The 57,671-nt window shown below is 33.3% G+C and carries 49 protein-coding genes and 1 tRNA gene (2 of these 50 cut by a window edge); 26 read left to right on the top strand and 24 right to left on the bottom strand.

All coding sequences use genetic code 11. From position 1 onward, the window contains the following. Positions 1–1,447 carry the final stretch of a metallophosphoesterase gene (locus FUA22_RS08605; protein WP_147767562.1) on the top strand. It extends 2,228 nt beyond the left edge of the window, so 1,447 of the gene's 3,675 nt are visible here — the last part of the coding sequence; its start codon lies off the left edge, out of view; the stop codon is at positions 1,445–1,447. A 49-nt stretch (positions 1,448–1,496) separates the two neighbouring features. Next, a complete protein-coding gene (trxA, locus tag FUA22_RS08600) occupies positions 1,497–1,808 on the top strand; it encodes a thioredoxin (RefSeq protein WP_147767561.1) in 312 nt (103 codons plus the stop codon). On the opposite strand, the gene FUA22_RS08595 is transcribed toward trxA, so the two are convergent. Further along, a complete protein-coding gene (locus FUA22_RS08595; RefSeq protein ID WP_241664793.1) occupies positions 1,798–2,649 on the bottom strand; it encodes a hypothetical protein in 852 nt (283 codons plus the stop codon). The two genes, trxA and FUA22_RS08595, sit on opposite strands and share 11 nt — an antisense overlap. 42 nt (positions 2,650–2,691) lie before the next feature. Here FUA22_RS08595 and FUA22_RS08590 point away from each other — a divergent pair, with 42 nt between their 5' ends. From FUA22_RS08590 to FUA22_RS08555, 8 genes are all read left to right on the top strand, one after another. Continuing rightward, on the top strand, positions 2,692–3,903 hold the full coding sequence (locus FUA22_RS08590; protein WP_147767560.1) for a BaiN/RdsA family NAD(P)/FAD-dependent oxidoreductase: 1,212 nt from the start codon (positions 2,692–2,694) through the stop codon (positions 3,901–3,903). Further along, positions 3,904–4,434 carry a DUF1697 domain-containing protein gene (locus tag FUA22_RS08585; protein ID WP_147767559.1) on the top strand — a complete coding sequence of 177 codons (531 nt, stop codon included), beginning with the start codon at positions 3,904–3,906 and terminating at the stop codon, positions 4,432–4,434. 94 nt (positions 4,435–4,528) lie between these two features. Next, on the top strand, positions 4,529–5,611 hold the full coding sequence (gene mvaD / locus FUA22_RS08580; RefSeq protein WP_147767558.1) for a diphosphomevalonate decarboxylase: 1,083 nt from the start codon (positions 4,529–4,531) through the stop codon (positions 5,609–5,611). Between the two features lie 79 nt (positions 5,612–5,690). After that, entirely contained in the window at positions 5,691–6,620 is a 930-nt protein-coding gene (locus tag FUA22_RS08575; protein ID WP_147767557.1) for a mevalonate kinase family protein, read from the top strand. Positions 6,621–6,673: 53 nt separating this feature from the next. Beyond that, a complete protein-coding gene (locus tag FUA22_RS08570; RefSeq protein ID WP_147767556.1) occupies positions 6,674–7,576 on the top strand; it encodes a geranylgeranylglycerol-phosphate geranylgeranyltransferase in 903 nt (300 codons plus the stop codon). Between the two features lie 198 nt (positions 7,577–7,774). Beyond that, on the top strand, positions 7,775–8,593 hold the full coding sequence (locus FUA22_RS08565) for a pseudouridine synthase (protein ID WP_147767555.1): 819 nt from the start codon (positions 7,775–7,777) through the stop codon (positions 8,591–8,593). A 187-nt stretch (positions 8,594–8,780) separates the two neighbouring features. Then, positions 8,781–9,062: a hypothetical protein gene (locus FUA22_RS08560; protein ID WP_147767554.1), complete on the top strand. Its 282-nt coding sequence runs from the start codon at positions 8,781–8,783 to the stop codon at positions 9,060–9,062. 12 nt (positions 9,063–9,074) lie between these two features. Next, positions 9,075–9,305 (top strand): hypothetical protein, encoded by a 231-nt coding sequence (locus FUA22_RS08555; RefSeq protein ID WP_147767553.1) that lies wholly within the window; start codon positions 9,075–9,077, stop codon positions 9,303–9,305. Here FUA22_RS08555 and FUA22_RS08550 read toward each other — a convergent pair. After that, the gene (locus FUA22_RS08550) at positions 9,271–10,722 is read right to left on the bottom strand and encodes a mannosyltransferase (RefSeq protein ID WP_170309879.1); all 1,452 of its coding nucleotides are present in this window, start codon (positions 10,720–10,722) and stop codon (positions 9,271–9,273) included. The two genes, FUA22_RS08555 and FUA22_RS08550, sit on opposite strands and share 35 nt — an antisense overlap. A 970-nt stretch (positions 10,723–11,692) precedes the next feature. On the opposite strand from FUA22_RS08550, the gene ggt reads away from it, so the two are divergent. After that, positions 11,693–13,381, top strand: coding sequence for a gamma-glutamyltransferase (ggt, locus tag FUA22_RS08545; protein ID WP_147767552.1), 1,689 nt, complete (start codon positions 11,693–11,695; stop codon positions 13,379–13,381). Between the two features lies 1 nt (position 13,382). Here the strand turns inward: ggt and FUA22_RS08540 are convergent, their stop codons facing one another. The 7 genes from FUA22_RS08540 to FUA22_RS08510 form a co-directional block, all read right to left on the bottom strand. Further along, positions 13,383–14,870, bottom strand: a complete 1,488-nt coding sequence (locus FUA22_RS08540; protein ID WP_147767551.1) for a cellulose synthase family protein — start codon at positions 14,868–14,870, stop codon at positions 13,383–13,385. Continuing rightward, positions 14,870–15,559 carry a glycosyltransferase family 2 protein gene (locus tag FUA22_RS08535; protein ID WP_147767550.1) on the bottom strand — a complete coding sequence of 230 codons (690 nt, stop codon included), beginning with the start codon at positions 15,557–15,559 and terminating at the stop codon, positions 14,870–14,872. The genes FUA22_RS08540 and FUA22_RS08535 overlap by 1 nt, the downstream gene beginning before the upstream one ends. Positions 15,560–15,691: 132 nt before the next feature. Then, entirely contained in the window at positions 15,692–16,624 is a 933-nt protein-coding gene (locus FUA22_RS08530) for a homocysteine S-methyltransferase family protein (RefSeq protein WP_147767549.1), read from the bottom strand. A gap of 4 nt (positions 16,625–16,628) precedes the next feature. Then, a complete protein-coding gene (locus tag FUA22_RS08525) occupies positions 16,629–17,384 on the bottom strand; it encodes a sterol desaturase family protein (protein ID WP_147767548.1) in 756 nt (251 codons plus the stop codon). Between the two features lie 100 nt (positions 17,385–17,484). After that, on the bottom strand, positions 17,485–19,263 hold the full coding sequence (locus tag FUA22_RS08520; RefSeq protein ID WP_147767547.1) for a tetratricopeptide repeat protein: 1,779 nt from the start codon (positions 19,261–19,263) through the stop codon (positions 17,485–17,487). Positions 19,264–19,326: 63 nt separating this feature from the next. Continuing rightward, positions 19,327–20,736, bottom strand: coding sequence for a 4Fe-4S binding protein (locus FUA22_RS08515; RefSeq protein ID WP_147767546.1), 1,410 nt, complete (start codon positions 20,734–20,736; stop codon positions 19,327–19,329). Between the two features lie 9 nt (positions 20,737–20,745). Beyond that, positions 20,746–22,092 carry an NAD(P)/FAD-dependent oxidoreductase gene (locus FUA22_RS08510; RefSeq protein WP_147767545.1) on the bottom strand — a complete coding sequence of 449 codons (1,347 nt, stop codon included), beginning with the start codon at positions 22,090–22,092 and terminating at the stop codon, positions 20,746–20,748. A gap of 204 nt (positions 22,093–22,296) precedes the next feature. Here FUA22_RS08510 and FUA22_RS08505 point away from each other — a divergent pair, with 204 nt between their 5' ends. From FUA22_RS08505 to FUA22_RS08480, 6 genes are all read left to right on the top strand, one after another. After that, entirely contained in the window at positions 22,297–23,007 is a 711-nt protein-coding gene (locus tag FUA22_RS08505; protein WP_147767544.1) for a DUF547 domain-containing protein, read from the top strand. A gap of 15 nt (positions 23,008–23,022) precedes the next feature. Further along, positions 23,023–23,889: a hypothetical protein gene (locus FUA22_RS08500; RefSeq protein WP_147767543.1), complete on the top strand. Its 867-nt coding sequence runs from the start codon at positions 23,023–23,025 to the stop codon at positions 23,887–23,889. A 36-nt stretch (positions 23,890–23,925) separates the two neighbouring features. Then, positions 23,926–24,930 carry a glycoside hydrolase family 113 gene (locus FUA22_RS08495; protein ID WP_147767542.1) on the top strand — a complete coding sequence of 335 codons (1,005 nt, stop codon included), beginning with the start codon at positions 23,926–23,928 and terminating at the stop codon, positions 24,928–24,930. After that, complete coding sequence (locus FUA22_RS08490; protein ID WP_147767541.1) at positions 24,914–25,648, top strand: hypothetical protein; 735 nt, start codon at positions 24,914–24,916, stop codon at positions 25,646–25,648. Before FUA22_RS08495 ends, FUA22_RS08490 begins: the two co-directional genes overlap by 17 nt. After that, positions 25,645–26,910: a POTRA domain-containing protein gene (locus FUA22_RS08485; protein WP_147767540.1), complete on the top strand. Its 1,266-nt coding sequence runs from the start codon at positions 25,645–25,647 to the stop codon at positions 26,908–26,910. The genes FUA22_RS08490 and FUA22_RS08485 overlap by 4 nt, the downstream gene beginning before the upstream one ends. 187 nt (positions 26,911–27,097) lie before the next feature. Continuing rightward, positions 27,098–27,826 (top strand): metallophosphoesterase family protein, encoded by a 729-nt coding sequence (locus tag FUA22_RS08480; protein WP_147767539.1) that lies wholly within the window; start codon positions 27,098–27,100, stop codon positions 27,824–27,826. Here the strand turns inward: FUA22_RS08480 and FUA22_RS08475 are convergent, their stop codons facing one another. The 14 genes from FUA22_RS08475 to FUA22_RS08410 all read right to left on the bottom strand — a co-directional run bounded on the left by FUA22_RS08475 (position 27,827) and on the right by FUA22_RS08410 (position 41,728). Continuing rightward, positions 27,827–29,356 (bottom strand): carboxypeptidase-like regulatory domain-containing protein, encoded by a 1,530-nt coding sequence (locus FUA22_RS08475; RefSeq protein WP_147767538.1) that lies wholly within the window; start codon positions 29,354–29,356, stop codon positions 27,827–27,829. A gap of 73 nt (positions 29,357–29,429) precedes the next feature. Then, positions 29,430–30,191, bottom strand: a complete 762-nt coding sequence (locus FUA22_RS08470) for a TIGR04283 family arsenosugar biosynthesis glycosyltransferase (RefSeq protein ID WP_147767537.1) — start codon at positions 30,189–30,191, stop codon at positions 29,430–29,432. After that, a complete protein-coding gene (locus FUA22_RS08465) occupies positions 30,184–31,059 on the bottom strand; it encodes a DUF547 domain-containing protein (protein ID WP_147767536.1) in 876 nt (291 codons plus the stop codon). Before FUA22_RS08465 ends, FUA22_RS08470 begins: the two co-directional genes overlap by 8 nt. A gap of 13 nt (positions 31,060–31,072) precedes the next feature. Continuing rightward, complete coding sequence (gene arsM, locus FUA22_RS08460) at positions 31,073–32,041, bottom strand: arsenosugar biosynthesis arsenite methyltransferase ArsM (protein WP_147767535.1); 969 nt, start codon at positions 32,039–32,041, stop codon at positions 31,073–31,075. A gap of 82 nt (positions 32,042–32,123) precedes the next feature. Beyond that, positions 32,124–32,936 carry a purine-nucleoside phosphorylase gene (locus FUA22_RS08455; RefSeq protein WP_147767534.1) on the bottom strand — a complete coding sequence of 271 codons (813 nt, stop codon included), beginning with the start codon at positions 32,934–32,936 and terminating at the stop codon, positions 32,124–32,126. Then, positions 32,929–33,558 carry a TIGR04282 family arsenosugar biosynthesis glycosyltransferase gene (locus FUA22_RS08450; RefSeq protein WP_147767533.1) on the bottom strand — a complete coding sequence of 210 codons (630 nt, stop codon included), beginning with the start codon at positions 33,556–33,558 and terminating at the stop codon, positions 32,929–32,931. The genes FUA22_RS08455 and FUA22_RS08450 overlap by 8 nt, the downstream gene beginning before the upstream one ends. Further along, complete coding sequence (locus tag FUA22_RS08445) at positions 33,551–34,045, bottom strand: rhodanese-like domain-containing protein (RefSeq protein ID WP_147767532.1); 495 nt, start codon at positions 34,043–34,045, stop codon at positions 33,551–33,553. The genes FUA22_RS08450 and FUA22_RS08445 overlap by 8 nt, the downstream gene beginning before the upstream one ends. Positions 34,046–34,055: 10 nt before the next feature. Further along, entirely contained in the window at positions 34,056–35,111 is a 1,056-nt protein-coding gene (arsS, locus tag FUA22_RS08440; RefSeq protein ID WP_147767531.1) for an arsenosugar biosynthesis radical SAM (seleno)protein ArsS, read from the bottom strand. 3 nt (positions 35,112–35,114) lie between these two features. Beyond that, positions 35,115–35,450 carry an arsenosugar biosynthesis-associated peroxidase-like protein gene (locus FUA22_RS08435; RefSeq protein WP_147767530.1) on the bottom strand — a complete coding sequence of 112 codons (336 nt, stop codon included), beginning with the start codon at positions 35,448–35,450 and terminating at the stop codon, positions 35,115–35,117. A gap of 175 nt (positions 35,451–35,625) precedes the next feature. Further along, complete coding sequence (gene acs / locus FUA22_RS08430; RefSeq protein ID WP_317132106.1) at positions 35,626–37,545, bottom strand: acetate--CoA ligase; 1,920 nt, start codon at positions 37,543–37,545, stop codon at positions 35,626–35,628. A gap of 30 nt (positions 37,546–37,575) precedes the next feature. After that, a complete protein-coding gene (locus FUA22_RS08425) occupies positions 37,576–38,661 on the bottom strand; it encodes an acyltransferase family protein (protein ID WP_147767528.1) in 1,086 nt (361 codons plus the stop codon). A gap of 19 nt (positions 38,662–38,680) precedes the next feature. Continuing rightward, positions 38,681–39,994 (bottom strand): sugar MFS transporter, encoded by a 1,314-nt coding sequence (locus tag FUA22_RS08420; RefSeq protein ID WP_147767527.1) that lies wholly within the window; start codon positions 39,992–39,994, stop codon positions 38,681–38,683. A 19-nt stretch (positions 39,995–40,013) separates the two neighbouring features. After that, positions 40,014–40,733: a LytR/AlgR family response regulator transcription factor gene (locus tag FUA22_RS08415; protein ID WP_147767526.1), complete on the bottom strand. Its 720-nt coding sequence runs from the start codon at positions 40,731–40,733 to the stop codon at positions 40,014–40,016. Further along, a complete protein-coding gene (locus tag FUA22_RS08410; protein WP_241664792.1) occupies positions 40,730–41,728 on the bottom strand; it encodes a sensor histidine kinase in 999 nt (332 codons plus the stop codon). The genes FUA22_RS08415 and FUA22_RS08410 overlap by 4 nt, the downstream gene beginning before the upstream one ends. A 281-nt stretch (positions 41,729–42,009) precedes the next feature. On the opposite strand from FUA22_RS08410, the gene FUA22_RS08405 reads away from it, so the two are divergent. From FUA22_RS08405 to FUA22_RS08375, 7 genes are all read left to right on the top strand, one after another. Continuing rightward, entirely contained in the window at positions 42,010–45,024 is a 3,015-nt protein-coding gene (locus FUA22_RS08405) for a TonB-dependent receptor domain-containing protein (RefSeq protein WP_147767525.1), read from the top strand. Positions 45,025–45,035: 11 nt separating this feature from the next. Then, entirely contained in the window at positions 45,036–46,625 is a 1,590-nt protein-coding gene (locus FUA22_RS08400; protein WP_241664791.1) for a RagB/SusD family nutrient uptake outer membrane protein, read from the top strand. 109 nt (positions 46,626–46,734) lie between these two features. Then, the gene (nagB, locus tag FUA22_RS08395) at positions 46,735–48,657 is read left to right on the top strand and encodes a glucosamine-6-phosphate deaminase (RefSeq protein WP_147767524.1); all 1,923 of its coding nucleotides are present in this window, start codon (positions 46,735–46,737) and stop codon (positions 48,655–48,657) included. Positions 48,658–48,662: 5 nt separating this feature from the next. Then, positions 48,663–49,091 (top strand): hypothetical protein, encoded by a 429-nt coding sequence (locus tag FUA22_RS08390; RefSeq protein ID WP_147767523.1) that lies wholly within the window; start codon positions 48,663–48,665, stop codon positions 49,089–49,091. A 100-nt stretch (positions 49,092–49,191) separates the two neighbouring features. Beyond that, entirely contained in the window at positions 49,192–51,159 is a 1,968-nt protein-coding gene (locus tag FUA22_RS08385) for a beta-N-acetylhexosaminidase (RefSeq protein ID WP_241664790.1), read from the top strand. 2 nt (positions 51,160–51,161) lie between these two features. Then, positions 51,162–52,013: a BadF/BadG/BcrA/BcrD ATPase family protein gene (locus tag FUA22_RS08380; RefSeq protein ID WP_147767521.1), complete on the top strand. Its 852-nt coding sequence runs from the start codon at positions 51,162–51,164 to the stop codon at positions 52,011–52,013. Next, complete coding sequence (locus tag FUA22_RS08375; protein ID WP_147767520.1) at positions 52,000–55,311, top strand: CRTAC1 family protein; 3,312 nt, start codon at positions 52,000–52,002, stop codon at positions 55,309–55,311. Before FUA22_RS08380 ends, FUA22_RS08375 begins: the two co-directional genes overlap by 14 nt. Before the next feature lie 389 nt (positions 55,312–55,700). Here FUA22_RS08375 and FUA22_RS08370 read toward each other — a convergent pair. Next, positions 55,701–55,773: transfer RNA gene (locus tag FUA22_RS08370), tRNA-Phe, on the bottom strand. A 174-nt stretch (positions 55,774–55,947) separates the two neighbouring features. Here FUA22_RS08370 and FUA22_RS08365 point away from each other — a divergent pair. Together FUA22_RS08365 and FUA22_RS08360 are read left to right on the top strand one after the other, a co-directional pair. Beyond that, the gene (locus FUA22_RS08365) at positions 55,948–56,679 is read left to right on the top strand and encodes a type III pantothenate kinase (RefSeq protein ID WP_147767519.1); all 732 of its coding nucleotides are present in this window, start codon (positions 55,948–55,950) and stop codon (positions 56,677–56,679) included. Further along, on the top strand, positions 56,676–57,671 hold the 5' portion of the coding sequence (locus FUA22_RS08360) for a hypothetical protein (protein ID WP_147767518.1). The gene runs 309 nt beyond the window's last position; 996 of the gene's 1,305 nt are visible here — the first part of the coding sequence; its start codon is at positions 56,676–56,678; the stop codon falls past the right edge of the window. Before FUA22_RS08365 ends, FUA22_RS08360 begins: the two co-directional genes overlap by 4 nt.

Genomic DNA, 57,671 nt, shown 5'->3' with positions numbered 1-57,671 from the left:
TAAGTTTGCGGTTGTAACTGGAACTGATAAAGATGATTTATTCGAATTTGAACGAATGCCTAACGGAAACACAAAACTAACTGGTTCAAGAATTAAAAATGGAAAGAAAGGAGAGGTGTTTTTTGAAAAAATCTATTCTAAAAATGAAACCAAAGAGATTTGGGTTTATGGGTTAGATGATGAGGATCAATTTAAAGTGTTTGGAGATGGAGATGATTTAATAAAACTCCGTTTAATTGGAGGGCAGAATAATGATATTTATATTATCGAAAACGGTAAAAGAGTAAAGATGTACGATTATAAATCGAAGAAAAATGAGTTTGTAACTAAGAAAGGAAATCAAAAACTAACTGATGATTACGAAACCAATATCTACGATTTCACAAAGCTTAAAAATAGTGCTAATCAGTTTTTACCTGTTTTGGGAGCAAATCCTGATGATGGTTTTAGATTTGGTTTTATAAATACATTAACAAATTATGGGTTTGACAGAAACCCATTTAGTTCAAAGCACACATTTTCTGGTGCTTATTATTTTGCAACTAGCGGATTTGATTTAGGGTATACGGCAGAATTCGCCAATGTTGTTGGTAAAATGAATCTAGGAATAGATGTAGATTTTACAAGCCCTAATTATACGATTAATTTCTTCGGATTTGGTAATGAAACATCCAACCCAAACGTCGACGATGAAGATAATTTTGATTTAGACTACAACCGAGTGAAATTAAAAACCTTAAGAATTGCACCTTCATTAATTTGGAGAGGAGAACAAGGAGCAAGTTTTAAAATTGGAATGAGTTATCAGTCTATTGGAGTAGAAGAAACTAATGATCGATTTATAAACACATTTTATTTAGCTAACGGAGAGGAAAATAATAAGGACTTCATTAATTCAGAAGTTGCTTATGCTTATGAAAATAAAGACAATGAGGCCTTCCCTACTATGGGTATGCAAACAAGCTTAACTTTTGGGTATACCTCTAATATTGATGATTCTGATGCCTTTGGGTATTTTATACCAACACTTGGTATTGATTATAAGTTAGACGCAAGGGGTCAATTAGTCTTTGCTACTATGTCGAGAGCACATATTATTTTTGGTGATAATTTTGAATTTTACCAAGGAGCAAATTTAGGAGCTAATAACGGATTAAGAGGTTATAGAAATGAGCGTTTTACTGGTAAAAGTGCTTTTGTTCAAAGCACCGATTTAAGATTGAATCTTAAAAAAATTAAAACCACTTTATTGCCGTTAAGTATTGGTGTTTACGGAGGTTTAGATTACGGGCGTGTTTGGGTTGATGATGAGGATTCTGATAAATGGCATAATTCTATAGGAGGTGGGATTTTTGCAAATGCAGCCGATATTATGACTTTAAACTTGTCGGCTTTTAATAGTGATGATGGCTTACGTTTTGCCTTCAAAATGGGCTTTGGGTTTTAGTGTAATTTTTGGTTAGTTTTCACGTCTATTTAAGTGTAAATATTTTAAGATGAAAAGTAATTTTAAAGATATAATAAATTCAAACAAAATAGTTCTAGTAGATTTTTTTGCCACATGGTGTGGGCCTTGTCAAGCTCTAATGCCAATTTTAAAGGAGGTGAAAGGTGAATTAGGAGATGCAGTTAAAATTGTTAAAATCGATATTGATAAAAATCATGATTTAGCCGTAAAATATCAGGTGAGAAGTGTCCCTACAATGACTTTGTTTGTTGATGGTGTTCCAAAATGGAGACAATCTGGAGTTTTGCAAAAGAAGGATATTCTAAATGTCATTGAAACACATGGAGAAATTACGGTTTAGTAATTTTAAACTTATATAAATTTCCACCTTGTCCATGTGTTTTTTCATCGGTAATTAATAGGGTGTTGTTGTCTTTAAAACATACACCTTCTTTTTGAGAGATATAATCAAATGAAAATTCAGTTATATCACCCTTAAAGAAATTATCGCTTTCAAAATTTGTAAATACCCAAGCAGATTTAGGGGTTAATAAAACCATTTTTTTACCATCATTACTAATATCGGCAGATGTTATCCAACATTTTGATTCATTACAGGTACTGAATGAATCCACAAGTTGTGCTACATGATTACCTGGTTTTGCAGGAAGTTTATACATGTTAGTTTTACCAAAATCACCTTTAACTCTGCTTTTAGTAAATAAATACAAGCTATCATTAAAGTGAAAAAAAGCTTCGCAGTCAAAGTGCATTTTTTTCTTTTTAGGTGGATATTTATACTGATTTTCAAACCTAAATGAAATCCGTTCTATTTGAACCTTTTCATTTGACTTTAACGAATTTTTGTTAATCTTCAAAATGAATAAATTCTCTCTTTTGTTAGCGTTATTTCCAAAATCACCTATATAAACATTGCCCTTAGCATCCGCAGTTAAATCTTCCCAATCATGGTTTTTGGCTTGTATTTTTACTTCCTTAATTATCTTTCCTTTTTCATTCAAACCATACAGATGTGATTTATTGCCGCCATCGTTTAACATCCAAATTAGGTTGGAGCCTTTTATAACTTCGGTACCAGAAACTTCTTTTAATGTATTAGGTAAATCTGCAGCAACTTTTAAGTTTCCTGTTTGGCATGATACAGAGAGCACAAAAAGAAATAAGAAGGACAGTTTAAACATAAAGCAGATTTTAATGCTAAATTTACATCGATTTTTTTATTTATGAAGCAATACAATGTTATTATAATCGGTGGTGGGGCCGCAGGTTTTTTTGCGGCAATCAATATAGCCGAATTGAATCCCGATTTAAAAATAGCCATTTTAGAGAAAGGAAAAGAGGGCTTACAAAAGGTTAAAGTTTCTGGTGGCGGGCGTTGTAATGTAACTCATGCGCAATTTATTCCAAAGGAATTAACGCTTAATTACCCAAGGGGTGAACGAGAATTGCTAGGACCATTTCATCAGTTTATGACTGGAGATACTATTGAATGGTTTGAAAAGCGTGGAGTTGAACTTAAAATTGAAGAAGACGGACGCATGTTTCCGGTAACAAATTCTTCACAAACTATTATTGATTGCTTTTTAAGTGAAACGATTCGATTAGGTGTTGAAATATTATATGATCAAACTTTAAAATCCATTCAGGTAGCCGATTCTAATTGGGAGTTGGAAACACAAGAAGATGCTTTTTTAGCTGAAAAAGTATTGGTTGCAACGGGAAGCAATGTTAAGGTTTGGAAAATGCTCGAGGATGTAAATCATTCTATAGCTGAACCAGTGCCATCATTGTTTACGTTTAATGTATCAGATAGGCGAATAAAAGGAATTCCGGGAGTGGTAGCTCAAAATGTAGAAATAAAAGTTTTAAGAACTAATTTAGTTTCAGAAGGTCCATTATTGGTAACTCATGTTGGATTTAGTGCGCCAGCTATTTTAAAACTATCGGCTTTTGGAGCATTGGAATTGGCTGAAATGAATTATAAATTTCAAATAGAAATTAATTTTATCCGTCATTCATTTAATACTTGTCTTGAGCAACTCAAGGAACTGAAAAATGACTTAGCTAAAAAAACAGTTATCAAATTTACCCAATTCGATTTACCAAAACGATTATGGCAAAAATTGGTGCTGGCGTCTAATATTAACGAAGATATTAAATGGGCAGAGATTAATAGGTCGCAGTTGGATGCTTTAGCTGCACAATTAACAAAGGCTGTGTTTGAGGTAAATGGGAAAAGTACTTTTAAAGAAGAATTTGTAACCGCAGGAGGCGTAAATTTAAGGGAGGTTAACTTTAAAACATTTGAGAGTAAGTTGCACAAAAACCTATACTTTGCAGGAGAAGTATTAAATATTGATGCCATAACAGGAGGTTTTAATTTTCAAAATGCATGGACAGGCGCTTTTATTGCAGCTCAAAATATGTCGAAATAAATGAAAACATTCATAGCCCTTTTAAAAGGAATTAATGTTGGCGGTCATAAAAAGGTACCAATGGCAGAGCTTAGAGAATTGCTCACAAAATCTGGGTTCACTAATGTTAGAACCTATATTCAAAGCGGCAATATTTTCTTTGAAACATTAGAGGAGTCATATAACCACATAGAAAAAATAATAAGTGATGCCATTCAGAATCACTTTGGATTCGAAGTATTAGTTTTGGTTAGAGATCATCAAGATTTAAGGCGAATTTTTGATGATTGCCCATTTGATGAAGCAAAAAAAGAAGCCAGTTATTTTATGATGCTACACGATGCACCAAGTACGGATTTAGTGAACACAGCATCAGAGAAAATCTATGAAGGCGAAGAATACAACATTATAAATGATTGTATTTATTATTTCAATGTGAAAGGATTTGGTAGGTCTAAATTTAACGGCAATTTTTTTGAAAGAAAGTTGCAAACTTTTGCTACTGCTAGAAATTATAAAACCATGATAAAGTTAATGGAGCTGTCATCATAAGTTAAAAAAGACCATTTGTATTTCTTATTTTTGCTCAAATAAACTAAGATTTTATAAGTCCGTTTTAAACGGTCTTTGTCTGAGAATTAAACCTATGACAGAACAAGATTTTATTCCCAAGCCATATTCTAAAACCATTGAGAAAGGAAGCGTGACCTGGGAATCTCCAAGTAACATTGCCTTAGTAAAATATTGGGGAAAAAAGGAAAGCCAAATACCGGCTAACCCATCGGTGAGTTTTACCCTTAATGATTGTAAAACAACAACAACTTTAAGTTTTTCAAAAAAGAAAAGTGAAGATGCTTTTTCATTTGATGTGTATTTAGATGGAGAGAAAAAAGACGGCTTCAAACCTAAAATTGAAACCTTTTTTAAACGCATTGAGCAATATGTTCCTTTTGTTAAAGGCTATCATTTTAAAATTGAAACATCAAATACGTTTCCTCATAGTTCTGGAATTGCATCATCCGCATCAGGCATGAGTGCTTTAGCCTTATGCTTAACGAGTATTGAAAGAGGATTGACTGGTGATGTTGATGATAAGTATTTTACTCAAAAGGCTTCATTTTTAGCACGTTTAGGTTCAGGAAGTGCATGCAGAAGTTTAGAAGGCGATTTGGTAGTTTGGGGGCAACATCATGAAATTAAAGAAAGTTCAGATTTATTTGGAGTTAAATACCCTTTTGAAGTTCATGAAAAATTCAAAAATTATCAAGATACCATACTGCTAGTTGATAAAGGAGAAAAGCAAGTAAGCAGTACCGTTGGCCATAACTTAATGCATAATCACCCATTTGCGCAGGAACGTTTTAAACAAGCACATATAAACCTTTCGGCGTTAATAAAGGTGTTTAAAGAAGGCGATTTAGATGAATTCATAAACATTGTAGAAAGTGAAGCTTTAACGCTACATGCTATGATGATGACAAGTATGCCTTATTTTATTTTAATGAAACCAAATACTTTAGAAATCATCAATAAAATATGGGTATTTAGACAAGAAACGGGCTCTAAAATATGCTTCACATTAGATGCAGGAGCGAATGTGCACGTACTATATCCACAAAGGGAATGTGAACAAGTTGGTGAATTCATTAAAAATGAATTAGTTGCACATTGTCAAAATGGACAGTATATTTGTGACCAAATTGGCTTTGGTGCTAAAGAAATAGTTTAAAAAGCTTGCATTTTGTTTAATTTAACATTAATATTGTTAAACAGAATTAATTTTTAATGCCCCTTAATCGAAATGTTTTATGAAAGGACCACTTTTTTATTCTAAAATATTACTCTTCGGAGAGTACGGGATTATCAAAGATTCTAAGGGGTTGTCCATTCCTTATAGTTTTTATAATGGCGCTTTAAAAACGGATAAAAATCCATCTGAAGAAGCTATTAAATCGAATGAAAGTTTAATCCGATTCGCTACTTATCTAGAAAGCATTGATGATAATATTGTAACCTTTGATATTGATTCTTTAAAAAGTCACGTTGAAGCAGGAATGTATTTTGATTCCTCTATACCACAGGGTTATGGAGTTGGAAGTAGTGGTGCTTTAGTAGCTGCTATTTATGATAAGTATGCACAAGACAAGATTACGGTATTAGAAAATTTAACCCGAGATAAGCTGTTAAAACTTAAAACTATATTTTCGACTATGGAATCTTTTTTCCATGGTAAATCTTCAGGTTTAGACCCCTTAAATAGTTATTTAAGTATTCCAATTCTTATCAATTCTAAAGATAATATTGAAGCAACTGGCATCCCATCTCAGAAAACAGAGGGTAAAGGTGGCGTATTTTTATTAGATAGTGGAATTATTGGAGAAACAGCACCAATGATTGGCATCTTTATGGAAAACATGAAGCAAGAAGGGTTCCGTAGTATGCTTAAAGATCAGTTTATTAAACATACAGATGCCTGTGTTGATGATTTCCTTAAAGGAGATATTAAGTCATTATTTAGTAACACCAAGCAACTATCTAAAGTAGTTTTAAACAACTTTAAGCCAATGATTCCAAAGGAGTTTCATGCACTTTGGAAAAAGGGAATTGAAACCAATGATTACTACTTAAAATTATGTGGCTCAGGTGGTGGTGGTTATATTCTTGGTTTTACAGAGGACATTCAAAAAGCTAAACAGGCGCTTTCAGATTATAAATTAGAGGTGGTTTATAACTTCTAATTTCTTATTTTTATTGTCATCTTGAGTTTATTCAGGATTTCATCATATTTTTTATGCTATCAAGAAGACAGAAATATATTCTACTAAAGTTTTTTAGTATGTTTTCTGTAGTTAGAGGCTACAATATTTTAGTTATTGTAGTGGCTCAATATTTAACTTCAATTTATATTTTAGCACCCGAAAGACCATTAGGTAGTGTTGTTTTTGATCTAAACTTATTCATGTTAGTTTTGGCCACAGGGGCAACCATAGCAGGAGGATATATCATTAATAATTTTTACGATTCAGAGAAAGATTTAATCAATCGTCCCATAAAGTCTAAGCTAGACAGATTGGTAAGTCAAAACACCAAATTGTCGTTTTATTTTGTGCTCAATTTTTTAGCGGCAATAATGGCGAGTTACGTGTCATTTAGGGCGGTAGTTTTCTTTTCTGTTTATATTTTCGGCATATGGTTTTACTCGCATAAACTAAAAAAAATGCCCTTTATTGGTAACTTAACTTCCGCTGTACTTACTATTACGCCATTTTTTGCCATTTTTATGTATTATAAAAATTTCGAAAGCGTCATATTTGTACACGCCACGTTTCTCTTCTTGATCATTTCAATGCGAGAACTCACTAAAGATTTAGAGAATATAAAAGGAGATTTAGCCCAGAATTACCAAACCATTCCCATTGCATACGGAGAAAAAGTATCAAAACAAATGCTTACAGTTTTGGCCTTGTTAACTCTAGTGCCAGCCTACTTATTACTCTTTCATTATGCCATTGGGTACATGTATCTTTTCTTTTATTTGGCCATTGTTTTACTGGTTGCCTTTTTAATAATGCTTTGGCGTTCACAAACCAAAATTCAATATCTCATATTGCACAACATATTAAAATTTATCATACTAGCTGGGGTATTTAGTATTTTACTTATAGATGTTAGCGTGATTTTAAATAGAATTTAATCTTTTTGGGCGTTACCCTATCGGGTCGGGCTTTCCATTGCAAGTCCTCGCTCGTACCTCGCTGTGGGCTTTTCATTCCAATCCCTAACGCGGGGGCAGTCATTAGTTACAATTTCAATAAACAGGTAAGTAATTATATCATCAATCAAAAATCGTCAATCATAAATTAAAACATATCTTTGCCAAAAATTAGAACCCATGAACAGGCAACGCGGAGGCAAACCACAAGGAAAATCTACAGGAAAACGTTTTAATAAAAACACACCAAAAGATGCTCCAAAGCAAAAGGCACCAGCCAAAAAGTCTAACTCAGGCGAGATTAGATTGAATAAATATATTGCCAACTCTGGAATTTGTTCACGTCGTGAAGCAGATGTTCATATAGCCACAGGTTTGGTTGCAGTTAATGGTAAAGTAATTGTAGAAATGGGTTATAAAGTAAAGCCTGGTGATGAGGTACGTTATGATGGAGCAAGAATAAACCCAGAAAAAAAGGCTTACGTATTACTTAATAAACCAAAAGGATTTGCCACTACCACCAGCGAGGGTAAAGGACGTACCGTTATGGATTTGGTAGCAAATGCTACTTCTTCTCGTATAAAGCCTATTGGGCGCTTAGGTAGAAATTCTAAAGGCTTATTGCTTTTTACTAATGATAAAGACATTGAAGATAAATTCAAAAGTTCTAAAACAGGAGTACCACGTTTATTCCAGATAGAACTTGATAAAAATTTAAGACTAGAAGATTTAAAAAAGATTCAAAACGGTTTTAAAATTGAAGGAAAACTTATCACTGTAGAAGAAATCAGTTATATAGATGGTGCTTCAAAAAAAGAAATTGGTCTAAAAATTAAAAATACCGGTAATACCATTATTCGTACTATTTTTGAGCAGTTTAATTATGATATTATTAGTATAGATTGTGTTGCTATTGGGCATCTTACCAAAAAGGATATTCCGCGCGGACACTGGAAACATTTATCTAATGAAGAGCTCACTATGCTAAAAATGATTTAAGCTTTTCTTCAAAATCAGTTAACACTAATATAATATAATCTTCACCGTATTTGAGTTCATTTGTAGCGCTATTAGTATAGTGCAACAACATTTTTGCATTTTTTTTTCACAGAAAAGAATTATTTAATAAATTTAATATATGTAATTGTTGTTATTCATATTTGTTTACTAACCTAAACTTAAAGTTATGAAAAGAATAATAGTTGATTATAATAAGTTAAATACAGATATCTTAAATCTCTTAATTGAGCGGTTTCCTGATGGTTATGGTGACAAGGATATTATTTCTTTCCGAAATGCCCATAACGATTTAATTGAAGCTGTTGAAGTGAAAACCGACGATACTATTTATTTAGTAAAAGTAGGTACGCATTTAGCAAAGGCTATGATAGAATTTGCAGATGATGACAATGAGGCTGATGAAGGAGCTCCCGTTGAAAATTTGGATGATGGAGATATTACAAATTAGAGTTAATTTTTAATGGAAATTGCAGTTTTTAAGTACTTCAAAGACGGCTTTTATTCATTTCTATTTGAGGACGGTTTGCAAATGGAATTTGAAGAAATACACCCCAAAGCCCTATATAAATACAATTTAAATAAAGACGATTCTTTCGTTGATAAAACCTTTAAACTTTCCTATTCTGAAGTGCCCAGTAGTAGAGATTTTGATGATGTTATTTATAGGATTGACCGGTTAGAGTTGGTTTAGGTTTAAGCCATAATTCCCATACCAGAACACCATAAACAACAAGGTATTCTAAACTTATTATCCAAAGGTTTTCAGATTTGGACGCATTCCCTATTTGCATATAGGCTAGGTAGCTAAGCACAATAACAAAGCTCCAGACTAGGGGGAATTTATATTTGGTAAATACAGATAAAAACAAGAGTGTTGCTACATACCATGGATGTACTGTTGTGCTTAATAATAAGTAACAAGCAAAAACAAATAACATTGATTTAATTAAACCTTCTATGGAATCGTTTTTTCTGAAAAAGGATCTGTAAAGTGTAAAAAGAAACACTGTGACAGAAAGGACAATGCCAATAATAGCAATTTCATTATAGCCTCTTAAGGTATAACCAATAGCCCTTAGAATATAGTATATGCTTGCGTTAAACTCAAAATTTTGAAACCAAAGCGCCACCGTTTCTGAGTAATTTGAAACGAATTGTTTTGAAAAGAAGGGCGCAAAAAGCAATAAGGTAACCCCGCCGACAATAGCATAAAACTTCATCAATTTTGTTATTCTGAACCAAACCGTAGCACCTTGTTCTTTAAGTTTAGCTGGTTTGAGCCTGTCATCATTGTAGTCCTTATTGTCTAGGCGGTTTTTAACAAACCATCCAAAAAGCAATGGCAAAAACATTAACGGAATTAACTTTGTTGAAATAGACAAAGCTAAAACCACAGCGGCCCATTGCCATTTATTAATAACTAATAAATATAAACTCCAAACTAAAAAGAAAATCATTACACCCTCAAAATGAAGGTTTCCTGTAAGCTCAATAATGATAAACGGATTTAGAACATACCAGAAGATATTTTGTACAGGTAGCTTTAGTTTTTTAAGTAGCTTTTTACCAAAATAAAGTGTTCCAAAATCTGCGGCTATAATAAGCATGCGTAAGCCAATAACCGAACCTATAATGTTGTTAGTAGAGAATAAGTTTGCCAGCACAAAACACAGTTGATTTATGGGCGGATAGTTTGTAAAATGGCTGGCATTTAGAGTGCCCATGCCCTTATATAATTCTTGGGCTTGTACTACTGGATAATCACCTTTTTGAATAAACGAATCAACTGTATATAAATAAGGGTTAAACCATTCTAAAATCATGCGTCCGTCCCAAATAAAACGATAAAAATCTTGTGATAAATTCGGGATTGCCAAAATAAATACCGCTCTAAATATAAAAGCAATAGCCGTTAATAATTTGATATTGTTCTTATTGTTTTTTACTAACCAATAAAACAAACCAAAAAGTAGCGTGTATAGGCTAACTAGTTTAAGGTATTGCGTGCGTTCTAAATCATAGGCAAATGCAACAAACAATATGCAACAAACAAGGCTTTGTAGTAAAGGTGTTTTATAAAGTTTTAATAAAGCTAGGTTCAGTTGCATAGACCAAATATAACATTAATGTATTTGTTATTATGCTTAAGGCGTGAATCTATAATTAAATATTAATTCTTGGTTTTTCTGTTAAAACCTAGTTTGTTTTTAACAGAAAAATTAACGAACTTAGTTTACCTTAGCTGAACTTGTTTCAGTATTGAATAAGAACTTTATCTTTGTAATGCACACATTTATATAATGCATACTTCAATTAATAATGATTGAGTCTAGAAACACCCAATACCCATCATATGAAATTTCTGATTAAATGTTTTAGATTGATATATTAATATTCATTGACGTTACCATTATTATTTTTAAGGGACTCACTACTTCTCAAGAAGAAAAGTATGATAGATATCTAAATTCAATATAGGAAAAGATTACAAAGGAATTGTGTTAAAAAAGTATGAAGACAAAAGAAATCATAATAGATCGACGCTAGTTTTTACTAATAGCAGAGAAATTACAATAAATTCAAAAGTTTTGGATGAGTTAGAATTGACTGACTCTATTATTAAAACAACAGGGGAATTACTTCTAACGGTTTATAGGGGGGACAATAGATTTACGATTAAACTAGATTGAAAAGTAAAAAACGAACAGCGGGTAATACAGAATATAAAAATTGTTAGTTTTACCTAAACCAATGTGAGTTACTTTGTTAGCTAACTTTTAATTTTTATAGGAAATATCACAGTATTCGAGTACTCATATTTTTAAATGCAAACCGTTAAACCAACCTTTCCAGAACCCATGTTTATTCCATAAAACCACCAAATTGGCAAACACCTGTGTTAGCGATTGTAGAGGAAAGCCCACAGTGAGGTACGAGCGAGGACTTGCAGCGTAAAGCGCGACCCCTTGTGGGTAATGCCCAAAAAATCAATCAGGTGCATTTAGGGGTTATTTTGAACGAATTACCTATTTTTAAGAAAACTTAATTGTGGCTACTAGCCTCTAATTTATCTCTAGGATGAAAACACACGCATTTACTTTACTAGCACTTTTTTCAGTTTTATTGGGTTTAGCTCAAGACAGGGTTACTGGAGAATTATTTGCCACTCGGTCTGAAATTATTGCTCAAAACGGGATGGTGGCAACAAGTCACCCGCTTGCTACTCAAGTTGGTTTGGATATTTTAAAAAAAGGAGGGAATGCCATTGATGCTGCCATTGCTGCAAATGCTACATTAGGACTTATGGAGCCAACTGGATGCGGTATTGGAGGTGATTTGTTTGTAATTCTGTGGGATGCAAAAACCAAGAAATTGCACGGGCTTAATGCTAGTGGTCGTTCTCCTAAGAGTTTGTCTTTGGAGTATTTTGAAGAGAAAGATTTTACTAAAATACCTGCATATGGTCCTTTATCAGTTAGTGTTCCGGGAGCTGTAGATGGTTGGTTTGAGTTACATGGTAAGTTTGGGTCTTTACCAATGCAAGATATTTTGAATCCAGCTATTAATTATGCCGAAAATGGTTTTCCGCTTACAGAACTTATTGGTCATTATTTCAACTTAAGTGTAAACCGATTTATGGCTTCTGAATTACCAAACATTAGGGATACTTATGTAATAGATGGTAAAATTCCCAAAGAAGGAGAAATTTTTAAGAATCCTTACTTAGCGAATACCTACCGAAACATAGCAAAAGGTGGTAGAGATGCTTTTTATAAAGGAGAAATAGCCAAAACAATTGCTGGGTTTATAAAGGAACATGGCGGGTTTTTATCTAAGGAGGATTTAGCTAGTCATAAAAGTGAATGGGTAGATCCTGTATCAGTTAATTATAGAGGTTATGATGTTTGGGAGCTCCCGCCAAATGGACAAGGAATAGCCGCTTTACAAATGTTGCAGATTTTAGAGGGTTATGATTTTTCAAACATTGAATTTGGAAGTACAGAACATTTGCATTTGTTCACGGAAGCCAAAAAGTTAGCTTTTGAAGATAGAGCTAAATATTATGCCGATATGCATTTTGCAAACGTACCAGTTGATGAATTGATTTCTGATGAATATGCCAATAAGCGCCGTGAGTTAATTACAGAAAGGGCTTCTAAGTATGATGCAGGAGAAATAAGTGCTGGAGAAACAATCTATTTAACCACTGCAGATAAGGAAGGTAATATGGTGTCTTTTATACAAAGTAATTATAGAGGAATGGGTTCTGGTATGGTGCCGCCTAAGTTAGGTTTTATGCTTCAGAATAGGGGTGAGCTTTTCAATTTAAAACGAGGGTTCTTTAATACGTATGAACCTGGTAAAAGGCCATTTCATACAATTATACCAGCATTTATAACAAAGGATAACAAACCATTTTTGAGTTTTGGTGTTATGGGTGGTGATTTTCAGCCTCAAGGGCACACTCAAATTGTTATGAATGTTATTGACTTTGGAATGAATATTCAAGAAGCGGGAGATGCCCCTAGATGGGATCATGCTGGAACTTCAAAACCCACAGGAGAACCGGCAGAAGGAACAGGGACTGTACATGTAGAATCTGGGATTCCTTATGAAACAGTACGAGGACTTATGAGTAAGCGTCATAAGGTAGGATTCGGATTAGGAGGCTATGGTGGTTATCAGGCTATTTTATGGGACGATGAAAATAAAGTATATCGAGGTGCTTCAGAAAGCCGTAAAGATGGTCAAGCAGCTGGGTTTTAATTTAAAATTTAGGAGCCAAAGACTTAAAAAACACATAGCCAAAACCTGCGCATAACATGGCGTGAAATGGGAAGAGACCAAAATCGCCTCCTTGGTCCCCAACAACAAAGGCACTGTACATACCAAAACCAAAGTATAGCATGAGTGCACCTTCAATTATTACATGTGCTGAAATCTTCTTTTTAATGTATTTGTTGTTTTTCCAAGAGTCTTTTAGGTTATTGATGTTGAATTTAGGAGTCCTGATAAAGGCACTTTTTTTACCTAAATGCCCTTCTAGAACTGCAATGGAATTGTGTAATGAAAAGCCCATGGCAATGGAGAAAAACACGAAAAACATTCCTATATAACCCATAAAGTTTTTAATGCCTTTGCCGTAGATGTTTCTATACATGACCCAATAACAGATAAAGAAAATAACCGTACTTAGCACAAAGAAGCTCATTACCAAAAAGTAAGGTTTTAAATGCTCATACTCATTTTTTATATACAGCATTGGAATACTTAAAACCCCCACAATTAGAATGTTTAAAAACATTGTGCTGTTAAGTAAATGCAGAAGTCCGTGAACCTTTGTCTTAGCCGAAATATTTTTATTTTTTAGAACCCGCCACATCATTTTTCTGAAGTTTTCAGCGCCTCCTTTGTTCCACCTAAATTGTTGTGAACGCGCTGCACTAATTACTACAGGTAATTCGGCAGGAGTTTCAACGTCTTCCAAGTATTTGAATTTCCAATTTTTTAATTGTGCACGGTAGCTGAGGTCTAGGTCTTCGGTTAAGGTGTCACCCTCCCAATTTCCAGCATCTAATATGCATTCTTTTCGCCAAATACCCGCTGTACCGTTAAAGTTGATAAAATGACCTTTGCTGTTACGGCCTACTTGCTCTAGTGTAAAATGCGCATCTAAAGCAAACGCTTGTATTCTTGTAAGTAGGGAATAGTTCCGGTTTATATGTCCCCAGCGTGTTTGTACAACACCTATTTCTTCATTTTTAAAATAGGGTACAGTACGTTTTAACCAATCAGGTTTTGGTAAAAAATCAGAGTCGAAAATAGCAATGAATTCACCTTTGGCAACTTCCAACCCCTCTTTTAACGCACCGGCTTTAAACCCAACTCGATTAACTCTCGTGATGTGTTTAATATCTAAACCTGTTTGCTGAAGTTTTTCAATATGAGTCAAGGTACTTTGCACCGTTTCATCTGTAGAGTCATCCAACACCTGTATTTCTAGTTTGTCTTGCGGATAATCAATTTTAGCTATGTTATCCAAAAGACGTTCCATAACATACATTTCGTTATACACGGGTAGTTGTATGGTTACATATGGTACTTCATTAGGGTTTGAAAAATCAAATTTTAACGAATTATCTTTTTTCTTAGCAGAAACATAATTGAATAATAAGTTCAGTTGGGCCAAAGCATACATGAAAATAAGCAAGATAGCAATGGTGTATATGACAATGATGATGCCTTCTATAATCATTATTTAAAACTGTATTTAAATATCCAACCTAATATTTTTACGCCTGCAAATATAGCTCCTTTCACGGTTCCTGATACTTTAGAAACTCCTATTCTGTTGCGATAATTCACCGGAATTTCAACATAACTTAATTTTTGCTTCAGAGCCTTAAGTTGCATTTCTACTGTCCATCCGTATGTTTTATCTTCCATTTCTAGCGCTAACAACTTGTCATATTTTATAGCTCTAAACGGACCTAAATCTGTAAACTTTGAACCAAACATAAGTTTCATTAAAAAGGTTGCCAGCCAATTCCCGAAAATTTGAGGACCTGTCATAGAACCTGCTTCTCTCAGTCGTTTTTCACGTGCACCAATTACAAAATCTTTGTCATCATTTATTATCGGCTCTACTATTTTTGTAAGTTCTTCGGGGTAATCAGAATAATCACCATCAAGAAAAACAATTATGTCTGGTTTAGCTGCTTTATTGGCAATGTAATCCATTCCTTTTAAACAGGCGTAACCATAACCTTTACGACTTTCTGTTAAAACGGTGGCGCCGGCATTTTGGGCATTTACCTCAGTGTCATCGGTAGAATTATTGCTTATTACAATTACTTCTTCAACTGTGTTTGGGATATCTTTAATAACGTTTCCAATAGAATCAGCTTCGTTATAAGCAGGAATGATGACGTTTATTTTGGGCATGAAAAGTTATTGTGATGCAAAAATACAATAAGCTATGTCGTTGGTCAAATTATGAACTAACAACATTTTTAAATTATTATAAAGAAAAAGAGCATGTATACATGCTCTTAGAAAAATTCTGTTTTGAGAAATTTAGGCTAAAACATGATTACAAATTGAAGCTACATGAGAGGCATCTGTACCGCAACAACCTCCAAAAATTGCTAATTCTGGTAAATGTGTTGTTAGGGTTTTATGCAATTGCCCCAATTCTTTTGGGTTTCCTCTGTCAACCTCTGTAGATTCATCTAATTCGGCATGACTTTTACAAGACGCGTTAGCGCGAATACCCTTGATTCTACATTTCCAGTTTGAGGATGTTTCAACTTTATCAATAAAGTGTGTTGGGTGGGCACAGTTTATCATGTAGTATAGAGGGTAGGTTTTGGTGGCTTTGTCAATTTTTTCTATGGCTTCTTTCAAACTTTCTCCACTTGGTAAATGTCCGTCGGTTTCAACAGTGAAAGATAGTACAACTGGCAAGTTGTTTGCTTTTGCCGCTTTTGCAATGCCTAAAGCCTCATTGCTATAAGTCATGGTTATGGCAGATACCAAATCTACTTTTTCATTTTTGAAAACTGACATTTGAAGTTTGTGATAGTCCTCTGCTTCCTTTGCTGACATAGTGTTTCGTATTAGATAACCATCGCGTCTTGGTCCTAACTGTCCGCTAATAAATATAGTTTCAATATCTCTTTTATATGTTGCTCTAAGACTATTCATTTGTTGAATAGCTAGTTTATTTACTCTTATTAAATCGTCTTTTGAATATCCTAGTTTGAAACCCCAATCTGGGTTCGCTCTCCAAGTTGGGCTCTCTAAGATATAGCCGGTTTGATGTTTTTTAGCCATGTCCATATATTCCCTATAATAAGATTCAAAGGTTTCCTGATATTTGGGATTTTCAATTAATGGAAATGCAGCAAAATGCGGTAAATCAATTCCTTTATTAAAAATTAAATCGGTTTCTAAACCTCCGTCTGTTAAAAAGATGGAGGCTTGAAGTTTTTCTAGGATGTGTAACATGATTTTAGACTTTAGATTTATTGATGTCTTGGAAAGTAAGCATCTCAACCACCTTAGCAGAGGCACCTTCATAAAACCCTGTTTCATGTTCGTAACCCTTGGGGTTTTTAAATGAACCAAAGATGATGTCGAATATTGGTAAATCAGAATAATTGTGTTTGTGAATTCCTTTGGCATGATGTACGGTATGGCTTTCCGGACGCTGAATAATATACCCTAACCAATGCGGTGTTTTAATATTCGTGTGTTGGAATATCCCCAAGAACATTGTACCCAATAACATGATAGTAACCGCTTGAGGGGTTACACCTACTAGAAGCGCTAAACAGATACTTCCTAAGAATGTGAATCCAATCATATCAAATAAACTAAAGTAAAAGGCGCCGTAAGTATCCATACGTTCTGCACTGTGATGCATTTGATGAAATAATCTCCAAAGAAAATCCGATTTGTGCATGGCTCTATGCCAGACAAAAACGCCTAATTCATAAAGTACAATGGCGAAAACACCACCACCAACATTTCCAAGACTTGTTAAGTCAAAGAATTGATATTGCGCTAAAATTGGGTCTGTTAACAAAGGTAAATACGATGATAAAAAGAAAAATACTGCAAAGGAAGTCATTCCTCTCAGTTTCCAGTTCTTAACTTTTGGTAATGGTCTAGCAGGGAATAAAGCTTCCCAGATAATTAAAAGAGCATACATTCCTAAAGCTATTAATGATATGGGGTCTAATAAAATTTCAAAAGGCGTTGGCATAATAATTCGTTTTTTGATTAATAATTCGCTTTTAACCTATAGGCGTAAGTTTTTGCCTTACGATGTAAGTTTTAAAAAAGAAAGATGTAAGTTGAGTTAATTAGAGTGCCCAATCCACTTCAATTTCAGGCTTGTATGAGCAGTAAGTACCTGTTTTAATTGACTTTGAAAGATGAGTGGCCAATTCGGGATGTGATTTCTCTATTTTTTTGACGCTGCTTCTTATACGCCAAGTTACGGCAGACCTTGCCTTTTCAATAGTAGAACCAACTTTTCGTGTTTTACCTGATAAACCTAATGACTGTGATAAATGGTCCAAAATGGTGTCGTATTCTTCTCTTAAAGATGAAACGCTTTCAATTTGATTTAGACTTTCGGCTTCAGCTATGTCTTCCTGTAATTCCTTAATGCGTTTATGATATTCAGCCTTTGCTTTATGATCAAAAGATACGGCATTACTACTTTCGTCAACCCCAGCATCCATTAAATCTAAACAATGAAACTCTTGATTGGTATGTGAGAGCAATTTGTAAATATCATGAAAGCCTTTAGCATCTTTTAGTATAATGTTTTTACCTAAATAATTCATCTCCCAAACATCACCTTTTAAAATAAATGAGGTTTCATGCACTGTGTTTTTATCATCACTTTTGTTAGTGTTAATAATCCGCTTTTCAGTTTTAATGAATTCAATCAAAGGTGTTAAGTAGGTGAAGTTTTTAAACGGATTAACCACTATTAGCCACTCCAATGCTTCTTCCAATAAAGTTTTTTTTCCAGAATACACAGCCTTTTCAAATAGTACCATATACTCATCCCAACAACGCCACATATTATCATAATCTTTGAGTTGTAAATAAGCTGCTGCCACAAATGCTGGATAATCAGTCCAGCTATTCATAGCTGTTTTTTTTGATAATTCTATACTGGTTTTAAAATCGCCTATACCTAAATAATAATTTGAACCATGTGCATAGTAATGATTAGAATGAAACGGATTTAACTCAATGGCCTTATGATAAAGTTTAACTGCTTCGTCATTATAACCTAAAAACATTAAAGAAAATGCCACTCTTAACAGATGTGAGCAATCATTAGAATTCATTCGTAACGATTTCCTCAAATAATGCTCTGCTTTTTCATATTCTCCAAAGTAAACGTAGGTTCTTCCTAAAACACCTAAGGCTGTATAATCGTTTCCATCAAGTTCAATGGCCTTTAATGCAAAATAGTGTGCTCCTTGCATGCTTTCATCCCAACGCTCCCAAAGTAAGCACGACCAAAAATTAAAATAGCTAAGTGATAACCCTGTATAAGCTAGTGAATAGTTAGGGTCTATTTCTAAGGCAGCGTTAAAATATTCACGTGCTTTTATGTCATTATCTTTTGAACCTTTTTGTAAAGTGTTCATACCTATGAGGTAATTCTCATAAGCTGCTAAATCGACCGAATTTTTCTTATAAGAATGAGATAGTAGATTATAGTTTATTTTTTCCTCCAGAACCGTAACTATTTGCTGTACCACATCATCCTGTGCTTCCAGAAGCGAATCAATAGATTCATCGTACTGATTTCCAAAAACTAGGCTTTGGTCTTCGGTTTTTATAAGCTGAATTGACATCCTAAGATTCTCATTTCTATGGCGTACGGTACCATAAACCAAATAATCTGCACCAAGTTGTTCAACTTCGTCTTTATTTGAAATATCTTTTGTTCTTAATGTTGAGTAGGATGATATAACGGATAATCCTATGAATTTGGAGAAGTGTGTGATGAGGTCTTCAGTAAAACCGAGAAAAAGCTGTTTTATGCGGTCCTCTTCACTCGTTATTTGAAACGGTAAAACAGCAATAGTGATATTCTTGTTTTTTGTCAGCACTTCGGAGTTTGGCTATTGATTTTAAAAAATCGAACTACTAAATTAAGAATTTAATCGATAGGGTTACTTTTGATTCACCAAATCCATCAAATCTACATCATTGCCTAACAGTACATCCGTTGGATTGATACGTCCTTTTTCAGGGCCATTTTCCAGTTTTAAAACACCTCTTGGGCAAACAGCAGAACAAATACCACAGCCTACACAACTAGCTCGCACAATGTTTTCACCTTTTTGAGCATAGGCTCTTACATCGATACCCTGTTCGCAATAGGTTGAACAATTACCACAAGATATGCACTGCCCTCCATTAGTAGTAATTCTAAACCTAGATTTAAAACGTTGAATAATTCCCATGTAGCCGGCTAGAGGACAACCAAATCTGCACCAAACTCTACTGCCTAACATAGGATAAAAACCAACTCCAATAACTCCAGAAAACATCGCTCCAATTAAAAAGCCATATGGTTTACTAAAATAAGTGTAAATGCTTAGTCCGAAGAACTCCCCGCTTCCTGTAAAGTAACCGTAAAGAACAGCTATTGTAACAATGAAAATAAAGACCATGATACTATGAATAAGCCAGCGTTCCAATTTCCAAGCAGATAGTTTTTTAGAGGATAAATGACGAAATGGATCACCAGCAGTTTCGGCTAAACCACCGCAGCCACAAACCCAAGAACAATACCATCGTTTTCCAACAAAATAGGTGATAATTGGTGTGAAAACTAAAAACATAAATATACCAACAACCAAATAAAACATGCCTAAAGTACCACCATTAACCATATTGTCAAGATGCCAAGACTCAAAGAAATAGTAGTTTAGTGGCCACATGTTTTTGATATCCTTAGCGAAATATGGAGTTTCTGTATTCAGTCCTTCTAAAATCTCAGGAATTAAATAGGCTAAAAAGAGTTGAGAAATAATGACAACAACGGTTCTAATTAGTTGATACCTGTTATGCCTGTATTTATACATGAATTTGATTCCCAAAGACAGAATAGCTAAAGTGTATAATGTTCCGTAAACAAACCATTGGCTGGCCGGTTGACCTTTAAAAAACATGCTAATGCTATCAAACATAACAACAAGTCCCGTGTTTTCTTCTCCGTTCATGCCTAATCCCAAATATTGAGGAAACCAATAAATCAATATGTAGAACAAGGTTAATATGATTCCTAAAAGCCATCCCCAAACACCTCTGTTTGATAAAGTTTTAAACCAAACATGGTTGTTTTTAATTCCTGGAACTTGTTTAATATAAGATTGTCTACCGTAAACAATGGAGCCCACTAATATTAGTGCAATGGAAACCAAAACAAAGACACTTTTGGGTTCTGAATGAAAATTAAAAGTAGCAAAGGCCAAAATGCCTACTCCAATAATTCCCATCCATAAACCAAGTTTTTGGAGGCTATCTAATGGTACTTTATGCGGATTTGAAACTGCAAAACTTGAATGCTTATCCATAACTATTTTTTAGGCGGTTAGGTTAAAAATGCGTTTCCAACTTTTCTTTTTTAACTGAATGTTGCTGCCATTCTCTTTGTTAAATTTGGCAACAATTTCAGGTTCGTGTAGTTTGTAAAACTCTGGGTCAAAATTAGCATCAGCTAAATGTTCTAAAACATAATCTACAGTTTTGTTTTCTGTTAACGCTTTATCAAAAAACTCATGACGCATTCTAATTCCTAGGTTGTTTATGCCAGTAAATACTCCGGTTTTCCTGTTAAAACTCATATGGATGCATTTTTTGCCACTTTCATGTTCCCAATAAAAATGGGTTTCATTGTCTTTAGGTTGCGCCAAAACCCATCCGTAGGTTTGATATTCAATATCAAAAAATTTGGCTGAGTTAAACCAGTGCCCGGGTTTATATTCAATGCGGTTACCACAAATAGTTTGCGCCACCGTTTCTCCCATCATACGCCCCGTATACCAAACGGCTTCAATGGGTCTCCGACTACCAATTGGGTCGTGTTGTTCGGCACAATCGCCAATAGCATATACATCTGTAATATTGGTTTCTAAAAACCTATTTACTTTTACACCGCGTTCAGTTTCAATGTCGCTTTCCTTTATAAAATCAATGTTAGGAGATACTCCGGCAGTTAAACCAACTAAATCACAATTAATTTCTTCTCCGGTTTCTTCTATAATTACCGATTTTACTTTTCCGTTTTCTTCAGGTTTTATTTCTTTTAGATTAACCCCTAATCGTAAATCAATACCATTGCTTATAATCTCTTTATTAATCATTTCAGATTCTTGTTCTGGAAAGACCTTGTTCCAAAAGCTGGTTTCTCTTACTAAAAAAGTAACGGGAATATGTCTTGAATGTAGCATTTCGGCCAATTCAATTCCAATCAATCCACCACCGACTATCACGGCTCGTTTACAAACTTTATTATTAGGAGCAAACTTCTCAAGGTTTTCTAAATCTTGTTTGTGATACATGCCCATAACACCATCTAAATCTTGTCCGGGCCAACCAAATTTATTAGGCTTACTACCTGTTGCAATAATCAATTTATCATATTGTAAAGATTCTCCGTTTGAGAAATGAAGCGTTTTGCTTTTTGTTTCAACGGTTTTAACAAAACCTTTTTTCAAGTCGATTTTGTTCTTCTTCCAAAACCAATTTTCATAAGGTTGCGTATGCTCAAACTTCATATGTCCCATGTATACATACATCAGTGCTGTACGGGAAAAGAAATAATCGGTTTCAACAGAAACTATAGTGATTTTTTTATCGGATAGTTTTCTAATATGTCTGGCAGCCGTTACTCCAGAAACACCATTTCCTATAATAACAATGTGGTCCATTTTTTGAGATTTATGATCTATTAGGTCGAAACTAAAGATAAGAACTTAATGTGACCTGTGTAAATTTAGAACCAATTCAAATTAAGTATCTTGTGTAAGGAATCAACTGAAAGGTAGACGTCAAAATCTTTTTTATGTATTTGTAAGTTAGCTAACATTCTATTCGACAGAGGAGTTGTTACTTTGTGAAAACTAAATATAATTATGAAGAAAATAGTTGTTTTATTAACCCTTTTTATTGCTTTTTCTGGTTGGTCTCAAAGTGAGGCAGATTTTTTTAAAAAAGCCAATGCGTTTTTTGAAACCTATGTAAATAATGGAAAAGTAGCCTATGCAAAACTTCATAAAGATTCAAAAGATTTAGACGATGTATTAAGTCTTGCAAAATCAATTTCGACTTCAAAAGATAAAGCTGATTCGTATCAAGCGTTTTGGATTAATTCGTATAACTTATCAGTTATAAAAGGTATTATTGATAATTACCCTACTAATTCGCCATTAGATAATGCTGGTTTTTTTGAGAAGACTAAGTACGATTTGGGTGGAAACAAAATCACTTTAAATGAAATCGAACATAAATTATTAAGAGCTCAGTTTGAAGATCCTCGCTTTCATTTTGTACTGGTGTGTGGCGCAATTGGTTGTCCGCCATTAATCAATAAGGCATATTTACCTGAGACTTTAGATGAACAATTAGAAACTCAAACAAAAATTGCTTTAAACAGTACGTTTTTAAAAGTGGATAATAAGAAAAAACGTGTGGCTGTATCTCAAATAATGGAGTGGTATAAGGAAGATTTTAGAATGAATGGAACCACCGAAATTGATTTTATAAATAAATACCGAACAGATAAAATTCCAAATAATTTTAAAGTAAGATACTTTCCTTACAATTGGAAAGTCAATGAACAATAATTTAAAAACAAATTCATGACAAGATTTTTTACATTTCTATTTATAGTATCAATTGCTTTTACCGGATTTTCACAAGAAGAGCAAGAAGAAACAAAAAGTAATATCCAAACCTATACGCCTTCTAAGCTTTTGAAAAAAGGGCAATGGGATATTAAATGGTTTAACAATTTATATACGGAAACCAAATCAAGAAATAATGGAGTAAAGACGGATAAGAACAGAGAAACTTATTTCACCTCAAGCTTTGATATCTTTACTGGAGTATCTGAAAATAGCACCTTTAATATAGGCTTGTTATTTGATATTAGATCTAATGTCGTAGGTGGTAGGAGCGCTTTAGATGTGTTTTCATTTGATGGAGAAAGTGGTACTGCCCGTTCTGGTTTTACTTCTGTTGCTCCGGTTATTAAATTTAATCCTATTAAAAATGTTGGAAATTTTACCGTACAATCTGCGTTTCATATTCCATTACTTGGAGAAGAATCAGATGCCCAAGGTGTATTTTTAGATCAAACTGCCTATACATTCCAAAATCGGTTTTTTTATGATTATACATTGCCAAGTGGAGATTGGCAGTTGTTTACCGAGTTAAATACAGAATATAATTTTGGCGATGATTCTAGTTTCGCTAATAATACATTTGTTTTGTCTCCTGGGGTTTTTATGAGCTACTTTCCTAGTGGAAAATCAACGGTTTTAGGTTTCGTACAACACTTCCAGAGAGTAGGAGATTTTGAACAAGATTTTACTGCTCTAGGATTTGGTGGTAAGTACCAGATAACAGATGTTTTAAACCTTGAATTGTTGTATAGCAAATTTGTTAGAGGTAATGATACAGGGCTTGGAAACTCATTTAATATTGGCTTAAGAGCATTATTTTAATGTATAAATAGTAAATTAGGGTCGGAAAACACTAATATGAAACTATACAGACTCTTTATTTTATTTGTATTGTCTTGTCAATCTTGTAATGCTCAGATTGAAAAAATTAACGGAGTAAGTTTTGTTGCTTCACGAGAGGCTATCAACCAAAATCATGTAAAACCTGTGGTTAGTGTAAATGCTAATTACGCTTCAGTAATGCCGTTTGGGTTTTTAAGAACTGTTGATAATCCTAATGTTGTTTATGGTGGTGAACGTCAATGGTATGGAGAAACCAAAGAAGGTACCAAACAATACATTGAAGAGCTTAGAAAACAGCATATAAATATTATGCTCAAACCACAAATTTGGGTATGGCGGGGTGAGTTTACGGGTTATATAAAAATGAATTCTGAAGAAGATTGGAAAACTTTAGAAGCATCCTACTCAAAATTTATTTTAGATTATGCCCAATTAGCTGAAGAGCTCAAGGTTAAATTGTTTTGTATTGGTACAGAACTAGAAACTTTTATTGATAATAGACCAAACTACTGGTTAAACCTGATAAAGGAAATAAGAAAAATTTATAAAGGAAAACTAACCTATGCCGCCAATTGGGATGAATTTAAGAGAACACCGTTTTGGCGAGAGTTAGATTTTATAGGTGTTGATGCCTACTTTCCAGTGAGTGATGATAAAACGCCATCTTATGATGACGCTTTAAAAGGATGGAAAGCACATTTACCTGAGATTAGGAAAAGGCATGAGGCATTTGATAAGCCTATTTTGTTTACGGAGTTCGGATATAGAAGTGTAGATTTCACAGGTAGAGAACCCTGGAAAAGTGATAGAAGTATGAATCAGGTTAATTTAGATGGTCAAACCAATACCACAAAAGCCTTATTTGAAACTTTTTGGAAGGAAGATTGGTTTGCTGGTGGTTTTATTTGGAAATGGTATCATAATCATGAAAAAGCTGGTGGAACCGAGAATACCAGATTTACACCTCAAAATAAACCGGTTGAAGCAATAATTAAAGCACACTATGCAGTATATAAGTAGATTAAAATACTTATTTGTTTTTGTTATGATTTGGTCCTGTACCAATTCAGATGATGAGGTCTTAACCTCATTGGTTTCTTATTTGCAAGGGAAAAGTATTGAGCAAGGAGGAGTTATTGCTTGTGCAGCTAGTGATAAAACTACTGGAGAAATTCTAACCTTTTATTATCCTAAAGCTGGAGCTTCCAATATTAAATATTTCGAAACTGAAAACACGGTTGTAGATGGTGATGATTATTCAAACTACACCTTAGTTTCACTTCCAAACGCACCAGTTTTTAATGGCTATTTAGGTAAGTTTACACATGCTTCATCTCATGAAAAATGGATGATAGTTACATTTGAATTGGAAGGGGAAATAAAAGTTTCTAACCCTATTCGCTCTAAGCAAATTACAAAAGAATCGGTTTGGAATGACCAAGTAACAATTGATCAATCACAATCAATGATGCCAAATTTTATGTGGGCTGATGACCCAGTTGGTGATAATGCTATTTATTTTCAAGTGGTTATAGATGAGCAGAATAATTTGTTGTCTGGTACTTACACATATGATAATTACTTTCAATATTACAATACTTCTAATGTTGTGCTTAATGTAACAACTCAAAATCCACCAGATTTAATGGTTGGTAGTACATATAATTTCGTTTTAATGGATGTAAGTGAAGATAATTGGGTAAATTGGATGGTAGAAAAATCGTTTCAAGCCCAATGATTCAAAAATATTTTTACTGTGTCCTTTTTCTATTAGTTTGTTCTTTAAGTTTTTCCCAAAATAATGTTGTTGCAGATATTAAGGTGCAGGGGAACAAAAGACTTAAAACCTCTTTTGTAAAGAAAATAGCTTCCGTAAAACCAAATATGCCATTAGATTCTTTAAGGCTTGATGAAGATATGGAAACGCTTAAACGGTTACCATCTGTATCTCACGCCTATTATCACGTATATAAAACAGATGAAGGTTCCTATGACATTGTTTATAATATTGAAGAAAGCTTTACACTAATACCATCACCAAGTATATATACCACAAATAATGATGAGTTTGCTTTTAGAATTGGCCTTACTGAGTTTAATTTATTAGGAAGAAATATTGGTTTGGGAGCTTTTTATCAGCATGATGTTTATGATTCTTATGCCGTTAATTTTAGAGCACCATTTTTGTTTTCAAGGCGATTTGGGCTTGCCTTTAATTATCAAGATTTAACCACCTTAGAACCTGTGTTTTTTAATAATGACTCTGCTGATTATAAATATAATAATGAATCTGTAGAGTTGCTTGGGCTTTACAAGATAGATTTTAAAAATAGAGTGGAAGTTGGAGCAAACTATTTTACTGAAAATTACAGTTATGTGTCTGGAGCAACTGATCCAAACGTTCCGCAAGGGTTAAATGTACACAAATGGTTGGCTAAATTTATTTATGAACATAACAATCTCAAATATCATTATCAGTATGTTTCTGGGTTTAGGAATGTGTTTAATTTTCAATATGTTACTTCTACTAATGATATGTTACCTGATTTCCACATTGCTTGGGATGACTTGTTTTATTTTAAGCGCATAGGTACTAAAGGGAATTGGGCTAACCGTATGCGCATAGGTATCTCAACAAACGATAAAACACCGTTTGCACCCTTTTCTGTAGATAATAATATCAATATTAGAGGTGTAGGAAATACTATAGATAGAGGAACAGGTTCTATCGTTTTTAATACCGAATATAGGCACACCTTGGTAGATAAGCACAACATAGTGTTACAAAGTAATGTATTTGTAGATAGTGGTACATGGCGTTTACCAGGAGGTTCCTTAAGTAATTTTACAGACAGTAATAATATTAAGGTTTATACTGGTTTAGGTTTTCGTGTTATTCACAAAAAAATATTTAATGCCATTTTTAGGCTAGATTATGGTGTTGGCCTTACGCAAGATGCTACCCGTGGTATTGTGTTTGGTATTGGCCAGTATTTTTAGTTTTATTATTTGGGCGTTACCCACAAGGGGTCGGGCTTTCGGCAGTCGCTCCCTTCTTCGTCGGGGAGCTTCACAAATGCCTCAATCCCTAACGCATTTTACAGTAGGTTAACAAATCAATAAATCTTTTGTTCAAGTTTTCATAATTCAAGTAAACCCTTAGTTTTGCAAAAAATTTGTTTTAGTAATGCGAACAATTGCAATTGGTGATATTCATGGCGGATTAAAAGCCTTAATTCAAGTATTAAATAATGTTGAGGTAAAAGATGAAGATAGTCTAATCTTTGTAGGCGATTATGTTGATGGATGGAGTGAAGCTGCTCAGGTCATTCAATTTTTAATAGAACTATCAGGAACCATAGATTGTATTTTTATTAAAGGCAATCATGATGTTTGGGCAGAAGAATGGTTAAGAAGCGGTGAAGTAAACCCAACTTGGTATATGCACGGCGGTAAAGAAACTATGGAAAGTTATGATGGCTTTACCGAAGACCAAAAGATAGCCCATTTAACCTTCTTTGAAAATATGAAAATGTATCATATTGATGCAGAAAACAGATTGTTTTTACATGCCGGATTTACATCTATGCACGGTGTAGAAAAAGAAGTGTTTCAAACTACTTTATATTTTGATAGAACCCTTTGGGAAATGGCTACAACCATGGATAAACGCATTGAGAAAAACTCAGAGCTCTATCCAAAACGTTTAAAACATTACAAAGAAATTTATATTGGTCATACCCCAACAATCCATTACAATTCTATGACACCAATGCAAGCTATTAATGTATGGAATATAGATACAGGCGCTGCTTTTACAGGAAAGTTGTCAGCCATAGATATTGATACTAAAACATTATGGCAAAGTGATGAGTTGCCATCGTTATATCCAGATGAGAAGGGGAGGAATAAATAATTAATCTATACTCTTAAAATCTTTAATAGCCTGATTAGGTTCAATAACGTTATGCCCTTCCCAAAATTTAGGGTCGTACGCTGGTAAATAGGTGGGGCTCACATTTGGTGTTTCAGTATAAGCAGAGAAAGTGGCGTTATCTATAGATTCACTTTCAAAAACCACCAACTCTTTTCTAGTAATATTAGACATAATAAAATGCAAATCGGTTGATAATTCATTCTGCTTTCTTCTGCCTTTTACATTTTTGTTTTTTTCAATAATTTTTAGTGGGCGTTTAATACCAAAATTATTTTCATTTTCAGATTCGGCATATTTCAAAGTATAAACACCTGTGCCATTTTTAGAATATATTAAAGTACCATTGTGTGTTTTTTCCTGATATGATATACCTAAAAGTCTAAAATTTCTTATTGGTTTTATGTTTTCATAATCAACTCTTATAATGGCAAAATCATCAGTGTTTATGTATAATGTGCCTTTGTAATCAGCACCTCGTTTTGGTTCAAAACTCATTTTGTAAACAAAATTGTTGTTTAAAAAAAGGTAATCTAGAATCTCAAAATCATACTTTTTAGATTTTTCCAAGAAATTTAAATGAGAGTCTTCAAAAATAAAACTGTCATGCTTAAGATTGGTAATTGTACGCTTTCTATATTTTAAAAAGTTCTCTTTACGTTCTTGTTCACGTTTTTTCTGTTCTTTTAAAAAGGCTTCGGTCTGTTCTTTTTCTTTTTTCACTTTATTGTCTGCACTATCAAAGAATGAAGAATCAATTTCTTCTTTGGTTCCGAAAATACCAGATTTAATCTTAAAATAGGAGTCTCGTTTAATGTGTTTTTTAAAGATGTCATTAAAGCGTTTTTCAAGACCTTCAAAAGAGACTTCTTTTTTCTTATCATATAAATGAGAGGCCTTAATAATATCTAATTTATTGGTTTCTTCTTCTGCAGATTTAGTGAATAGTTCGCCTAATATTTCGGTGTAATCATCAGCTTCTTTAGGCATAATAGTCATAATACTATCTATAAACTTTTGATTGAATTCGGGAATTGTAGATTCTTTAACATCAATGCTGTTTTTGGTGATTTTATTAAAGTAGGACTCTCGATAAAAGAGTTTGCTTTTATCAAAATCAAAACCATAATTCATCTTTAGATTTTGGTTAACCTTTTCAATGATTTCTTCTGTTGTAAAGGTTTTGTTTGATACAAGAACTTCATCTAGCTCAATAGATTTTTGACTTAAAAAAATAATGTTGTCTGTAAAATCCAAAACCGGAATAGATTTATTTCTATACCCTAAACAACTAATGAATAAAGAATCTTTGGTGGAAATTTTCTTTTTAAAGTGAATTTGAAAATCACCATTACTATTACTAATAACACCAGATTTTTTACCAAAACTAATATTTGCAAAAGCAATGGGTTTTTGGTTTGTCGAATCAATTAATTTGGCACTAATAGACTCTTGGGAAAATGAAAAAGTTGAGGTTACTAAACAAAGTAGAATAGTTATGGAATACTTCATTGGTTTTATTTTGCAGTGAATTGAAGTCATTACAAAAAGAAGACCTGAGAATTAACTTTTTGTTACATCAGTTTTATGATTTTTTAACAAGAACGTGTTTTAAATAATAGTTGTTTAAAGTCTGAGCCTCAGCTCCCAACCACTTTCTTAAATGAATGTTCCAATAGTGAAATTGTAATTTCCAAACACCGTGAGCAGAATAACATCTAGGAGAAGTTATAAGCCATTCTTGAATAACTACAAACTGTTTCTGTTTATAAAGCTTGCTAATTAAATCATTATCTTCATAAATTATATATTTCTCATTATAACAACCAATATCATTAAATAGTGATTTGGTTACAAACTGACTTTGGTCTCCGCCACGTGCAATACGCCATGGAAATTTAGTTAACCAACCAGCTATCTTTAGCCACCAATGGTTACTGTTAAATTTCATTCTAAAACAGCCTGCTTCATTACCTTTTTCTACTTCGCCTATTATAAGTTGGTCAAAATGTTTGGGTGGAATTGAATCTGCATGTAAGAAATAAAGAATATTTCCAGTAGCATTTTTTGCTCCTAAATTCATTTGTTTTGCACGCCCTTTTTCAGAATGAATAAGCTGGATAACGATGTCCTCTTTCGCGGTTTGTTGGTTTATTGTAGGTAGTAACTGTTTTCTGGTTATTGTGAATGATTCTATTATTTTTTTAGTGCTATCATTACTGCCGCCATCCACAATTATAATTTCTGAGATGTTTTTTTTTGAAGAATTATTCAAAAGATGAATGAGGAGCTGTTTAATATGCGCCGCTTCATTTAAAGTAGGTATAATGATTGAAATATTATTCATTCAGATCCCAGTTATAGTCCATAAAACTCTTTTTTGCTTTATTGGAAATTTGAAACTTAGAATATTGATTTAAAAAATCAATTAAAGAGCCCTTTTTTTTAAAATCTTTAGCAAACCACTGAAACAATTTTGAAATATGAATCTTATCTTTAGATAAATTGTTCTTAGAGCTATCATTTAAAAAATCATTAGTGGCCTTGGTTAGTTGTTCCTCTAAGTTGACTTGTGTGAAAGCTTTATTTTGCAATTTAGGACAAGAAATTGAGGCGCAATTAATGGCAAAATGAATTCTTGGTTCATCCATTTTTCTCAAAATTTGATGCTCAATTTCATCTAAATTATACCATTTGTCTCCCAATTTCCAATAGCGCTGCTTCCAAGGATTTTTGATGTTTTTTATACTTTTAACAGGATGGTTTCTAAGAATTAAGTCTACAGTGAAAACATTGTAAGCATTAATCCAATAAGCTAGTTTTTGCTTTTGTGAAAGGATATTGAAACTTTCATGCTGATAGATTAAGTTTAAAATATGAATGTAGCCATAGAAATCTTCTTTTTCCGATTTAAGACCCTGGTAATCAACTTTGCCATCTTCTGAAACATACTTTTGTAAAAGTTCGTTCCATAAATCATGAGAACTAATAGTTCTTTTGGTTACTATCTGATTAAACTCGTGATTTTCTGTATTAACTTTTTGAGTTTCTTCTATTGGAATTTCAATTGTGTCTTTAATAACTTCAACTATACCATCAGCAGTTTTTTCTGCATTAATTGTTGTTTTCTCGGTTTCTTCTTTAGCAATTATGTCTTTATTTACTTTACAAGACGCGAAACAACATATAATAAAAAGGAGGCATAAAAAACGCATGGTAAATTAAAATCTAGCAACATCCACCACCATCATAATGATAGTTAGATTCGCTAATAAAAATATCGTCTCTATTTAAGGCAGCTAAATTAGCTGCAGTTTTATCGCATATGGCTAATGGCTGGTTTTTTAGTAAAATATGTCCAGCATTATCATCAACAAAATCATCATCGCCAAAATAGATAGCTGCTTTACCAGTGAAAATGCATGGTCCGTCTGCTGGCATTGGGTCTTTTATAGCCGCAACTTCTATAGATTCTATATAAATCAATTCTTCAGTTTCATAATGCTTTGGGCTTAAAACTCTATAAGGTTTTCTGGCTCTAATCTCTATGGTTCCAAAACCAGCACCGGTCAGCATTTTAACGTATTCTTTTATAGGTAGACTTCCGCTAAGGCATAAAGCACGTAGCCTATCATCATTACGTAGTGCATCACTCATAGGTTGCTCACATGTAGGGTCACTCATTACTAAACGGCCATGAGGTTTTAAAACACGATACATTTCAGTAATGGCCTTTTTTAAATCCTCTTCTTTGAAAATATTAAACAAACAATTCTGTGCCGCAACATCAACACTATTATCCTCAACAGGAAGATTTAATGCGTCTCCTTTTAGTAAATCAATAAAGTCACTTTTAAACCAAGGGTTTAAGTCTTCGGCTTCTTTAAAGTTTTTACGGGAAGCTTCTAGCATCTCATCAACCACATCAATACCAATAACACCACTTTTTTCACGATTAAAATATGAGAATTGTAACAGCTCCATACCACCACCAACACCTACATATAACATTTTTGGATTGTTTGATAAGTCTCGAGCATGCACCGTGGAGCCACAACCATAATTCATTTCCTGCATGATTTTCGGAATTTTTAATCCAGGTAATTCCCAAATAGGATTTGTGGTACAACACAAGCCTACATCTGGGGTTAAGGCAGCTTCTTTATATACGTCTTTTGTGGTTTCTAAGTAACTCATGTTTTAGTGTTCAGTTGGCAGTCTTCAGTCTACAGTTAGCAGTTATACGGGTGATTACTGGAAACTTGATACTGTTTACTAGTTAAAGTGTTCTAATCAATTCTTTAAATAGTGTTATCATATTTGGTTCTGCCTTGGCAGCATTTGCAATGATATCTTCAATATTTATTGGTTCTAAGTTATCTGGGTCGCACTCATCTGTTAAAACTGACACCGCTGCCACTTTTAATTTTAGATGATTAGCCACTATAACTTCTGGAACGGTACTCATGCCAACAGCGTCTGCACCAATAAGTTTTAGCATACGGTATTCTGCTCTAGTTTCTAATTGAGGTCCAAGAACGGAAACATATACTCCTTTATGTAGTGTGATGTTGTTTTGTTTAGCTATAGATTCAAATTGTGAGTTTATTTCAGCATCATAAGGTGCACTCATGTCTGTAAAGCGCTCACCTAATAGTTCAACGCCTCGAAAAGCCAAAGGCGATTTTCCTTGTAGATTGATGTGGTCATCAATCAGCATTAACTCACTTTTTTTGAAGTTTAAATTGATGGCGCCTGCAGCATTTGAAACCAATAGGGTTTTTATGCCTAATTTTTCCATGATTCTAACTGGATATGTGACATCTTGCAATGAGTAGCCTTCATATAAATGAAATCGCCCTTGCATAACAATTACTTTTTTACCACTTAATTTACCGTAAATAAGTTTGCCTTTATGAAATTCTACCGTTGCTGTTGGGAAGTTTGGAATGTGATTGTAGCTTACCTGTTTAATGATGTCAACATCATCAATTAATTGTCCTAAACCCGTTCCTAAAATGATACCAACTTCGGGACTTTCAAATCCTTTGTCTCTTAGGTATTCAACAGTTTCTTCTATATGCTTAATCATTTAATTGTTTGATTTTATCTTGTAATTTTACATTCAATTTATAAAAGCTTGAGGCTTCTAAGTCTTTGTATGTATCTATGTCGTTTAAAGTTTCTAAAGTAGTAAATGTAGTGCTATTTCTAGTTAATTCGTTTAAGGTTTCTTCAAGTAAATTAGCTTGACTCCAAGGTTTATCCTGAAAAATTATGTTATTCATTTTTGACATGCCAACTAGATAATAACCACCATCTGCAGCAGGTCCAAAAACAGTGTCTTTTTCTTTTAATGCTAAAAATCCTTTCTCAATATGTTTTGCTTTAATTTCAGGTAAGTCAGATCCAATTAAAATTATATGATTGTAGCCATAATTAAAACCATCATTAAATGCATTTTTCATTCGGTCTCCTAAATCCATCCCATTTTGAATTGACTTTGAATAGCCAATCCATTCTGAATCAACTATGGCATCAGAAAAATATATATGCACATCGGTTGTGATAGAATCTATAACGTTCTTTGTGATTGCCACAAGTTCTTTATAAACTTCAAAAGCGGCTTCATTACCAATGGTTTTGGCTAAACGTGTTTTAACCTTTCCAAGTTTTATGTTTTTCACAAAAACAATAACTAGTTCTTTACTCATAAATCTTTTCGCCTTGATTTAGCCACTTGCTCCAATCTTTTGAAAAGGTATGAACCTTTTCAGTTTCGTCGCCTTTAGGGTTGTAAACAGGGTTGTCTTGATTTTTCCATTCAAAAATTCCTCCATAAAGATTAAAGACATTTTTATACCCCGCCTTTTTTAGTTTTTCCGCAATGTCTTCGGAGCGAATACCTAAGGAGCAATACACAACAACCATAGAGTCTTTATTTGGAATTTGTAGAGAAGTAGAATCTATGTTAAAGAAATCATACCCAACACAGATAGCATCTTTTAAATGACTGGTTGCATATTCCTTTAATTCTCTAGCATCTAAAAGAATAATATTTGTAGGGTATGATTTCAATTCCTCTACATAAATATACGGAATACTTTCGTTGTTATGCTTTTTAAGTAGTTTAGATAGGTTTTTTTGTGAAAACCCATAAACTGAACTCATTAAAAACAGAAAAAGAATGGTCCTTTGCATGATAAATAATTTAAGCGACCGTACCTTGGCAACTACTTCCGGCCCCTGCAGTACAGCCATAACAATGTTGTGAAATTACAATATTTCTGCCTTCAAGTAGTTCTTCGTTGTAGTCTGAGATGTGTTTTATTTTACTATTAACAGGTAATTCCAGCATCTGGTTAAAATCACAATCATATAAAAATCCATCCCAACTTACTGAAAGGGTGTTTGTACACATAACATTAGCAACCGCTGCAGGATTATATGCTTCTACTAAATTATACATATAATCTTCATAATTTTCGGAAGCGATTAAATAATCTAAAAATCTACTAATGGGTAGATTAGTAATAGCAAATAGATTATGGAATTGAATATTAAAATCTTCCAATAAAGCCTTTTTGAAATCCTTTTCCATGCCAGCTTGATCACTTGGTAAAAATGCCCCTGAAGGGTTATATACCAAGTCTAGTCTTAATTCACTATCAGGCATACCATAACCAACTACGTTTAGATCTTTTAAGGCTTCAATAGATTTATCAAAAACACCATCACCACGCTGTTTGTCTGTTTTTCCACGGGTCCAATGCGGCATAGAACTTACTACATGTACATTATGCTTTTTAAAGAAATCTGGCAAATCATTATACTTTTTGTTTGCTTTAATAATGGTTAGATTAGAGCGGACAATGAAATCTTTAATGCCAACTTTAGAGGCTTCTTCAACAAACCACTTAAAGTTAGGATTCATTTCTGGTGCTCCTCCTGTTAAATCTAAAGTGTGAGCTCCAGTGTTTTTGATAACCTCCAAACATTGTTGCATGGTTTCACGTGTCATGATTTCTTTTCGATCAGGTCCAGCATCTACATGACAGTGCTCACAAACTTGATTACACATGTAGCCAACGTTTATTTGAAGAACTTCCAATTTCTTTGCTTTTAACGGAAATTGATTTGTTTCCGCAATTTTATCTTTAAAAGTTGGTAGTTCTCCGTTTAGGAAAATCCCATTAGACAAAATTTGTAATTGTCTTTGTGTGTTTGCTAATTCGCTTTCGCGTTTATGTAGTGACTTTGTAGCCATTAATTACATTTCAAGTTTATTTACCTTATTCATCATTTGCACACCATGAACAAGCGTTGCACCGCTTTTTATTGCGGCTCCAACATGAATAGCTTCCATCATTTCTTCTTTAGTTACTCCGCGTTGTAAGGTGTCTTTGGTGTAAGCATCAATACAATAAGGGCATTGTTCTGTATGCGAAACTGCTAAGGCTATTAATGCTTTTTCTCTTGCAGTTAAGGCGCCTTCTTCAAAAACTTTTCCGTAGTACTCAAAAAATTTATTTCCTAATTCCTCATTCCATTCTGTAATATTTCCAAATTTTCTTAAGTCTGATGGATCGTAATATGTTTTTTGCATGGTATTTGTAAATTTTCTCTAAAGATAAAAATCTAAAAACTTAAGTCGATATTAAATATATGACTTAACACAAGATTATAATTATTTTTTCATTAAAAGTAAAAGGTTCATTTTAATTTAAAATGAACCTTGACTTTTTATCTCGTTAGACTATAAAATGTGATTATTAATTTGTCTAATTTGAATTTTTAGTTCCATCAATAATACTTTGGACAACTTCTGGATTAAGCAACGTACTAGTATCACCTAAGTTAGTTGTGTCATTGCAAGCAATTTTTCTAAGAATGCGTCTCATTATTTTACCAGATCGTGTTTTGGGTAAGCCTTGAGTAAATTGAATTTTATCTAATTTGGCAATAGGTCCGATATGCTCTGTAATAATTTGATTGATTTCTTTTCGTAAATTATTATGATCTCTGCTTTCGCCAGTATCTTTTAGAATAACATAACCATATAATGCATTTCCTTTTACGTCATGAGGAAATCCAACTATAGCAGATTCTGCAACCGCAGGATGTTCATTCACTGCATCTTCTATTGGTGCAGTTCCTAAGTTATGACCAGAAACAATAATGACATCATCCACTCTGCCTGTGATACGGTAATAGCCAACTTCATCTCTCAATGCACCGTCTCCTGTGAAATATTTATTCTCAAATGCAGAGAAGTAGGTGTCTCTGTAACGTTGGTGGTTGCCCCAAATAGTTCTAGCCATACTAGGCCAAGGGAACTTTATACATAAGCGTCCATCTACTTGATTTCCTCTAATTTCTTGACCGTTTTCATCCATTAACGCTGGTTGAATGCCAATAAATGGTAAAGTAGCGTAGGTTGGTTTTGTTGGAGTTACAAATGGAATAGGGGTAATCATGATGCCTCCAGTTTCGGTTTGCCACCAGGTATCAACAATTGGACTTTTCTTTTTACCAATGTTATCGTTGTACCAATGCCATGCTTCTTCATTAATTGGTTCTCCAACAGATCCCAAGGTTTTTAGGGATGATAAATCATATTTTTCAACCAATTCTGAACCCTGTTTTGCCAAAGCACGAATAGCAGTTGGAGCAGTATAGAACTGATTGATTTTATGTTTTTCAACTATTTCCCAAAAACGTCCAAAATCAGGATAACTTGGAACTCCTTCAAACATTACAGTTGTAGCACCATTGGCCAATGGTCCGTAAACAATATAACTATGCCCGGTAATCCAACCAATATCGGCTGTACACCAATAGATGTCATCTTCTCGATATTGGAATACATTTTTAAAAGTATAAGCCGTATATACCATATAGCCTCCCGTAGTATGAACCATTCCTTTTGGCATACCTGTAGATCCTGATGTGTATAAAATGAATAGTGGATCTTCGGCATTCATTACTTCAGCTTTACAATCAGATGAGGCATCATCTAATAAAGGTTGTAACCATTTGTCTCGGTCAGATTCCATGTGAATAATAGAATCAATACGTTTTGCAACTAAAACTGTTTGAACACATGGCGTGTCTTTTAAAGCTTCATCCACAATGCCTTTTAGATCGATAGTTTTTGCTCCTCGAAATGAACCATCACTAGTAATGACCATTTTACATTCCGAATCGTTAATTCTTGTAGACAAGGCTGTGGATGAAAATCCTGCAAACACAACAGAATGAATAGCGCCAATTCTAGCACAGGCTAGCACAGAAATGGCCAATTCAGGAATCATGGGTAAATAAATGCAAACTCGATCACCTTTTCCTATACCTTGATTTTTTAAAACGTTTGCAAACTTATTTACACGTTCAGACAATTCTTTATATGTTATATGTTGAGCCTCCTCATTAGGGTCATTTGGCTCAAAAAGAATAGCGGTTTTGTTTCCCCTAGTTGCTAAATGTCTGTCAATGCAATTCTCTGTGATATTTAATTGAGCTCCTTCAAACCATTTTACTTCGGGTTTAGTGAAATCCCAACTTAAGACCTTCTCCCATTTTTTTTGCCACATAAAATGTTCTTCGGCTACTTCCTCCCAAAAATTTTCGGGCTCTCTAATAGATTTTCTGTAAACTTGATAATATTCCTCTAAATGCTTTATGTGGTAATTACTCATAATTTTTTCGTTACTTTTTGGTTTTGAGTATAATTAAACTTTTATGAAAATTCTTCTTTTGAAAAGTGTGTAAGCTAAAATAATATAAAATATCACAACTACTAATGCATATAAAAGTGAAGAAGTTTTTAATGGTATAAATGATTGAACAAAAACAGTATTATATAAATATGAATGTATAGAATGGTTCTCATTCACCTTTATTAAATACATACACTTTGAAATAAAACTAGATAAGAAATATATAGTAATGGCATTCATTCCTACATATTTAAATATAGTTCCAAATTGAAATTTCCTGACATCAATCAAGTAATAAATAACCCCCAGAAATAAAGTTCCCCAACCGCTAGTAACCAAAACAAAACTACTACTCCAAATGGCTTTGTTAATAGGAAACCAAATGTCTAATACATAACCAAAAACTAAAAGAATTAATGCAGTAACTAACAATAAACTAATATGCTTTAAAGCATCAAGCAATTTCCCTACCAAAACACCCATGAGACAAGACACTATTGAAGGAAGTGTACTCAAAACACCTTCAGGATCAAAATCTGGTTGCCACATGTGCATACCAAGAATTTGCAAATCCATATAATTAGCCCAATTATTTGGCGCTCTATCAAATGTTGGAGTAAGCCCATTAGGAAGCGGCACATAACCCAAAAACAGCCAATACCCTATTAAAATAGATAGACTTATTCCTGTAAGTGTTTTCCAATTACAATTCAAATATAAAATTGCGGAAATAAAGAAAACGATTCCAATACGTTGAAGTACCCCAAGAAACCGTAAAGTTTCTAAATCTTCAAAAAACGGAAAGTGAGGTATAAATATGTTTAGAAATAACCCTAGTCCAATAAGTTTTAAACTTCTAATTAATATCTTTTTATAAGTTGTTCCGCTAGCCGGTTTGTTCTTATAAGCGAAATAAATGGAAATACCCACAATGAAAAGAAAGAATGGAAAAATAAGATCTGTGGGTGTTAGTCCATGCCATTTTGCGTGCAATAATGGCGCATAAACGTTACCCCAATCACCAGGTGTATTAACCAAAATCATAGCAACTATGGTGAATCCTCTTAATATATCTACCGATGCAATACGTTGCTTCACTGTAATTAGTCTTTAATTATTATTTTTTAAGACCAATTTTATGACCCCAAAATGCATAATAAAGAATTATAATATAACATGGTAGTAAAATCCAATATCCACTTGAGGCGGCTTCCGCTGTTGCTGCAATTTCTTCTATGCCTGTAGTAATCAATTCTTCCTTTCTATGATCAACAATAGCACCATACAAAGGTGGGATTATAGCGCCACCAGATATGGCCATAATTAATAATGCTGAAGCCGTTTTTGTAAATTTACCTAAGCCTGTTAATGCTAGCGGCCATATAGCCGGCCAAACTAAAGCATTAGCTATTCCTAGAGCAGCCACAAAAAGAACAGAAGTAAATCCTGTTGTAAACACAATACAGAATGAAAGTGCTATTCCTAAAATAGCACTGACTCTTAGCGCAAGGGCTTGACTTATATATTTTGGTATTAAGAATACGCCTAAGGCATAGGTAGCAACCATGGCCATTAAAGTAAATAACGTAAAAAACTTTGCTTGTTCAACTGGAATATCCAATGAAATCCCATAAGATATAATAGTATCTCCAGCAATTACTTCAACACCTACATATACAAACAAAGCGATTACACCAAGCCATAAATGAGGGAATTGAAAAATGCTGGTTTTAGCAGTAGTTCCCGTTTCAACCTCTTCTGAATCTTCAGCTTCAACATGTGGTAAAGGTGCTTTTCTAATCAATACACCAAGTAAGAACAATGCAACAGCCATAACTATATATGGTGTTACCACGCTATCAGCCATGGTATTTAATAAATCTGCTTTTTCTGAAGCATCAACGGTAACTAACTTCTCTTTAATATCATCTATTCCAGATAATAAAATGGCACCAAAAATAACTGAACCTAATCCACCAGCCACTTTATTAGCAATTCCCATAATTGCTATTCGCTTTGCACCACTTTCAATAGGCCCTAAAATAGTAATGTAAGGATTTGATGCCGTTTGTAACAAAGTCATTCCTGCTCCTTGAATAAAAATACCGGTTAAAAACACCCAATAGGTACGTGCCTCAGCAGCTGGAATAAAAACCAAAGCCCCTAAGCCCATAACCACTAAACCTAAAGACATACTTTTTCTGTACCCCACTTTATTTATAATATATGATGCCGGTAACGCCATTACCACAAACGAAATATAGGAGGCGGAAGCTACTAAATAAGATTGTGCATCCGTTAGCTCATTGATGGTTTTCATAAATGGAATAAGCGCCCCGTTAATCCAGGTCACAAATCCGAAAATGAAAAACAATCCGGCAATGATTAAAATTGGTATTAGGGTTTTATTTTTTTCTTGATTATTAGTCATGATTATTAGTGGAATTTAATTATTTCTTATCGTCGTTAATATTAAAAATGCGCTCTTTAGTCTGTTTTAAATAATTTCTACCAATGGGGATTTTTCTATTGGATATTTCAACTGTATTACCATCCAAAGCAATGACCTTATTTATTGAAATTGTATATGATCTGTGAATCCGCATAAAATTAGATTGTGGTAATTCTTCAGTAATTGAAGACAATGATTTATGTACTACATAATCACCTAAACTTGTAATAACTTTAATGTAATCTTTAAGGCTCTCAATATAAAGTATGTCATTAAGGTTCACTTTGATGAGTTTTTTGTTCACTTTCAAAAAAATATGAGGTTCCTGTTGTAAAGAGGCATCAGCAGTAGCACTAGAAACATAAACTTGCTGATAAATTTTATTGACTGTTTTTAAAAATCGATTAAAAGGAATAGGTTTCACCAAATAATCTAAAACATCTAATTCAAAGCTCTTCACAGCATATTCTCTATACGCCGTAGTTATAACAATTAAAGGTTTATAACTAAGGTTTTCAATAAATGAAAACCCAGTCATTTGGGGCATGTTGATGTCAAGAAAAATCACATCAATCTTTTCCTGTTCTAATACCCTATATGCCTTTAAAGGGTTGTTGAAAGTTTCAACAATCTCTATATGATCAAAATTCTTTAAATGATTTTCAATCACAGTTATTGCTAAAGGCTCATCGTCTATAATAAGGCACTTGATCTTCATGACTGTACCGGTATTTTTAAAAATAAATTATAAATATCTCCCTCTTCTTTAGATTCTAAAACATAATTGCTTGAAAATAATAAATTCAACCGTCTTTTTGCGTTTTCATTACCAATACCTGATAAAGGTTCTCTTGATATTTCAGGGTTGAAATTGTTAATAAGGGAAAACTCTAAATAACCATTATTTAATAACTTAAAACTCATTTTAATTTTTAAGAAATCATTACCTTTCATACCATGTTTAAAGCAATTTTCTACGAACGAAAGAAGTAAAAGAGGAGGGACTTTTACATCTTCAATATCACCTGTAATATCCAAATCTACCTCAACTCTATTATCAAACCTAAGGCGTTCAATATCCATATAGTTATTAATATGCTTTATTTCATTTAATAAATCCGTTTTAGGGCCATCTATTTCATAAAGGACATATTGCATCATTTCGGACAATTTTATTACCAACTTTGGTGCGTTATCAGATTTCTGAAGCGCCAATGCATATAAATTGTTTAAGGTATTGAAAAAAAAGTGTGGTTGAATTTGAGTACGCAAATACTTAAGTTCAGTGCTTAATTGAAGTTTAGCTAAATCTTCATTTTTCTTTTTTTCTAAAAACCATTCTACAATAAATTTAATTGAAGTAACAAACGAAATAACATATAGTTCTCCTAGAATTACTTCAATAATATAGTTTATGTCAAAAAAACTTGAAGGAACAACAGACTCAGGATAAGCCTCTTTAGTAACTAAAACATAATTCAATCCAGTTCTAATAACATATACCATAAACAGAATAAAAACCACAATTGCCAAATAGGTTTTATACTTTTTACGTAAAATAAATTTCGGAATTAAGTAAAAGATGTTGCTATAAACAATGACGATATGGATAGCAAATTCAACTACGTTAGATTTAAAGGAATACTCATAATCATCAAAGTAGTTACCCCATCTCAAAACATTAAATGCAAAGTATCCCAACCAGAAAATCACATGATATCTAATTGGAATTGTTTGTCCTATTTTCTTACTAAATATTGAAATGATTCTTATTTTTAAATGAATCTTTTTAATAAAAATTCATAAATACAAGGCAATTTTAGTGATATATTCATTAATTAACAATTAAATTGACAATTGTTTATTTTCTCAAAATCGCTTATAGGATTTAGAATGTTGTCTATGTGTAAAATGATGTCGTTCGTATAAATTTTTTTAAAACTATTTTCATAATAGATAGTTTGGCTCAACTTAAAACAATAATAATCAAAATTATGAAACAAAACTTACGTACACTTTTCTTGTTTTCTTTCTTATTACTAATAGCGCAAGTATCTTTCGCTCAAGGAAAAGAAATTACAGGAACCGTAACTTCAAAAACCGATGGCATTCCTCTTCCTGGGGTAAATGTTATTGTTCAAGGCACAACCAATGGTGCTCAAACAGATTTTGATGGGAACTATTCACTTACAGCTAATGTAGGTGACGTTTTAGTCTTTTCTTATGTTGGAATGACTACCCTTGAATTAACTGTTGCCGATTCTAATACTATTAATGCGCAACTTGAAGAAGATGCACAACAGCTAAAAGAAGTAGTTGTTACTGCATTAGGTATCAAAAAATCTAGAAAATCTTTAACCTATGCAGCACAGGATATTAATGCTGATGAGTTAAATAAAGCTAAACAAACTAACCCTATAAATAGTTTGTCTGGTAAAGTATCAGGGGTTTCTATTACTAGAAGTTCTTCTGGTGTAGGTGGTTCTGTAAAAGTAACATTACGTGGTAACTCCTCAATTGGAAACAACCAACCACTGTATGTCGTTGATGGCGTACCATTATCTAACCCTTCTGCTAGTCAGCCAGGTGAAACTTTTGGAGATATAAATGGAGGAAATCGTGATGGTGGTGATGCAATGGCATTAATAAATCCAGACGATATTGAATCTTTAACAGTACTTAAGGGTGCATCTGCATCTGCTCTTTATGGTAGTGCTGGTTTAAATGGTGTTATATTAATAACAACTAAAAAAGGACGTTCTGGAAGTTTTAAAGTTGACTTTTCTTCTAATTTAACTGTTGATAGTGCAGCTTATACTATGGATTTCAATGATGAAGCTCAAAGTAATATTGATGACTTCTTAGATACTGGAGTTACAAATATTAACTCTTTATCTATTTCTGGAGGAACTGAAAAAGCGCAAACATACTTTTCATATAGTAACACATTTGCCTCTGGAGTTCTTCCAACTAACAACTTAAAACAACACACTTTTAATATTAGAGAAACAGCACAATTGTTTGATGACAAATTAAACGTTAATGCTAGCGTAATGGCTTCAACTCAAAATATTAAAAACAGACCTATTTCTGGATTATATTTCAATCCATTAGTAGGAACATACGGTTTTGAATCCGGATCTGAAAGACTTTCAGATTATTCAAACTTTGAATCATTAGACGCTAATAGAAATATTATGGCTCAACGTTGGTTTAGAGGTACTTCAGACATTGAGCAAAACCCTTACTGGATTTTAAATAGAAATGCTTCTGAAGACACTAACAAAAAATTGGTTGCTTCATTAAACTTAAACTTTAAAGTTAACGACTGGTTATCATTACAAACCAGAGGAACCTATGACCAATCATTATTCAATTTTGAAAGAAAAATTTACGCTACTACTGAGGCTACTTTAGCACCAGCAAATGGTAGATATATTGTTTTCGAAAATGATTACACACAGTTATACGGTGATTTCATTGCAAATATTAACACTAATATAAACGAAACAACAACCGTTAATGCCATATTAGGAACAAGTACAACACGTACAACTACGGAAACATTTAATGCCGATTCTGGAACTAATGGCGGTTTACAATTTGCGAATGTATTTGCATATCAAAACTTTAACGGAAACCCTTCTGTTAATTTTACTCAGAATTCATATGAAACAAGGGTTAACTCAGTGTTTGCAAGTGCAACAATAGGTTTTAATGATAAGATATTTGTGGACTTAACTGCAAGAAATGATTGGACCTCAACATTACCAGCAGAAAACAACTCTTTCTTTTACCCATCTGTTGGTGTAACAGGAGTTTTAAGCGAATTATTTGAATTACCAGAAAGCGTTTCTTTTGCAAAACTTAGAGCTTCTTATGCAGAAGTAGGTAATGGTTTTGCTGCAGATTTAATAGCGCCAAATAACAGCATCATATTTGGTGGTGGTGGCGTAAATCCAACAGACCCAATTAGACCTTTCCCTGGTTCTACACCAAAACCTGAAAGACAAAAATCTTTTGAGATTGGTACAGAATGGAGATTCAACAATAATAGATTAGGATTTGATATTGGTTACTATAATACCAAAACTGTAGATCAGTACTACGCATTTTCAACATCAGTCTCAATTATTGGAGCGCCACAAGCTAACTTAAATTCAGGTGAAATATTAAACAAAGGTATTGAAGCGTCTGTTTTCGCAATTCCAGTTCAAAAGGAAGATTTCAAATGGACAACAAATCTAAACTTTGCAGCTAATAAAAATGAGATTGTAAAAATCTACAACGGTCAAGAATTAGAAGGTTTGATTGAACCTGAATTCTTTACACTTTCAGGAAAAGGTGTAAATACATTTGGATCTTATTTAGTTGAAGGTGGTTCTTTTGGAGACATTTATGCTCAAGTGGTACGAAGAAATGCAGAAGGCTTACCAATTATTGAAGGAGATGCTGTTATAGCAAATGATGATAACACGGTAGATGGTTTAACCAAAGTAGGAAATGCAAATCCTGATTTCACCTTAGGTTGGAACAACTCATTTAGCATTAAAAACTTTACAGTAGATTTCTTAATTGACGGAAAGTTTGGTGGAGAAACCATGAGTATGACAGAAGCTATTGTTGAAGGATTCAGCAATAACTCTGCTAGAGAAACAAATAATGGTTCTGTTAATGTACAAGTTGACGGTTCTTCTACTACAATGTCTGCTCAAGATTACTACGGGAAAGTTGGTGGTAGAAATGGATTTACCGGAGAATATATTTATAGTGCTACAAATGTAAGATTAGCAGAATTTGCACTTGGTTACAATTTTAACTTAGCAGATGACTCATTCTTTAAAAACGTAAAGGCTTCATTAGTAGGTAATAACTTATTTTTCTTCTATAAAGATGCACCGCATGACCCTAACTTAGCTTTAAGTACCGGTAACGCATTACAAGGAGTAGATGTGCTTGGATTACCTTCATCTAGAAGTATAGGACTAAATCTAAATGTAACATTCTAAAAAAAATTAAAATGATGAAAAATATAAACAAAATATTAGCATGTTTAGTTGTTTTAGGTCTTATTAGCACGTCTTGTAGCGATTTAGAACAATTCAACGGCAATGATAGAAATATATCACAAGAACAGTTGGAAGTGGACTTTCAGCATGTTGGATCTAAATACAAACCAATTTTTGAAAGTATTTATCAATATACTCCAGCATGGTCTTACCAATTACAACAAAACTTAAATGCCGATGTGTACTCTGGGTATTTAACTAATCCGCGTCCTTTTGTAGCTGGAGCAAACAACACAACTTATAGTTTAGTAAGTGGATGGAACAACTTCATTTGGTCTGTACCTTATTCTAACGTAATGAATAATGTTGATGCAATTAGTGCTTTAACAGAAGGAGAGTTCCCTACACTTCATGCAGTGGCATTAATATTAAAAGTTGAAGCAATGCATAGAGTATCAGATGTTTTTGGTCCTATAGTATATACTAACTTTGGAGATTTATCAAATGCAGGAGTTTATGATTCTCAACAAGAAGCGTACAACGCATTTTTTGCAGACCTTGATACAGCGGTTGCTAGCTTAATGGCAGATATTGATAGCCCACGTTTTACAGCTTTCGATTTATCTTATGCTGGAGATTATACGCAATGGGTAAAAGTTGCTAACTCACTAAGATTACGATTAGCTATTAGAATTTCTAAAGCAGATCCTAGTAAAGCCAAAACTGAAGGTGAAAAAGCATTATCACAATCATTAGGGTTATTAGCATCTAACGATGACAACTTCAATGTAAATAGTTCATTAGATCATCCTCTATCAGTAATTGATAATTCTTGGGGAGATATTAGAATGAATGCTTCAATGGAATCTATATTAACAGGATACAGTGATGGTAGAGCCGAGAGTTATTTTGATGCACCAACAAGTGTAGCTGGCACAGTTAAAGGTGTTAGAGGTGGCTTACCTTTATTACCTGGGTATGCAGATGAGTTAGCGCAAAAAGCAGATTATATTGGCTTTTCTGCTATCAATGATGGAGTGCACACTTCCACAGTTCAATTAATGACAAGTGCTGAGATTTATTTCTTAAAAGCTGAAGCTGCAATAAGAGGATGGAGTGGTGCTGGAGATGCACAGACTAACTATGAAATGGGTATTGAAACTTCATTTGAACAACATGGGGTTGGTGGTGCTGCAGCTTACATTGCAGATAACACATCTGTACCAGCAGATTATGTAGATCCTGTAAATGCAGCAAACAGTATAGCGGCTTTAAGTAATGTAACAATTGCTTGGAATGGGGCTGATGACAATGAAACAAAATTAGAGAAAATAATCACTCAAAAATGGATAGCCATGTTCCCGGAAGGACAAGAAGCTTGGAGTGAATTTAGAAGAACTGGATATCCTAAAATCTTCCCTGTGGTAAGTAACCAAAGTGGGGGTGTAGTTGATACTGATATCCAAATAAGACGTATCCCTTTTGTTGACAGTGAATTATCAACAAACCCTGAAGGAGTAGCGGGTGCTGTAACCAAACTTGGTGGAGCAGACAACGCTGGAACCCGTTTATGGTGGGACACCGGAGGACCTAATTTTTAATTTTCGTAAAGTAGTAGTTTAATAAATTAGTTTAGTTGATTGTTTGGCGGACGGAAATTAAAGTTTCCGTTCGCTTTACCAAAAATTGTTAACCAGAAAAAATAACACTGTGAAAATTGCAAATCACAACAATATAGCTTACACAAAAGCAGGAACTTTTGAAGAAACACGCTTTGAAAAAGTACATAATGTAATTTTCAAAGATTCTCAAGAACCCTCAATTCTTGTTGCACAAGAAATTGCCTCTCTTATAAAAGATAAAGAGGCTAATCATCAACCATGTGTTTTGGGTTTAGCTACTGGTTCTTCTCCAATAAAAGTTTATGAAGAATTGGTAAGAATGCATAAAGAAGAAGGCTTGAGTTTCTCAAATGTAGTCACTTTTAATCTTGATGAATACTATCCAATGGATAAAAGTAACATTCAAAGTTACTTTTATTTCATGCATGAACACCTCTTTAATCATATAGATATTCTACCAGAAAACATAAATATTCCTAATGGTAAAGTGAGTGCTGATGATTTATATCAATACTGTATTGACTATGAGATGAAAATAAAAGCGGTTGGAGGTTTAGATTTTCAACTTTTAGGTATTGGTAGAACGGGACATATAGGTTTTAATGAACCCGGGTCTCATTTAAATTCAAGAACTAGAAATATCACTTTAGATCACATTACCAGAGTTGATGCAGCACCTGCCTTTTTAGGTATTGATAACGTACCAAGAAAAGCCATAACAATGGGTATTGGAACCGTTATGAGTGCCAAACGAATCGTTCTTTTAGCATGGGGTGCCAATAAGGCAGAAATAGTTAAGGAAACTATTGAAGGAAATATTACTCCTGAAGTACCAGCAACATATTTACAAAACCATGGCAATACTACTTTTATTCTAGATGAAGGTGCTTCGTTAGAACTTACTAGGGTAAAAACACCTTGGCTGGTGACGGCTTGTGTTTGGGACGAATCATTAAAATTAAAAGCTGTTGTGTGGCTTTCAGAGCTATTAGGTAAGTCTATCTTAAAGCTAACAGACTCAGATTATAACAATAATGGAATGTCTGGTTTATTGACTGAAGAAGGAACTGCTTATGATTTGAACATAAAAATGTTCAACAAAATGCAGCAGACCATTACCGGGTGGCCAGGTGGGAAACCAAATGCTAATGATTCGAATCGTCCTGAAAGAGCTATGCCTGAGAAAAAACGAATTATCATTTTTAGTCCGCACCCAGATGACGATGTTATCTCCATGGGAGGTACGTTTGATAGATTGGTGGAGCAAGGACATGATGTTCATATAGCGTATCAAACTTCAGGTAATATTGCTGTCTCAGATGAAGAAGCTTTAAAGTTTGCAGAAATCACGCAGTCATTATGTCCAGATTGTGATGAAACACAAAGCATTATCAATTTCTTAAAAATAAAAACAGATAATGACATAGATTCGGAAGAGGTAAGAAAGTTGAAAGGCTTAATTAGAAGAAGTGAGTCTTTAGCAGCAACTAGATATTTAGATTTAAGTGATAATAACGTCCACTTTTTAGACCTTCCTTTTTATGAAACAGGTACTATAAAAAAGAATAATATAAGTGATGACGATGTAGTCATTATGAAAGCTTTGATTGATGAAATAAAACCACATCAAATTTATGCAGCAGGAGATTTAGCTGACCCTCATGGAACTCACAAGGTGTGTTTAGATGCATTATTTATAGCCTTAAAAGAACTAAAGCATAATGATTACATGAATGATTGTTGGGTTTGGTTATATCGTGGTGCATGGCATGAATGGGAATCTTACCAAATTGAAATGGCAGTTCCTATGAGTCCTGATCAGGTGCTTAAAAAGAGACATGCTATTTTCTATCATCAATCTCAAAAGGATGGTGTGATGTTCCAAGGTGGTGATTCCAGAGAATTTTGGGTGCGAGCCGAAGACCGAAATAGATTAACCGCAAAGAAATATAACGATTTAGGATTAGCTGATTACGCAGCAATTGAGGCCTTTAAACGTTATCATTTTTAAATAAAATGATTAAAGTATTTGTTTTCGCGTTATTGATTTGTTTACTGGCAAGCTGTGGCAAACGACAATCTAAAAACCCATTAGTAGGAACCTGGAAAATGGTTTATGCTGAAACTTTAGAGAATGACTCTTTAGCAATAAAGGATTTAACAAAAGCAGAATTTGTCAAAATAATAAACGAAAATCATTTTGCTTTTTTTAATCAACAAACTGATTCAGAAAATAGCTTTTATGGTGGAGGGGGAACTTATACTCTTAATGGAAATAATTACTCTGAAACCTTAAGCTATATTTCAGTAAAAAATTTGAGAGGCCATGTTTTTCCTTTTCAAATTGAATTTAGCGGTGATACTTTAATTCAATCAGGAATTGAAAAAGTAGAAAAAGCTAACATTAACAGAAAAATAATTGAAAAGTATATAAAAATACATTAACAATGTGTTTTATAAATCTTAAAGATTAGTCATGAAAAAAATCTTATTGTTTCTTTTACTCTTAAACTGCTCAAGCAACTCTATTGGTCAAAACGAGCTCATGAAACAATATAATTTAATGCCATGGCCAAAAGAAATTTCAGAAAAACCTGCTAAGTTTTTCATTAATAGCGACGTTACGATCTCAATCAATGCTCAGGATGATAAGCATAGAGTTCGTAATGCCGCTGTTATGTTTTTAAGACGATTAAGTAATCGAACAGGTGTGTTTTTAAACGAAGGGTTTCCAGTTAATAACTCAAAAGGAAATATTCAAATTACATTTAGTAAGGTAACTAGTTTAAATATTGAAACTGATGAGTCTTACACTCTTGATATTTCAGATAATTCCATTCAGATTAACTCAAATACCGATGTTGGAGCCATTCGTGGGTTGGCAACTTTACTGCAGCTCACTCAAAATAATACTACTGATAATTTTTTTCCAGGAATTCATATTGAAGACTCACCTAGATTTGTATGGCGAGGATTGATGATAGATGTTGCGAGACATTTTCAACCAGTTGAGGTTTTAAAACGAAATCTAGAAGGAATGGCATCGGTAAAAATGAACGTATTCCATTGGCATTTAACCGATGATCAAGGTTTTCGAGTAGAATCTAAAACTTATCCTAAACTACAAGAATTTGCTTCAGATGGCCAATACTACACGCATGAGCAAATAAAAGAAGTTGTAGCTTATGCTAACAAATTAGGAATCCGGGTCATTCCAGAAATTGATGTTCCTGGGCATGCTTCAGCAATATTAAGCGCATACCCTGAATTAGGAAGCAAAAAAGGATTTACCTACGCCATTGAACGATATGCTGGTGTATTCGATCCTACACTCGACCCTACCAATGAAAAGACATATGAGTTTCTTGAAAATCTATTTAAAGAAATAACACCTCTATTTCCAGACGAGTACTTTCATATTGGGGGTGATGAAAACGAGGGCAAACATTGGAATGAAAACCAAAACATTCAAGCTTTTAAAAAAGAGCATGGTTTAGAAACAAACCATGATTTACAAACTTACTTTAATATTAAACTTGAAAAGATTTTAGCTCCACTAAATAAAAAACTAATGGGATGGGATGAAATTTTAACTCCTAGCATACCAACAACAGCAGTTATACATTCTTGGAGAGGAGAACACGAAGGTTTAGAACAGAGTACACTTATAGAAGCCTCCCAAAAAGGGTATCAAGCTGTTTTATCTGCAGGATATTACATTGATCGCATGTTACCTGTAGAGCACCATTATAGTGTTGACCCAATTGGTGGTGCCGCTCTTACAAAAGAAGAACGCAAAAGAATACTAGGTGCGGAGGCCACTATGTGGAGTGAACTGGTAACACCACTAACTATAGATTCTAGAATTTGGCCACGTACAGCCGCAATTGCTGAACGATTCTGGTCTACAAAAGAGGTTAATGATATTCCTTTAATGAAAAAACGTCTTAAACCTGTTTCTTTTAACTTGGAAGAGCTAGGTATAACACATATCAGTTCCAGAGATGTCATTTTAAGAGGTATGACCAATAATCAAGACATTTCATCTTTAATCACTTTATCTAAAATCTGCGAACCATTAAAAGTTTATGAGCGTAATAAAGGCGGCATAGAATATAAGTCATTTTCTCCTTTCACTTTGTTTGCTGATGCATGCGTAGTTGATGCCGAAGATGCCGAAATGTTTAATGAATTAGTTTCAAATTTCAATAATCAACCTGAAAATTCCGCAAAAACATTAAGTTATTTAAATCAATGGGCTAACAATCATGCTCTGTTCTCAAGGCTTGAGAAAAACCAAAAAATGATACCTCTTGAAGAATTATCTGTAAACTTATCGAATGTAGCAAAAATATTATCTACTTCAATTGAAAGTAAATCTATTAATGAATCTGATTTAGACACACTTAAAACCTCTCTTAGTACTTTAGAAAAACCACATGTAGATGTTGAAGTAGTTATTACTAAATCTTTAAGATTGTTGACAGATTATTGTGAAACAAATTTTTTATAAAAATGATATTAATTGCAGATAGCGGTTCCACCAAATGTGATTGGATTCTTTATAACGATGATAAGGCAAACCCTATAAAAATTAGAACCAAAGGTTTAAATCCTGCTATCCTTTCTAAAAAACAATTAAAAAACACCATAACAAAGAACGGAGATCTTTTTAGCTATAAAGATTTGGTAACATCTGTTCATTTCTTTGGTGCAGGTTGTGGTACCAAAAAAAATCAGCAAAAGATTAATAAAATCCTAACAAAGTTTTTTAAAAATGCTCTAGCTTCAACTCATGAAGATATTATGGCAGCAGTTTATGCCACAACTTCAACTCCGGCTGTTGTTTGTATTTTGGGAACTGGGTCAAATTGTTGTTATTTCGATGGAAAGACCACGCATTTAAAGTCGCCCGCATTGGGTTATATTTTAATGGACGAAGGTAGTGGAAACTACTTTGGCAAGGAATTGCTTAAAGCCTATTATTATAATCAAATGCCTAAAGGATTGAAAAACACTTTTGAAAAAGATTATAACCTAAAAGAAAAGGAGGTCATTAAACAACTGTACAAATCAGCAACCCCAAATAAGTATTTGGCTGAATTTGCTCGCTTTATGTTTGAACATGAAAATACCCCGTTTATAAAAAATATGATAGCTGATGGTATTTGTAAATTCGTTGAAAACAACATCATGCAGTATGGAACGGAGTTAAAAACTGTTCCACTTCATTTTGTAGGCTCTATTGCTTATTTTGCAAAAGAGCACATACAAGAGGCGCTCACTAAAAAAGGATTAAAGGCTCAATATTTTATTAGAAGACCTATAGATACTATAATAGATAATATTGTTCATGAACCTGCTTAAGAGAACATATAAGACATTGTTCTTAGTACAAATACTTCAATTAGTACTCCTTTCTGCTTGTTCAAATAATAAAAAAGAAGTACCCCACCGAGAATCTACCCAATTTACTTTGGTTGAAAATACTCATAGTAACATTCATTTCACAAATACTGTAAAAGAAGATCTCTATTTTAATTTCATAAATTATTCTTATATATATAATGGCGGCGGGGTAGCAGTAGGAGATATTAACAACGACGGTTTAGAAGATTTGTATTTCACATCAAACCAAAACTCAAATAAGCTTTATTTAAACAAAGGTGATTTTAAGTTTGAAGATATTACTGAAAGTGCCAATGTTTCAGATAATGGAGGATGGACTACAGGTACAACTATGATAGACATAAATAACGATGGTTGGTTGGATATTTATGTTTGCAAATCAGGTTCATTAAAAAGTCATAAGCCAAGAGAGAATAAATTATTCATTAATCAACAAAATAATACGTTTAAAGAATCTGCAGAAGTTTATGGCTTAAACCATTTTGGGTTTTCTATTCAAGCGTATTTTTTTGATTATGATGCAGATGGCGATTTAGATATGTATTTGGTCAATCATCGTGCAGATTTCAGAAATAACACAAACATTGATGCTAAACTTCAAACCACTAAAGAACCTTATAATTCTGATCAATTATTTAGAAATGATATAGGTAAATTCACAAACGTTACCCACGAAGCAGGTGTAGAAAATAAAGCTTGGGGCTTAAGTGCTTCAATAGGAGATTTTAATAATGACAACCTACCAGATATTTATGTAGCAAACGATTTTTTAGAACCAGATTTTCTTTACATCAACCAAGGAAACGGAACTTTTAAAGATGAAATACTAGACAGATTCAAACATATATCTGCTAATAGCATGGGGTCTGATTATGCTGACATTAACAATGATTTACATCCTGATTTAATTGCCCTTGACATGATGGCAGAGGATCATATAAGAAGTAAAGAAAATATGGCTACTATGAGCACAGAGAATTTTAATGCCATAGTAAATGCAGGCTATCATTATCAATATATGTCTAACGTACTTCAGCTGAACAATGGCAATGGGGTTTTTAGTGAAATAGGACAACTAAGCGGTATTGCAAAAACCGATTGGAGTTGGGCTCCTTTAATTGCGGACTTTGATAACGACGGATTTAATGATTTGTTTGTAACTAATGGTATAGAACATGACTTATCTAATCAGGATTTTAGAAATCAGATGAGGACTAATATTCGAAACCGTAAAAAGGTTTCTTTAGATGAAGCTATTAATATGATGCCTTCACATAAGCTTAGTAATTATATTTTCAGAAATAATTCAAATCTAACATTTAGAAACCTTACTAGTGATTGGGGGTTAAACCAAAAACTAAACTCTACAGGGGCCGTTTACGCAGATTTAGACAATGATGGTGATTTAGATATTGTATTAAATAATCAGTCGGATAAAGCAAGTGTTTACAAAAACAACTCTGTCAATAATTACATTACAGTCTCCCTAAAAGGTCCACAAAAAAACAAAAAAGGCATTGGTAGCCAAGTCATTATTTATACTGATAATAACCAACAAATTAAAAAGCAATTTGTTTCTAGAGGTTATCAATCTTCAGTTACCTACAAACTTCATTTTGGTTTAGGAAATAAATCAAAGATTGATAGTATTGTCATCAGTTGGCCTAATGGGAGTACTCAGGTATTATCTGAACCAAAAATCAATAAAACAATATTGGTTGATTTTAAAGAATCAGAAAATAGCAAACGTCACTCCTCAATTCCTGAGGCTTTATTTGTAGATATAGACCCAAATGACATAGGTGTAGATTTTATTCAAAAAGAAAATCAATTTAACGACTATAACCTTCAACTCTTATTACCACAAAAACAATCTGAAAACAGCGAGCCTCTTACCGTGGGTGATGTAAACAATGATGGTTTAGAAGATTTCTTTGTCGGAAATGCTAAAGATGCCAAAGCCTCTTTATATATTCAAAAAAGTGATGGAACCTTTATAGAAACTAACAAAAGTTTATTTCATTCTGAAAAAGCATTTGAGGATACCGACGCCCTCTTTTTTGATATTGACAATGACAATGATTTAGATCTTTACGTAGCTTCAGGTGGTTATGAATTTGAAGAAAACAGTCCATTCCTACAAGACAGATTATATATAAACAATGGGAAAGGCAAATTCCAAAAGTCGAATGAATTACCTGAAAATTTAAGTAATACACAATGCATTGCCATGTCAGATTACGACAATGATGGTGACAAAGATGTTTTTTTAGGAAGTAGTGTAATTCACGGTAAATATCCGGTGGCGTATCCGTCTCATTTATTGAAAAATCATAATGGAAAATTGCTTGATGTAACATCTCAAACAATTGATGATATCTCTGATTTAACAATGGTAAATGATGCTATTTTTTCTGATTATGATAAGGACGGAGACGATGATTTAATTGTTGTTGGCGAATGGATGCCAATTACTATTTTTGAAAACTCTGATGGCAAATTCCTCAAAAAGGAAATTGACACCTTAAAAAACACTAATGGTTGGTATCAAAGCATCACTCCTTTAGATTTTAATAACGATGGGAATGAAGACTACATCATTGGAAATTGGGGAAATAACAACAAATTTCATCCAAGTAAAAACAAACCACTGCATATTTATGCAGACTATTTAGATGATAATACTTCATTTGATATTGTACTTAGTAAGGTTTCTAAAACAGGTGATTTACTACCAGTAAGAGGTAAAGAATGTTCGTCGCAACAAACCCCATTTATAAATAATAAGCTTAAAACTTATAATGCTTTCGCTAATGCCACATTACCAGAAATTTATGGTGAAAGTAAATTGAATGAGGCTATACATTTTAAAGCTGCCAATTTTAGCTCTATACTATTAAAAAATAGTGGTAATAATGGTTTTTCTCTTCATGAATTACCAAACCAAGCTCAGTTTTCACCCACACTTGCAACCCAGGTTTTAGATGTTAATAACGATGGCTATTTAGACGTTTTTGGTATTGGAAATATTTACCAAGCCGAAGTTGAAACGGTTCGCTATGATGCTTCATTGGGGTACATTCTATTAGGAGACAAAAATGAATCCTATTCTTATTTAAATGACGTCAGTTATTTTAATGAAAAAGAAGCTAAGGCAATTGATAAAATAATCATTAAAGGAGAGTCACATTTAATAATACTAAACAAGAACAACAGTTTAAAAATTTTAAAATTGAAGAACCATGGTAAGCACTAATCATCACTTAGCAAAAGGCGAGAACTTAAAAATTTCTTTTCATAAACTATATCATCAATTCACTAGACGTAAGACTTTTTCAAGTATTGACAATTATTGAAAATTCTTAAATTGGGTGAGTGGAGAATTTGATTTAAACCTACAAGAGGAATTTGACAATCTTAAGGTGTTCTTTTCGCATAAAAGATTGTCAATTTCAAGAATAAATTTTGACGGCAAGAATATATGCGCAAATATTCATATAGAATCAAAGGTTTTAAATGTAGCATTTAAACTAATGAATAATGTAGAAGTTATATATAAAAATTTAGAATAAAATAGCCTTACGATGAAGATATAATGTTATAAACAAAAAATCCCGTAAACATTTAAGTTTCGGGATTTTTTTGTGGTACCTCCAGGAATCGAACCAGGGACACAAGGATTTTCAGTCCTTTGCTCTACCAACTGAGCTAAGGTACCTCGCTAAATGCGGATGCAAATATAAATTCAATTTTGTTATTCGCCAAAATAAAAACACAAAAAATATTGCATTAACAAATTTTAGGCCTATTAAGCTATATCTGCTATAATATTATAATATAATTAAGAGTATAGTTATCAGTGTTTTGTAATTTTAGGCCTTTCTAAAGGAATATGAATTTAATTATTGATGTTGGAAATTCTTTTGTAAAGCTGGCCGTTTTCAGTAGAAATACTATTAAACGCAAAGAGGTAGTTGATCATAAGCATTTAATTGAATCAGTTGAGAAGTTGAAAAGACAATATCCGTCAATAAAAAGAGCTGTCATTTCATCAGTTGGTAGTTTGAGTAATAAAGATGTTTATGGGGTTAATGATATTTTAGACGTTTTTGTTTTGGATTCTAATACCAAGCTCCCTTTTACCAATAAATATAAAACGTCAAAGACGCTTGGCGCTGATAGAATTGCATTAGTTTGTGCATCACTTAGAAGGTTTTCTAATGAACATGTTTTAATTATTGATGCAGGTACCTGTATTACATATGATTTTATAAATAGTGAAAATGAGTATTTAGGTGGAGCCATTTCACCTGGGCTTCGTACCCGTTATAAATCTTTGAATAATTTAACGGCTAATTTACCGTTATTAGATACGGAAAAACCTAAAGATATTATAGGAAACTCTACTAAAGAGTCTATACATTCTGGAGTGGTTAATGGTATTTTAAAAGAAATTGATGGAGTTATTGAAGAGTACAAACTCAAATACTTAGATTTAACAGTTATTTTAACAGGTGGCGATGCTAATTTCTTGTCTAAACAATTAAAAAGTAGCATATTTGCCAATTCAAATTTTCTTTTAGAAGGCTTGAACTTTATTTTACAATTTAATTCGAACGAATGATTAAAAAACTTGTAATAGTTTTTATTGCTTTAATTGCTTTCCAAAGTTATGGGCAAGAAGGGACTTCATCACCTTATTCTTTTTACGGTATTGGAAGTCTTAAGTTTAAGGGAACCGTAGAGAATAGAAGTATGGGTGGTATAGGTGTTTATATTGATAGTATTCATGTGAATTTACGTAACCCAGCATCTTATGCAACGAGCAATCTTAATTATTATAATAATGAAAGTAGACCTGTGAAGTTTGCTATAGGTGGCACCTATTCTAGTGTTGATTTAAAGGCTGATTCAGGTTCAGATAAAGCTAGTTCAACTAGCTTTGATTATATTGCCTTATCAATGCCAATGGGAAAGTTTGGTTTTGGTTTTGGATTAATGCCATATACTTCAGTTGGTTATAAATTAGAATCATTAAATGATGATGATGATATTGAAAATAGGTTTAAAGGAGAAGGCGGGCTTAATAAGGTCTTTTTAGGATTAGGATATCATGTAGTAAAAGGGTTGAGTATTGGGATAGACGCTCAATATAATTTTGGAAATATTCAGAATAGTACTATAGAGTATATTTATGATAATGGTGTTCCTATTCAAAACCAATCAAGGGAAAGTAATAGATCAGATTTAAGTGGTTTGAATTTTAATTTTGGATTGTCTTATACAACCTTGTTGACGAAAAAATTAGAACTAGCAACAACATTTACTTTTACACCAGAAAGTGATTTAGTTTCTAAAAACGAAAGATCAATTGCCACTATTACCGTTAATTCTAATACAGGGCAAGAGTTTGTTGGTAATTCAATTGATGTGGATTTAGAGTCTTTAGGTTTATTAAAAACGGATTTGGTGTTACCTTCTAAAATGTCTTTTGGATTAGGAATTGGTAGTCCAAGAAAATGGTTTTTAGGTGGGGAATACACAGTTCAGAAAACAAGTGATTTCACAAATGATCTTTATAGCAGCTCGATAACAACTTATGAAGATGCATCAACT

The sequence above is a fragment of the Seonamhaeicola maritimus genome, assembly GCF_008056315.1.
Lineage (GTDB): Bacteria > Bacteroidota > Bacteroidia > Flavobacteriales > Flavobacteriaceae > Seonamhaeicola > Seonamhaeicola maritimus.
The sequence above is the reverse complement of the archived record's forward strand: the minus strand, read 5'-3'. Positions and strand labels throughout refer to the sequence as shown.

What these genes read in the sequence shown, in the direction of transcription:
- trxA (WP_147767561.1), top strand. Translation starts at nt 1,497, where the DNA reads ATGAAAAGTAATTTTAAAGATATAATAAATTCAAACAAAATAGTTCTA.
- FUA22_RS08595 (WP_241664793.1), bottom strand. Translation starts at nt 2,649, where the DNA reads ATGTTTAAACTGTCCTTCTTATTTCTTTTTGTGCTCTCTGTATCATGC.
- FUA22_RS08590 (WP_147767560.1), top strand. Translation starts at nt 2,692, where the DNA reads ATGAAGCAATACAATGTTATTATAATCGGTGGTGGGGCCGCAGGTTTT.
- FUA22_RS08585 (WP_147767559.1), top strand. Translation starts at nt 3,904, where the DNA reads ATGAAAACATTCATAGCCCTTTTAAAAGGAATTAATGTTGGCGGTCAT.
- mvaD (WP_147767558.1), top strand. Translation starts at nt 4,529, where the DNA reads ATGACAGAACAAGATTTTATTCCCAAGCCATATTCTAAAACCATTGAG.
- FUA22_RS08575 (WP_147767557.1), top strand. Translation starts at nt 5,691, where the DNA reads ATGAAAGGACCACTTTTTTATTCTAAAATATTACTCTTCGGAGAGTAC.
- FUA22_RS08570 (WP_147767556.1), top strand. Translation starts at nt 6,674, where the DNA reads ATGCTATCAAGAAGACAGAAATATATTCTACTAAAGTTTTTTAGTATG.
- FUA22_RS08565 (WP_147767555.1), top strand. Translation starts at nt 7,775, where the DNA reads ATGAACAGGCAACGCGGAGGCAAACCACAAGGAAAATCTACAGGAAAA.
- FUA22_RS08560 (WP_147767554.1), top strand. Translation starts at nt 8,781, where the DNA reads ATGAAAAGAATAATAGTTGATTATAATAAGTTAAATACAGATATCTTA.
- FUA22_RS08555 (WP_147767553.1), top strand. Translation starts at nt 9,075, where the DNA reads ATGGAAATTGCAGTTTTTAAGTACTTCAAAGACGGCTTTTATTCATTT.
- FUA22_RS08550 (WP_170309879.1), bottom strand. Translation starts at nt 10,722, where the DNA reads ATGCAACTGAACCTAGCTTTATTAAAACTTTATAAAACACCTTTACTA.
- ggt (WP_147767552.1), top strand. Translation starts at nt 11,693, where the DNA reads ATGAAAACACACGCATTTACTTTACTAGCACTTTTTTCAGTTTTATTG.
- FUA22_RS08540 (WP_147767551.1), bottom strand. Translation starts at nt 14,870, where the DNA reads ATGATTATAGAAGGCATCATCATTGTCATATACACCATTGCTATCTTG.
- FUA22_RS08535 (WP_147767550.1), bottom strand. Translation starts at nt 15,559, where the DNA reads ATGCCCAAAATAAACGTCATCATTCCTGCTTATAACGAAGCTGATTCT.
- FUA22_RS08530 (WP_147767549.1), bottom strand. Translation starts at nt 16,624, where the DNA reads ATGTTACACATCCTAGAAAAACTTCAAGCCTCCATCTTTTTAACAGAC.
- FUA22_RS08525 (WP_147767548.1), bottom strand. Translation starts at nt 17,384, where the DNA reads ATGCCAACGCCTTTTGAAATTTTATTAGACCCCATATCATTAATAGCT.
- FUA22_RS08515 (WP_147767546.1), bottom strand. Translation starts at nt 20,736, where the DNA reads ATGGATAAGCATTCAAGTTTTGCAGTTTCAAATCCGCATAAAGTACCA.
- FUA22_RS08510 (WP_147767545.1), bottom strand. Translation starts at nt 22,092, where the DNA reads ATGGACCACATTGTTATTATAGGAAATGGTGTTTCTGGAGTAACGGCT.
- FUA22_RS08505 (WP_147767544.1), top strand. Translation starts at nt 22,297, where the DNA reads ATGAAGAAAATAGTTGTTTTATTAACCCTTTTTATTGCTTTTTCTGGT.
- FUA22_RS08500 (WP_147767543.1), top strand. Translation starts at nt 23,023, where the DNA reads ATGACAAGATTTTTTACATTTCTATTTATAGTATCAATTGCTTTTACC.
- FUA22_RS08495 (WP_147767542.1), top strand. Translation starts at nt 23,926, where the DNA reads ATGAAACTATACAGACTCTTTATTTTATTTGTATTGTCTTGTCAATCT.
- FUA22_RS08490 (WP_147767541.1), top strand. Translation starts at nt 24,914, where the DNA reads ATGCAGTATATAAGTAGATTAAAATACTTATTTGTTTTTGTTATGATT.
- FUA22_RS08485 (WP_147767540.1), top strand. Translation starts at nt 25,645, where the DNA reads ATGATTCAAAAATATTTTTACTGTGTCCTTTTTCTATTAGTTTGTTCT.
- FUA22_RS08480 (WP_147767539.1), top strand. Translation starts at nt 27,098, where the DNA reads ATGCGAACAATTGCAATTGGTGATATTCATGGCGGATTAAAAGCCTTA.
- FUA22_RS08475 (WP_147767538.1), bottom strand. Translation starts at nt 29,356, where the DNA reads ATGAAGTATTCCATAACTATTCTACTTTGTTTAGTAACCTCAACTTTT.
- FUA22_RS08470 (WP_147767537.1), bottom strand. Translation starts at nt 30,191, where the DNA reads ATGAATAATATTTCAATCATTATACCTACTTTAAATGAAGCGGCGCAT.
- FUA22_RS08465 (WP_147767536.1), bottom strand. Translation starts at nt 31,059, where the DNA reads ATGCGTTTTTTATGCCTCCTTTTTATTATATGTTGTTTCGCGTCTTGT.
- arsM (WP_147767535.1), bottom strand. Translation starts at nt 32,041, where the DNA reads ATGAGTTACTTAGAAACCACAAAAGACGTATATAAAGAAGCTGCCTTA.
- FUA22_RS08455 (WP_147767534.1), bottom strand. Translation starts at nt 32,936, where the DNA reads ATGATTAAGCATATAGAAGAAACTGTTGAATACCTAAGAGACAAAGGA.
- FUA22_RS08450 (WP_147767533.1), bottom strand. Translation starts at nt 33,558, where the DNA reads ATGAGTAAAGAACTAGTTATTGTTTTTGTGAAAAACATAAAACTTGGA.
- FUA22_RS08445 (WP_147767532.1), bottom strand. Translation starts at nt 34,045, where the DNA reads ATGCAAAGGACCATTCTTTTTCTGTTTTTAATGAGTTCAGTTTATGGG.
- arsS (WP_147767531.1), bottom strand. Translation starts at nt 35,111, where the DNA reads ATGGCTACAAAGTCACTACATAAACGCGAAAGCGAATTAGCAAACACA.
- FUA22_RS08435 (WP_147767530.1), bottom strand. Translation starts at nt 35,450, where the DNA reads ATGCAAAAAACATATTACGATCCATCAGACTTAAGAAAATTTGGAAAT.
- FUA22_RS08420 (WP_147767527.1), bottom strand. Translation starts at nt 39,994, where the DNA reads ATGACTAATAATCAAGAAAAAAATAAAACCCTAATACCAATTTTAATC.
- FUA22_RS08415 (WP_147767526.1), bottom strand. Translation starts at nt 40,733, where the DNA reads ATGAAGATCAAGTGCCTTATTATAGACGATGAGCCTTTAGCAATAACT.
- FUA22_RS08405 (WP_147767525.1), top strand. Translation starts at nt 42,010, where the DNA reads ATGAAACAAAACTTACGTACACTTTTCTTGTTTTCTTTCTTATTACTA.
- FUA22_RS08400 (WP_241664791.1), top strand. Translation starts at nt 45,036, where the DNA reads ATGATGAAAAATATAAACAAAATATTAGCATGTTTAGTTGTTTTAGGT.
- FUA22_RS08390 (WP_147767523.1), top strand. Translation starts at nt 48,663, where the DNA reads ATGATTAAAGTATTTGTTTTCGCGTTATTGATTTGTTTACTGGCAAGC.
- FUA22_RS08385 (WP_241664790.1), top strand. Translation starts at nt 49,192, where the DNA reads ATGAAACAATATAATTTAATGCCATGGCCAAAAGAAATTTCAGAAAAA.
- FUA22_RS08380 (WP_147767521.1), top strand. Translation starts at nt 51,162, where the DNA reads ATGATATTAATTGCAGATAGCGGTTCCACCAAATGTGATTGGATTCTT.
- FUA22_RS08375 (WP_147767520.1), top strand. Translation starts at nt 52,000, where the DNA reads ATGAACCTGCTTAAGAGAACATATAAGACATTGTTCTTAGTACAAATA.
- FUA22_RS08365 (WP_147767519.1), top strand. Translation starts at nt 55,948, where the DNA reads ATGAATTTAATTATTGATGTTGGAAATTCTTTTGTAAAGCTGGCCGTT.